The organism is Streptomyces sp. PTY087I2, assembly GCF_001687325.1.
Taxonomy (GTDB): domain Bacteria; phylum Actinomycetota; class Actinomycetes; order Streptomycetales; family Streptomycetaceae; genus Streptomyces.
In genome coordinates this window covers 1-56,275 of sequence record NZ_LZRD01000019.1, presented here as the reverse complement: position 1 = coordinate 56,275, position 56,275 = coordinate 1, and the positions used below count along the sequence as shown (strand labels likewise).

The window sequence follows — 56,275 nt, the reverse complement described above, 5'->3', positions numbered from 1 at the left end:
CGAACCGTTCCCGCTGCCGTTGCCTCCGGCGCCGGAGTCGCCCTTGCCACCCCGGCCGGACCCTCCGTCGCCGGAGGAGCCCGAGGTGCCACAGCCGGCGAGCCCGATCGCGGCTGCGGCCCCGAGCCCCGCGCCGAGCAGGCCCCTTCGATTGATGTCGCGCATACCGTCCCCATCTGCGGTCGTTTTATCTCAAGCCCATACAAACTGCTGAAGGGGTAGATGAGGCGCGTAACACGTCGGTTCCGTGCATTTGGGGACTTTCTTTACGCTTTACCTTCCGAATGCGACGAGACAGTTGTACGGCCCTCGCACACCCTCACGGACAACCCTGAAGAGGGGACGCGGGAACGGCCCTCCGCAGTTCTGCCGCCGACCGACGGATCGCGGATCGATGGATCGCGGACAGCGGATCGACCGTTCGACTTCCCCGGCTCGTCGAACTCATGCGCGGTTACGGGGACCGTTCGCCGGCCGTTCCTACCGGAAGGCCTCCACCAGGGCTTCGGTGAGCAGCCCCTGCCAGCAGGCGTGGTCGCGGCCGCCGTTGTGGACGGTGCGGTGGACCTCGTAACCCCGGGCGCGCAAGGCCGGGACGAGGGCTTCGCCGTGCTCGGCGGAGGCGGCCCCGTCGTGCAGGCCCAGGCCGAGGTGGACGACGGGGGCGAGGGTGGAGGGCAGGTCCTCGCCGTACGTTCCGTCGGCGTACGTTCCGGCCTCGGGGTGCCGGCCGCCGGGTGAGGGCGACTGGGCGAGGATCCGGCCGAAGCGGTCGGGGCGGGTCAGGCCGGCGTACAGCGCCGCCGTCCCGGCGGACCCCTGGCCGGCGACGGCGGTCCGGTCCGCGTCGGCGGTCAGGGGCCACCGGGCGCGCGCCCAGGGCAGCAGCTCCTCGGCGAGGAAGGCGGCGAACGCCTCCCGCCCGCCCAGGTCCCGCCGCCGGGTCGCGGCGTCGACGGCGTCCGGGGAGAGGACGACGAGCGGCGGGAGGGCCCCGTCGGCGATCAGGGCGTCCAGCGTGTCCTGGAAGCCGAGCCGTCCGAACCACATGTCGCCGTCGCAGAGCACGACCACCGGCAGCGGGCCGCCGTCGCTGTCACCGCCGCCGTCGCCCTTGCCATCGTTGTCCGCGCCCTCCGGCGGGAGGTACGTCCAGACCTCGCGCTCCTCGCCCAGGGCGTGCCCGGTGACGGTGTGCCGCTCGACGGTCCCCCGCCGGATGCCCTCCCGGCGGCCCGCCCAGGGCTGGGGCGGGGCCTCCGGCAGGGCGAACACCGAACTCTCCACCGCCCGCCAGCGGACCGGCAGGCGGCGGGGGTTGAGCGGGTCGGCCACCGCGTGCGCCATCAGCGCGGTCAGCCGCCGCTGGAGCCGTACGGGATCGTCGGGCGCGGGGCCCGGCGAGATGTCGGCCACCAGCCGGTAGGACGCGCGGTGGTCGGCGCGCAGCCGGAAGCCGAGGTACCAGATGTCGGTGCCCGGGAGGTGGTGGAGGAGCGTGTCGGCCGGCCGGTCGCGGTCGCCGATGCCGGTCGCCATCAGGAGGACCTGGCGGGTCGCGCGGTGGCCGCGCCAGAGGAAGGTGACGGCGCGATGGCCGGGGGCGTCGTCGAGCGCTTCGACGAGCGGGGTGCCGGTGCGGGCGGCCGCCTCCCAGAACGCCTCGGTCAGGGCGGTACGGGCGGCGGCGTCCCGGGCGGCTTCGAGCTGCCGGGCGAGCCGGGCTATCCGGGGGCCCGTGACCGGCCGGGGGGCGGCGTCCGCCGCAGTACGGATCATCGTTCCACCGTTTCGTCGCAGGCGTCCGTGACCACGACGAGCCCCACGGGAACCAGCAGGGCCCGACGGGCCGTCGGCCCGCCCGCCTGGGGATCTAGTTAGCTTAGCCTAAGCTAACTTACCGTTAGGTGGTACGGGAAAAAGGGACGGGACCGCCCGCCGCGGTGTGCGGCAGCCGGTCCCGTACGTCCGTTGCGTCTCGCCCTGTCGTCGTCCTGTCTTCGTCCCGGGGGCGTCGGATCTTCGTCCCGGGGGCGTCGGAACTACGCCCCGAACGCCTTCGACTGTCCCTTCGCGGCCTTCCCCTTCACCGGCTTGGCCCCGGCCAGCAGATGCACGGGCACCAGGTCACGGGCCGGCTCCGAGTAGCCGACCGAGACGATCGTGTCGCCCCGGTAGGTGAAGCTGGTCAGCGAGGCCAGCGTGCACTGCCGCTTGCGCGGGTCGTGCCACAGGCGGCGGCGCTCCACGAAGGACCGCAGGATCCAGATCGGCAGCTGGTGGCTGACACAGACCGCCTCGTGCCCGCGCGCCGCGTCCCGCGCCGCGTCGATCGCGCCCATCATCCGGACGACCTGCTCGATGTACGGCTCGCCCCAGGACGGCTTGAACGGGTTGGTGAGGTGCTTCCAGTTGTCCGGCTTGCGCAGCGCGCCGTCGCCGACGCCGAAGGTCTTGCCCTCGAAGACGTTGGCGGCCTCGATCAGCCGGGCGTCGGTGGCCAGGTCCAGGCCGTGCGCCTTGGCGATGGGGGCGGCGGTCTCCTGGGCGCGCTCCAGCGGGGAGGCGACGACATGGGTGACGTCGCGCTTCTCCAGGTGCTCGGCGACCCGGTCGGCCATCTGCCGGCCCAGGTCGGAGAGGTGGTAGCCGGGGCGGCGGCCGTAGAGCACACCGTCCGGGTTGTGCACCTCGCCGTGGCGGACCACGTGCACCACGGTCAGCTGCTCGTCGCGGTTCTTCTCGCTCATGCGGTGGCCTCCGATGCGGCGCGGGCGGCGGCGGGCAGGGCGGCGGCGATGCGCTCGATCGCCCGCTCGTCGTGGGCCGTGGAGACGAACCAGGACTCGAACGCCGAGGGCGGCAGGTAGACGCCCTGCTCCAGCATGGAGTGGAAGAACGCGGTGAAGCGGAAGACGTCCTGCTTCTTCGCGTCGTCGTAGTTCTTCACCGGCCGGTCGGTGAAGAAGACGGAGAACATGTTGCTCGCGGCCGACACCGTGTGCGCGACGCCCTCCTTGGTGAGCGCGTCACCCACCAGGGCGCGCAGCTCGGCGGAGACCGCGTCGATCTTCGCGTACGCCGCGTCGTCCAGCAGCCGCAGCTGGGCGAGGCCGGCGGCGGTGGCGATCGGGTTCCCGGAGAGGGTGCCCGCCTGGTAGACCGGGCCGGCCGGGGCCAGGTGCGCCATCACGTCGCCGCGGCCGCCGAAGGCCGCCGCGGGGAAGCCGCCGCCCATCACCTTGCCGAACGTCATCAGGTCGGGGCGGACGCCGTCGACGCCGTACCAGCCGGCCTTCGACGTACGGAAGCCCGTCATCACCTCGTCGGAGATGTACAGCGCGCCGTTGGCCGCGCACAGCTCCTTGAGTCCGGCGTTGAAGCCGTCCGCCGGCGGGACGACGCCCATGTTGCCGGGCGAGGCCTCGGTGATCACGCAGGCGATCTCGCCCGGGTGCGCGGCGAAGGCGGCGCGGACCGCGTCCAGGTCGTTGTAGGGCAGCACGACCGTGTCGCCGGCCGTGGCGCCCGTGACACCGGGGGTGTCGGGCAGCCCGAAGGTGGCCACGCCCGACCCGGCGGCGGCGAGCAGCGCGTCCACGTGGCCGTGGTAGCAGCCGGCGAACTTCACGACCTTGGCCCGGCCCGTGAAACCGCGGGCCAGCCGGATCGCCGACATGGTCGCCTCGGTGCCGGAGGAGACCAGGCGCACCTGCTCGACGGGCTCGATCCGCGCCACGATCTCCTCGGCGAGCGCGACCTCGCCCTCCCCCGGCGTACCGAAGGAGGTACCCCGGGAGACCGCCTCCTGGACGGCGGCGATGACCTCGGGGTGAGAGTGGCCGAGAATCATCGGCCCCCACGAGCAGACGAGGTCGACGTACTCACGGCCGTCGGCGTCGGTGAGGTACGGACCGGTGCCGGACACCATGAACCGGGGCGTACCGCCCACGGCCCGGAAGGCACGCACGGGAGAGTTCACGCCGCCGGGCGTCACGACGGACGCCCGGTCGAACAGCGACTGCGAAACTGGGGCTTCGTATGAATACGCCACTTTGGTCCTGATCTGCGATTCGGGTGTCGGGGGGCCGGGCCGGGAAATCCCTAACGATCTCGGCCACCGGTGAGCAGGGAGGGCGCTCCCCTCGTATCACGAAAGAGCGTCAGTGCTCTCGCGTCTGCGAAACTGGGGCGTCATAGGGAAAGCTCACACATGCCATGGTGTCAGAGGCACGGACGGTCTTTGCGGACAGGTGTTTCACCGCACGCCCGCGGGGGAGGTCACTGACACGATGATCGGGTTGCGCGGCGGGGGCTGTGTCTCCTAAGAAGTAGTCGGGTGGATGAGATATGCATCGCGGTGGCGGAGTGGGCGAAGGGACCGACGACCTGGGGCCCGAGCCTGCCCGACGAGGGCGGCACCGGCGCAGGGCCGAGCGCGCCCAGAGCAGGGGCGCGGAGAGCACGCCGCCCCCCGGGACCAGGAGCGGGGGCGGGATGGGCGTGACGTACAAGTACTTCGGCGCCCCGGACGGCGCCACCGCCGCCCGTGTGCCCATCTCGATGCGCCCGGAGGAGCTCGGCGGTGACGAGCTGGGCATGGGCGGCATGTTCACCAAGATCAAGCCGGAGACCGTGGCCGCGATGGTCCTCACCGGCATCCAGGGCATACCCCTGCACAAGGTCCCCCCGCTGGAACTGGTCGTTCTCCACCCCGACTACGCCGTGGTCAAACTCCCGATGACCGTCGTCGACCCGCTGCGCGGCGTCGGCGAGGAGTCGGTCGGCGCGGCGGCCTTCATCTGGTCCACGGTCCCCGACCGCGGCGGCCCGCGCGACGCGTTCAACGTCTACCAGCTGCTCCACGAGTGGCAGGACTTCTCCCACCGCCTGCACGACGCGGGACATCAGGCGTACTGCCTGGTCTGGCCCTGATCCGGAACGCCCCGCCGAACCCCCGCCGATCCCTCTCCGGAGTGCGCGGTCAGCGCGAGGGAGCGAGCGCCTTCCAGAAGGCGTAGTGGTGGTCGGCCGCGAAGTCGGTCCGCCCGATGCCACCGGACGCGAGTCGCTGCACGTACGGGTCGCGTTCCGTGAACGGCTTCCACGCGGGCAGACCGCCCCCGCCCGTCCGGCCCGTGGCGGCGAACTGCGCCCAATAGGCGGTCACCGTCTCCGACAGTCCGGTTTGCGCGGCGTCGAGCGGCTCGAAGAGGTCGTTCTCGAACAGGTAGGCCAGGTCGATCATGTGGCCGGTGCCGAGCGGGAAGCTCGCCGGTCGCGGCACGTTCCTGAAGTACGGCGCCTCGGCCTCGGCGAAGTCGTAGGCGTGGACGCGGGTGTGGCGGGCCAGCGCGCGCTGGGTGTCGAGGGCCGCGGTCGACCACTCCGAGTCGGTCAGCACGGCCGACAGCGCCGCCCCGGGGGCCGGGTGGTCCGAGACGGGGTACTCCGCCAGGACCGCGCGAGCGTCCTTCCCGAACCGCTCGGTGATCTTCTCGGCGTACGCCTCCGGGGTCAGCGGCGTCCCGGTCATGATCTCGTCGAGCCCGGCCAGTCCGCTCATCTCGTCGTGGGTGGAGCCGTGCAGCACCGGCACCCGGGCGAACCGGCCGGCGGCGATCGCGCGTGCCGGGGCCTCGGGCAGAACCGTGCCGTCCACCACGGGCCGGTAGCCGTCGTGACCGGACGCCGACGCGTCGATGAGCTCCGAGGTGGACCTGCGGCGCAGGCAGGAGTCGACGGTGCGCGGATCGTCGCAGCCCGCGGCTTCGGCGACGGCGCGGCCGTTGGCCTCCGCCTGCTCCCGGGTGAACGAGCCGTCCGGGCCGACGCACCCCGCGCTCTGCACGATCGCCTTGTCGAAGAGTCCGCGCGCGCCGGGTGACACGAGCTGGGCGCAGACGCTGTAGCCGCCGCCCGACTGCCCCATGATCGTGACGTTACGGGGGTCGCCGCCGAAGGCCCCGGCGTTGCGCTTGACCCACTTCAGCGCGGCCTGCTGGTCCAGGAGGCCGAGGTTGGCGGGTGCGCGCAGGCCGGGCGCGGTGAGGAAACCGAGCGCGCCGAGCCGGTAGTTGACCGTCACGACCACGGCCCCCTGCCGCGCGGTGGCCAGCGCGGCCGCACGGTAGGTGGCCCCGTCGCCGTAGGTGAAGCTGCCGCCGTGGATCCAGACGATGACCGGCAGCCGTCCCGTCGTCCGCCCGGCCGGGGTCGTGACGTTGAGGTGGAGGCAGTCCTCGTCGCCGCCGCCCTCGATCGAGATGGGCTGGTCGGCCGGCTGCGCGCAGGCGCTCCTCGGGGCCCGGGCGTCCAGCGGCGACGACCACGGACGCACCGGCCGCGGCTCCTTCCACCGGCGCTCCCCGGTCGGCGGAGCCGCGTAGGGGATGCCCTGGAACGTACGCACGGCACCGGCGGCCACGCCCTGGACCGGGCCTTCCGCCGTCGTCACCCGCGTGGGCAGGGCCCCCCGGTCACCGGGTTGCGCAGGGGCGGGGCCGGCCGCGACCAGGGTGACGGCCAGCGCGGCGGAAACAGTGGCCGTCGTGAGGGCGGCGAGGCGGGACATGTCGATGGTCATCCGGGCTCCCGGGGTCGGTGCGGTCTTCGACGCTCGGAACCGTATTCAGGATTTGGGCATCTGCGCAAGACGTTCGCCTGAATCATTTGCCTTAAGCATTTGCCTGATGCGTTCGTCTGGCGCGTACGTGCAGGACGTTGCTAGGGTCCGCTCCATGGGAAACCGGGAGAAGCTGCTGGAGGCCGCGCGGGAGTGCCTCTTCGCCAAGGGCTACGAGCGCACGACCGTCCGCGACCTGGCCTCGGCGGCGGGCGTCAGCATGGCCGCGATCGGCTATCACTTCGGTTCGAAGGAGGCGCTGCTCAACCAGGCGCTCTTCGAGGCACTCGACTCGGGGGAGCAAGCCTTCGGGCCGTCGTCCGGCGACGGCACCGGCCTCGACGCCCTCTGGAGCCGTCTGATCGAGGCCTTCTCCGTCAACAGGACGTTCTGGCTCGCCAATCTGGAGACCGTCCTGCGGGCTCAACGCGACCCGGAGCTGCGGGAGCAGGTGGCCGCCGGACTGCGGCAGGGGCGCAGCGGGATGGCGCGCGAGGTCACCGGGACCGCCGAGGAGGAGCTCTCCGAGGAGACGGTCCGCACCGTCGGATCGGTGCAACTCGCCCTCGTCAGCGGTCTGATGATGCAGCACCTCACCGACCCGGAGTCCGCGCCCACCGCCGACGAGGTGCTGGCCGGACTGCGAGCGCTGGCCACCGCCCTGCCGAAGGAGGAGTGACGTCCGGCCGCACGGCCGGTCGAAGCGCTGCGTTCAAACAGCGGTTGCGTTCAACAGCCGTTGCGTTCACACAGGCGAAGCGCTCAAACAGGCGCACCCACGCGCACACATCCGGTCAGAATCCAGCCAGGGCTTATGGATTTTTGGCCGACGGCAGGTCTTCAGCCGACCCGCCCGGCACGCCGATGGACAGGACACCGATCCGTCGAGGAGGTCCGCCGTGGGCGACGTTCTGCTGGCCCTGTCCATCCCCGTGCTCGTCTTCGGCGGCGGCATCTACGCCGCCTGCGACTGCTGGTGGCGCCGCAGGCATCCGGCGCCGCCGTCCCCGTACACCCATCGGGCGGCCCGGCTGGCGGAGCAGGAGATGCTGCTCCTGGCCGAGGAGATCGTCAACGACGCGCACGCCGCGCTCAGCTCTCTTTACGACGCCCCGGCCGCTCCGGCCGCTCCGGCCGTTCCGGGTCCCGCCGATACGCCCGCCGCGCCGCCCACCAAGCTCAGCCCCCGGCCCTCCCGCCCGGCGTCCACCCCGGATCGCGCCCCGTCACCGCCAGCAGCCGTTCAAAAGCCGTAGCGCTCTCCGGCACCGGGAACGGCTCGCCGAACACCTTCATCTCGCGCGCCTGCGGGGCCATCGCCGCCAGCCCCGGGCCCACCTCGTCCAGCACGCTCCGCTCTGGCACGAAGTCCCCGCCCGTCGACCGCGCCAGGTCCCAGGCGTGCACGGTCAGATCGCCGAGCACCATGAGCCCCACCGTCCGGGCCGGCAGCCCCATCTGCCCCGTCGTGCCCTCCTCGACGCCCGGCACGCTCCACGCCTTCACCAGCCGGGCCGTCTCGTCGCCGAACCTGGCCCGCCAGTCGCCGTCCGCCACGAAGTCCGGCTCCCGGGTGAAGTCCACGTCCTCGCGGGCCGCGAGGGCCTGGAAGTTCACGACCACCAGGAACAGATGGTTCAGCAGCGCCCGTACGTCGTACGCGGCGCAGGGCGTGGGGCCGCCCAGTTGCCCGTCGTCGATCCCCCGCACCACGGGCAGGGCCCGGTCCGCGGCCGTCTCCAGCAGTTCACCGATCGTCTGAGTCATGCCCCCACCCTGCATCGGTCGCCCGGCCCGCGTCTTGAAGAAACACGACAGGCGTCCTGAGCCCTCACTAAAATCGTGGTCATGGCCGCCGGACCGCGCCGCGACACCCGGGGCATCGTCGACGCCCCGGACCTCTTCGCGCACGTCCGCTTCCGTCGCCGCGAGCCCGCCGCCGCACTGCGCCCGTATCTGGAGCACTACTGGCTGATCGACTGGGACCTCGCCGAGCCGTACGCCGCCCACGTCGTCCCGCACCCGTCGGTGAACCTGGTCTTCCAGCGGTACGAGGCCGGGGACAGCCCCCGGGAGCGGTCCGGGTACGCCGAGGTGGCGGGCGTGGACCCCGGGCTCTTCACCCGGAAACTGGCCGGGCGCGGCCGGGTCTGCGGGGTGCAGTTCCGGCCCGGCGGCTTCCGGCCGTTCGCCCCCGGTCGCCCGGTCTCCGCCTGGACCGGGCTGCGGACGGATGCCGCCGAGGCGCTGCGGCCACCGCCGCCCGTCGACGCGGTCCTCGGCCCGGACGACGAGGACGCGCGGGTCGCGGCGCTGGACGCCTGCCTGCTGGCGCTGGAGCCGCGCCCCGATCCCCGGGCGGCCCTCGCGATGGCCGCCGTCGACCGGGTGCGTACGGACCGTACGGTACGAAGGGCCGACGGGCTCGCCAGGGACACCGGCCTCTCCGCCCGCTCGCTGCAACGGCTGTTCTCGGCGTACGTCGGCGTCGGCCCCAAGTGGGTCATCCTCCGCTACCGCATCCACGAGGCGCTGGAGGCCGCCGAGTCCGGCCCGGCGGTCGACTGGGCGCGGCTCGCCGCCGACCTCGGCTACAGCGACCAGGCCCATCTGGTGCGGGACTTCACCGCGACGGTGGGCGTACCCCCGACGGCGTTCGCACCGCGCTGAACCGGCGAGGACGCGCACCCGCGCGCCCCGCCACATACCTGGCAGGCCGTCCCGTCCCGGTGGCATCCTGACCGGGTGAACGGACCCGAGATCACCCTCGAAGTAGCCCCTGAGCTGCGGCTCTTCGTCCCGCACGACCGCCGCGGCGGGCCCACGCCGCTCGTCACCGACGGCGCATCGACCCTCGGCCATGTCATCGAGTCCCTCGGCGTCCCGCTCACCGAGGCCGGAACGCTGCTGGTGAACGGCGCCCCGGTGGCCCGCTCGCATGTCCCGGGCCCCGGCGAACACGTCGACGTACGCGCCGTGGAACGCCCCCAGCGGGTCCCCGGCGCACCCCTGCGTTTCCTCCTCGACGTCCATCTCGGCACGCTGGCCCGCCGGCTGCGGCTCCTGGGCGTCGACGCCGCGTACGAGAGCGAGGACATCGGCGACCCCGCCCTGGCCGCCCTCTCCGCGCGCGAGCGGCGCGTCCTGCTCTCCCGGGACCGCGGGCTGCTGCGCCGCCGCGAGATCTGGGCGGGGGCGTACGTCTACAGCGACCGCCCCAAGGAGCAGCTGCGCGACGTCCTCGGCCGCTTCGCTCCGGTCCTGGACCCGTGGTCCCGCTGCACCGCGTGCAACGGGGTCCTGGCCGGGGCCGCCAAGGACTCCGTGAGCGGGCTGCTGGAGCACGGCACGCAGGAGGCGTACGACGTGTTCGCCCAGTGCACGGAGTGCTCCCGGGTGTACTGGCGCGGCGCCCACCACGGCCACCTGGAGACGATCGTGTCCGAGGCGGTCCGCGAGTTCGGCGGCACCCCGGCGTAGTGGCACGCACCGTGTGCGCCGGACGGGTGCGCCGGGCGGGTGCGCCCGCGCACGGGTCGCTCCGCGACGCCTGCCTATCCTTGGCCCGTACCCGATCAGCAGTCCACATCAGCAGTACGCACCAGCAGCCCGAGGAGAGATTCGCCATGGCCGCCACCCCCATCGCCGTCGTCACCGGCGCGAGCAGCGGCATCGGCGCCGCGACCGCCCGTACGCTGGCCGCCGAAGGCTTCCGGGTCGTGCTGACCGCCCGCCGCAAGGACCGCATCGAGGCGCTGGCGGCCGAGCTGACCGAGGCGGGCCACCAGGCGACGGCGTACGCGCTGGACGTCACCGACCGGGCGGCGGTCGACGAGTTCGCCACCGCGTTCCGCTCCCTCGCCGTCCTCGTCAACAACGCGGGCGGGGCGCTCGGGGCCGACCCGGTGGCGACCGGCGACCCCGCCGACTGGCGTCAGATGTACGAGACGAACGTGATCGGCACGCTCAACGTCACCCAGGCCCTGCTGCCCGCCCTCACCGCGAGCGGCGACGGCACCATTGTGATCCTCTCCTCGACCGCGGCGCTCTCCTCGTACGAGGGCGGCGGCGGTTACGTCGCGGCCAAGCACGGCGAGCACGTCCTGGCCGAGACCCTGCGCCTGGAGATCGTCGGCACCCCGGTCCGCGTCATCGAGGTGGCCCCCGGCATGGTCAGGACCGAGGAGTTCGCCACCACGCGCTTCCGCGGCGACACCGAGAAGGCGGCCAAGGTCTACGCGGGCGTCGACGCCCCGCTGACCGCCGAGGACGTGGCCGACACGATCGGCTGGGCCGTCACCCGGCCCAGCCACGTCAACATCGACCTCCTGGTGGTCCGCCCGCGCGCCCAGGCCTCCAACACGAAGGTCCACCGCACGCTCTGACCCTACGTCACCTCTCCGCAGGCGCCGCCGCGACGAGCACGGGGTGGTCGTGCGGGGTGATCGTGCAGCGCGCCCCCGGGGTCAGCGCGGTCGCCTCCCAGCTGGGCAGGTCCGCCTTGCACTCCGCCCCGCCGTCCGTGGTGAGATGCAGCCGGGTGGTGGGCCCGAGGAAGGTCGCCACCCGTACGGTCGCCGGGGTGCCCGCCCCGTCGTCGGCGGCGCCCACCGCCAGCCCCTCCGGGCGCAGCAGTACGTCGACCTCGGCGCCGGCGGCGGGCCGCTCGCCGTGGATGGGCAGCCGCCGCCCGAACAGCTCGACGACCCCGCCGTCCCGGACGGTGCCCGGCAGCCGGTTCATGGTGCCGACGAACTCGGCGACGAACGGCGTGGCCGGGCGGTCGTACAACTCCCCCGGCGCGGCGCACTGTTCGAGCCGCCCGTCCTTCATCACGGCGACGCGGTCCGCCATCGACAGCGCCTCCTCCTGGTCATGGGTGACGAACACCGTGGTGATGCCCAGGTCCAGTTGGATGCGCCGGATCTCCTCGCGCAGGCTGAGCCGCACCTTCGCGTCCAGGGCGGAGAGCGGCTCGTCCAGGAGCAGCACCCTGGGGCGGATCGCCAGGGCGCGAGCGAGGGCGACGCGCTGCTGCTGGCCGCCGGAGAGCTGGTGCGGGTAGTGGCCGTCGCGACCGGGCAGGCCGACCAGCTCCAGCAACTCCCCTGCCCGCGCCCTGCGTTCGGCGGCGGCCCGGCCCCGTACCCGCAGGCCGTACGCGATGTTCTCGGCGGCCGTCATGTTCGGGAACAGGCTGTACGACTGGAAGACCATGCCGATGTCCCGCCGGTTGGCAGGGACGGAGGTGACGTCCTCGCCGTCCATCAGCAGTTCGCCGCCGTCGGCCGTCTCGAAGCCCGCGACGATACGCAGCGCGGTGGTCTTGCCGCAGCCGGACGGGCCGAGCAGGGCGACCATCTCGCCCGCGGCGATGTCCAGGTCGAGGCCGTCGAGCGCGACCGTGGAGCCGAACTTCCGGCGCAGTTGCTTGAGATGCACGGGGACGGTCATGACACGGTCTTCCTTCGGTTGTCGCGGTCCTCGCGGCCGGATTCCAGGGGCGTACGGCGGCGACGGCCGCCCGCCAGGGTGGTGAGCAGGAGCAGCAGCCCCCAGGTGATCAGCAGGCTCAGCATCGCGGCCGCCACCGAGAGCTGCGCCTCGGAGTCCTTGATCTCCACCATCCAGACGGAGAACGGGCGGTAGGAGAGCACGGAGGCGACGGTGTACTCGCCGAGCACCATGGCCAGGCTGAGGACCGCGCCGCCCACCACGGCGGTCCGCAGGTTCGGCACGATCACCTGCCACAGGGTCTGGAGCCGGGACGCGCCCAGGCTGCGGGCGGCCTCGACGAGGATGCGCAGATCGACGGCGCGCAGCCCGGCGTCCAGCGAGCGGTACAGGAACGGCAGGGACATGACCGTGTAGACGAGCACGAGGACCAGCGGGAAGTTCTCGTCCCGCAGCATCTGGAAGGTCATGTAGAGGGGCGTGTCGGCCAGGTCCTGTTCCCAGGACAGCACCGTCGTGACGCCCGCGACCAGCGCGATCGGCGGGACGACCAGCGGCATCATGCACAGGATCTCGACGGTCCGGCGCAGCCCCGGCAGATAGAGCGCGACCGCGACCAGGGTCGGCACCATCAGCAGCAGCCCGCAGACGATGGTGGCGAGCCCCAGGCGCACCGAGAGCATCAGGCTGGTGGTCAGCCCCTCGGTGCCGAGCCCCTGGGTGTACGCGTCGAAGCTGATGCCCTCGACCTCGTTGACGCTGAACCAGATGGAGGCGCCGACGGGGACCAGGAAATACAGCGCGGCCAGCGGCAGGACGACGGCCCGCGAGGTGAACTTCATCCGAGCCATCGGGCACTCCTGCGCTGCAACGGGATCTGTACGGCCATCACGAGCAGCGCGATCACGACCATGTTGAGGCTCATCGCGAGGGCCAGGTTCTCCTGGCCCACCAGGACGTTGCCGTTGAGGGCGTTGGCGATCTGGATGGTGATCAGCGGCTGCGAGGAGCCGACCATCACGGCGGCGGTGGCGTGCGAGGCGAACGCCGTACCGAACATCAGCACCGCCCCGCCGAGCAGCGACGGCGTCAGCACCGGGATGCCGACGTGGCGCCAGTACTGCCGGCGGGTCGCCCCGCAGGACGCGGCGGCCTCCTGCCACTGGGAGCGCAGCCCGTCGAGCGCGGGCAGCACGGTCACCACCATCAGCGGCACCATGAAGTAGAGGTAGGCCAGCACCAGGCCGGTGAAGCTGTAGAGGCTGAAGCCGGTCCGGTCCAGGTGGAACAGCTGGGTGACCGTGCCGGTCGTACCGAGCGTCGCGATGAACGCGAAGGCGAGCGGCGCACCGGAGAAGTTGGCGAGGACCCCGCTCGCGGAGACGACGATCCCGCGCAGCGCGGGCCGCGGCGAGCTGACGACGGCCTGGGCGATCAGGGTGCCGATGACGGTCGCCAACACGGCGGTGAACAGGGAGAGTTCGACGCTCCCGGTCAGCCCGGTGGCGTACGCCCCGGAGAGCGAACCACTGACGTTCTCGGTGGAGAAACGGCTCGCGCCGCTCTCCGGGTCCAGGACGGTGAACGCCCCGTACACCATGGTCCCGGCGGGCAGCCCGAAGCACACCGCGAGAAACGCGAAGAACGGGACGACGACGGGCCATCGGTGGCGCCGCGCGCCGCGTCGGCCGGGGGCGCCGCCGCGGACGTCCGGGGCGGGAGGCACGGGGGCGGCCGCGCCCGCCACGGGCACGGGGCCCGTGACGGGGGCGGGAAGTGCGGTCCGGTCGGGCATGGTCAGCTGACCGCCTTGCCCCAGCCCTGGACGACGGTCTCCTTGGCCTTCGCCTCCTGCTCCGCGGTCGGCTCCTGCGGAGTGCCGTGGACCTCGGGGATCCGGGCGACGGCGGCCTTGTCGGCGGTGCCGTTCTTCTTCATCGTCTCCAGGAGCGCCGGGCGCGAGAAGCCCTTGAGCCAGATGTTCTGGCCCTCGGGGCTGTAGATGAACTCCAGCCACAGGCGGGCGGCCGCCGGGTGCGGGGCGTACTTGTTGACGCCCTGGTTGTAGTAGCGCGAGTACAGGCCGTCGGCGGGCACCGCGACCTGCCAGTCGACGCCCTTGGGCGCGAGCTTCTCGCCGTACCCCAGGTTGAGGTAGTCCCAGTCGATCGAGATCGGCGTCTCGCCCTGCTGGATGGTGGCGAGCGTGGACTTCGCGGGAACGAAGTTGCCCTTCTTCTTCAGCGCCTGGAAGAAGTCGAGCCCGGGCTGCGCGTCGTCCAGCGAGCCGCCGTTCGCCAGCGAGGCCGCGACGACCGCGGCCAGCGCCGAACTGGACTCGGTCGGGTCGCCGTTGAGCGCGACCTTGTTGCGGTACTCGGGCTTGAGGAGGTCCTTGAACGTCTCCGGGCAGTTCTTCACGGCCTTGGCGTCGCAGCCGATGGATATGTAGCCGCCGTAGTTGTTCATGAAGGAGGCGTCCGGCTGCTTCTGCGCGTCCGGGATGCCGTCCCAGCCCTCGACCCGGTACGGCGCGAGCAGATTCCGCTTCTTGGCCTCCTGCATGTACGAGGTGCCGAGGTCCAGCGCGTCCACGGCCCGGTCCTGGCCCTTGCGCTTGGCCGCCGCGTTGAGCGCGCCCTGGCTGCTGCCGCCCGGGTCCTCGTTGTTGACCTCGATCGCGTACTTCTTCTCGAACGCCGCGATCATCTCACCGTAGTTGGCCCAGTCCGGCGCGAGGGCGTAGACGTTGAGCCTGCCCTCCTTCTCCGCCGCCGCGACGAGCTTCTCCATACCGCCGAGGGCCGCGGCCGACTCCGCCTTCGCCGCCTTGCTGTTCCGCCCGCCGGCGTTGTCGGGGGCGGAGCCACAGCCGGTGGCCACCAGGGCGGTGAGGCCGACGAGGGCCGCGGCGGTCAGGACGCGGCGGGGATGGTGTGCCTTCACGATGCGTACTCCTGGGTCTGCGGCGAGCCACCTGTATGGACAAGCCATCGTCAGTAAGCGAGCCGAAGCTAGCAGCCGGGTGACCGGCAGGTAAAGCTTTATGGAGATAAAAAGTGCAGGTCAGAAGCGTTATGGAGACGTAGGTTTACGAAGCCGGGAAACCGGTTAGACGCAGGGTTCGCACTTCGCGGGCGAGCATGGATTGCGCGCACCAGGAAGATGTGCCGAAGAGCTGGCGGATGACATGATCGTCCTGGCCGTACGCCGCCCCGAAGTCGCATGACGCCCCATTGACGCCCCCGAGGAGAGACGTGACCCGACGGCACCAGCAGATCGCCGAGGAGCTGCGCCGCGCCATCGCCGACGGCACGTACCCCGTGGGCTCCGAGCTGCCGTCCGAGTCCGAACTCGCCCTGACCCACGGGGTGTCCAGGGGCACCCTCCGGCAGGCCTTCGGCACACTCCAGTCCGAGGGCCTGATCGGCTCCCGCCAGGGCGCCCGCCGCACGGTCCTGTCCACGACCCCCAGCCAGAGCTTCACCGAGCTGCGCAGCTTCGCCCAGTGGGCCAGGGCGGGCGACCGCACCCCCGGTGGTCTGGTGCTCCGCTCCCGCTACGCGAAGGCGACGGAGGCCCAGGCCGCCCAGCTCCACCTCACCCCCGGCGACCCGGTCCTGCACATCCTGCGGGTCCGCACCCTGGACGGCGAACCGGCGCTCCTGGAACGCACGGTGTACGCCGGGTGGGTCGCGGCGGCCGTCGAACTCCTCCCCGACGACTGCGAGTCGGTCACCCAGAGCCTCTACGAGACGGCCGGCGTGGTCATGAGCCACGGCGAACACCACCTGGACGCGGTCGCCGCGGGCACCACGGACGCCCGGGAGCTGGGCGTACGACGCGGAGCGCCGCTGCTGAGGGTGCGCCGCACGACGACGACGTCCGAGGGCCGCCCGGTCGAGACGTCGGACGACCGCTACCGCCCGGGCGCGGTGGTCTTCACCGTACGCAACTCGGTCCAGGCGAACCCACTGGTGCGCACGGCGGCGGACTGAGGACCGGACGGCGCGCACCGCCCCGAACGACGGGGCCCGCCCCCGCAGCCGACTCCACCCCACCCCAGGAACGCCGACTCCACCCCACCCCAGGAACAGCGAGCCCGCATGCCCCCGAACCCCCTCCCCCTCCCTCTCCCTCGCCCGGCGGCCCTGCTGTGCGACATGGACGGCACCCTCGTCGACACCGAGCACGCCTGGCTGGACACGGTCGCCGGCTTCCTGCGGACGCAGGGCTCCCCGGCAGGGGCGGGCACCCTCGCCCCGTTCGCGGGCGCCGCGCTGGCCGACGCGGCCGACCGCCTCGTACGCGACGGCCTCACCGCGCTGTCCCCGGCGGAGACGGCGGCCCGGCTGGACCGGGAGTTCACGGCGCGGGTGGCGGCGGGGGTGGCCGTCCAGCCGGGCGCCCTCCGGCTCCTGGACCGGGCGCGCGCCCTGGGCGTACCGACGGCCCTGGTGACCGCGTCCGAGCGGCACGTGGCCGACCTGGTGCTGGACACCCTGGGCCGGCACCGCTTCGACACATCGGTCGCCTCGGGCGAGACGGAGCGCGGAAAGCCGCACCCGGACCCGTACCTGGCCGCGGCGGCGGCGCTCGGGGTGGCAGCACCCGACTGCCTGGCGGTCGAGGACACCCCCACCGGCGCGACCGCCGCCCTGGCCGCGGGATGCCGCCTGCTCGCGGTCCCATCGGTACCGGGCATCGAACCGGGCCCGCGCACGGTCCTGGTGGCTTCCTTGACGGAGGCGGACCTGACGGAGGCGGGGTAATCACTCGTGCGGGTGATCGGCCCTGCTCGCCCGCCCGGCCCTCGCACACGCTGCCTAGGCTCGGTCGCGCCAGAACACAGCGCGGCCCCCGGTCAGGATTGCCGTCCCGACCGAGAGCCTCACCATCAGGAAGTAGGGCTTCCCGTGGCTGAGCACGACACTAGCGCGCCCCCACTCTTCGAACTCGGAGACGTCTCACCCGCCCCACCGGCGGCTCCGGCGTTCATGGATCTCCAACGCCCCGACTACGCCTACATGTTCGGATTCCTCCAGGCCGACGGCCACCTCGCCCAGGGGACCGGGCACAAGGGCCGCCTGACGGTGGAGATCAGCGTCCGCGACATCGCCGTACTGCGCGCGTTCCAGCGCCTGACTCCGTACAACAGCAGCATCACCGAACGCGTGCGGGCCACGAACTTCTCCAAGGAGCACCACTCGGCGATCTGGACCCTCTGCAACCGGGAAGCCAGGGCAACGATCAACGGTCTGGGCCTTCCCTACGGCCGGAAGTCGAGGAAGATCACCCCGCCCCGGGTGGAGTTCTCCCGCCGCGACTACCTCCGGGGCGTCATCGACGCCGACGGCTCGGTCGGGCATACCGGACAAGGCCTTCCCTTCGTCTCGCTGACCACCGCGAGCGCCGCTGTCGGCGCCTACCTCTGCCGGTACGCCAAGGCGGTGACGGGATCCGCCCGGCAGATCGGACGCAATGCGCGTGACGGGATCTACAACGTGGTCTACACGAAGGAGGCGGCGGTTCAGCTGGCCGGGCATCTCTACTACCCGGGCTGCCTGTCCCTGGCCCGCAAGCGGACGGCGGCCACGGCTCTGGCGTCCTGGGAACGACCGGCGGACATGCCCGTCCGCTCGCCCGGACGACGCTGGAAGCCGTGGGAGGACCGCGCTCTGCTGGCCCATGACGACGCCGGTTCGGCGGCCGCCGAACTGGGCCGCAGCGAAGCCTCCTGCTCCGTACGGCTGTGGCGGCTGAAGACCGGAAAGGTACGACGACCCGAGGACGGTCCCGCAGGCACGTAAGCGGTCCGCCGGGCCGTGAGGGGCCCGCCGCTGTCCGCGGCGCGCCCCTCACCTCAGCCCTTGATGCAGATGACCTGCTTGAGCTTCGCGACCACCTCGACCAGGTCCCGCTGCTGCTCCATGACCTGATCGATCGGCTTGTACGCGGCCGGGATCTCGTCCAGGACACCGGAGTCCTTACGGCACTCCACGCCCCGCGTCTGCTCCTCCAGGTCGCGCACCGTGAACCGGCGCTTGGCCGCGTTCCGGCTCATCCGGCGTCCGGCGCCGTGCGAGGCCGAGTTGAACGCCTTCTCGTTGCCGAGGCCCTTCACGATGTACGAGCTGGTGCCCATCGATCCGGGGATGATCCCGTACTCCCCGGAACCGGCGCGGATCGCTCCCTTACGGGTGACGAGCAGGTCCGCCCCGTCGTACCGCTCCTCCGCCACGTAGTTGTGGTGGCAGGAGATCTCCTGGTCGAAGACCGGCTTCGCTTTCTTGAACTCCCTGCGGACCACGTCCTTGAAGAGCGCCATCATGATCGCGCGGTTGTACTTGGCGTACTCCTGCGCCCAGTACAGGTCGTTCCGGTAGTCGGCCATCTGCGGGGTGTCCGAGACGAAGACCGCCAGGTCCCGGTCGACGAGGCCCTGGTTGTGCGGAAGCTTCTGGGCGATGCCGATGTGGTGCTCGGCCAGTTCCTTGCCGATGTTGCGGGAGCCGGAGTGCAGCATCAGCCACACCGCACCATCGCTGTCGAGGCAGAACTCGATCATGTGGTTGCCCGAGCCGAGCGTTCCCATCTGCTTCGTGGCCCGTTCCTGACGGAATTTGACCGCTTCCGCGATCCCCCCGAACCGCCCCCAGAAGTCGTCCCAGCCCGCCGTCGGGAACCCGTGCAGACTCCCCGGGTCCACCGCGTCGCCGTGCATTCCCCGGCCGACCGGGATCGCCTGCTCGATCTTGGAGCGCAGCCGTGACAGGTCGCCGGGGAGGTCGTTCGCGGTGAGGGACGTCTTCACCGCGGACATCCCGCAGCCGATGTCCACCCCCACCGCGGCCGGGCACACCGCGCCCTGCATCGCGATCACCGAACCGACCGTCGCGCCCTTGCCGAAGTGGACGTCGGGCATGACGGCCAGGCCCTTGATCCACGGCAGCGTGGAGACGTTGCGCAGCTGCTGCATCGCCACGTCCTCGACCGACGCGGGGTCCGTCCACATCCGGATGGGAACCTTCGCCCCCGGCACCTCTACGTACGACATAACTCCTCGATTCCCCCGAAAAGACTGAAAGCGCAAAACCGGCGCCAAGGTCGGCAAACCCGTCGGCCGACCGGCATTCACAGCGGCGCGTGCGATACACATTGTGTCCATCGGCCGCCTTCGAGCGGCAACTCGTTATTCCGTACCGAAGGGAGCCTGGGACGGTGCGACACCTGCCGTACGTACCCGGCGTCGCGCTTCTCGCAGCGCTCGTCGTCGGCTGTAGCGCCGGCGCCGGCAGCGACGCGAACGGCGCCGACAGCAAGGCGGGCAGCCCGACGGTCAAGCCCGCACCCCCGGGCAAGTACCTGACCCTGCCCGCCCCCTGCCGCGCCGTGCCGCGCTCCATGCTGAAGGACCTGCTGCCCGGCGCCGCGGAGCTGTCCGGAGACCAGCAGGACAAGGTGTTCCGGGGCTCGGCGGCCGTCACGTACGACACGGACCGCAAGGTCGGCTGCGGCTGGAAGTCCGACGCACCGAACGCCACGCGGAGCCTCTTCATCGACCTCGAGCGCGTCGTCTCGTACGACCCCGCGGTCAGCGACGACGACCGTGCCGACACCGTGTACGCGAAGAAGGAGAAGGCCGCCGGCCTGTCCTCCTCGGCGCCCTCCGGGCCGCCCGACGAGAAGGACAAGAAGGGTAAGAAGGGTAAAGCGAGCAAAAGCCCTGAAGTCGACGACGTCACGGGGTCGGCCGATCCCTCACCCTCCGGAAGCGACAACGCGAGCAGCGGCGCAAGCACCCCCGGAAGCAGCGGCAGCCCGGAGGAAGCCCTCCCCTCCCGCATCCTCGACAACCTCGGAGATGCCGCATTTCTCCAGGATCTGCCCAAACGGGCAGGTTCCACCGCACAGCACCACACGGTGAGCGTGGTGTTCCGCACATCGAACGTGGTCGTGACCGTCCGGTACGCCGAGCAGCCGGCCCTCGTCACGCAGGTGCCCGACGGCAAGGAACTTCAGGAGAAGGCCCAGGCACTGGCCCGGAAGCTGGCCGAGACGCTCAGCGAGTAGCCCCCCTCCGACGGGCCCCCACCGGCCGGTTTTCCGGTCTCCGGGGGTCCTCGGCGGCGGCGCGGCACATCCGCCGCCCGTCGTACCGTGGCTGTCCGGAAGACGTACCGACCCGCTACCGAGCCCGCCCGTACACCGCACGAACCGAGACCTCCAGCACCCGAGAGCTCCACCCGTGCCATCCGAGTGAAGGAACCATGCACCGATCAGCCCCGCGCCTGTCCCGCATCCTCGCCTGCGCCGCCGTTCCGGTGATGCTCGTAGCCGTCGGCTGCTCGTCGGACTCCGGCTCCGGCTCCGACGGCAAGAAGGACGCGGGCTCGTCGTCGTCCGGCACGGCCGGCACCAAGCCCTCGGAGCCCACCGTCGAGCCGGCGAAGTTCGACGATCTGCCCGACCCGTGCGGCTCGATCGGGATGAAGACGATCGAGGAGCTGGTGCCCGAGGCCAAGAAGAAGGGCGGCACGGCGGGCGGGTCCTCCGACCTGTCGGTCCGCAGCAGCTGCTCCTGGAACGGCCTGGACGACCAGGGCGTCAAGGGTTCGCAGTACCGCTGGATGGACGTCGGCTTCACCCGGTTCGACTCGGACCAGTCGCTGGGCAGCGGCGCCGAGCGGGCCACCGAGGACTACGCGAAGCAGGTCACCAAGACGAAGGCCTCCGAGGGGGCCGAGAAGGTCGCCGCGGAGCCCGCGGCCGGTATCGGCGACCAGGCGACCCTCGTCACGTACGGCCTCAGCAAGACGGACGAGGACTTCGTGTACGCCACCGTCGTGGCGCGTACGGGCAACGTCGTCGTCACCCTGACGTACAACGGCGCGGGCTACGCGGGAGCGAAGACCCCGTCGTCCTCGGACATCGTCAAGGGCGCTCAGAAGGCGGCGAAGGAGGCGGTCGCCGCGGTCGAGAAGACCGCGGGCTCCGGGGGCGCCGACGAGGACGCGGACAAGGACACGGGCAAGGACGCGGACAAGGACGCGGACAAGAGCGAGTCCTCCGCGAAGCCGAAGTCGAGCTGACCCCGGCACCCCCTCCCAGCACGGCTTTCCCGCGACCCGGCCCTCCCGAGGGCCGGGTTTCGCACGTTTGGGCAAACCCCGGTGGCATACGCCTGTCACCTTCATGCCAACCCTCCCCCGGTTCCGTTTCGAGCGGGCCGGACGCCGTTACGCTCCACGGCGAACCCCGAGGAAAGGCAAGGGAATTGCGCAATCGAATCGCACTCGCCGCAGCGCTCACGACCGGTCTGGTCGCGCTCACCGCCACCGCCGCCACCGCGGCTCCGGCCGAGCCCGGGACGGCGGCATCCGGCGATACCCGCGCGTGCGGGGACGTGAAGCTGTCGGGCGCCCTGCCCGTACCGCCCGAAGGCATGGCCGTACGGCAGGACGTCTCCATCGGCCCCGACTGCGAGCCGGTGCTCGGCCCCGCACGGCTGGTCGCGAAGGCCGGCCCGGCCGCGACCGCACGGACGGCCCGGGCCGCCGCCCAGGGCGACCGGCAGGTCCGCAGCTGGTCCGAGATGTACGACTGCTGCAACATCCGGATGACGGGGCTCTACACGACGTCCGACTGGAGCTCCGACGGCACGGTGGTCACCGCCTCGTCCACCGAAGCGACCCAGCAGTGGAACCGTGAACCGTGGAACGCGGGCTGGTCGCTGAAGTCCTCGGGCAAGTCCGCCGACTGCGTCGCGAACTGCGCGGTCTCCACCAACGTGGCCGACGCCTCGTTCACCTACAAGGGAATCTTCGACCTGACGGGCAACGTGTACGCCAATACGCACCGTTCCACTGTGGCCCTCAAGGCCGACGGGACCGCGTCCTGCGAGTTCGAGGTCGACCTGAAGAACACGTTCATCGGCTGGAACTGGCAGCGCGGCTGCGAGTGACAGAAACAAAAGCCTTCACTCCGCCGGGAGAAATAACCGGGGACGCACATTCCGCTGTGGCACTCACCTGCCACTCCTCTTGATCGGCGCATCGCGGGTCAGCACGATAAGCCTCGCCATGCTCCATCCGTAGAGAGAAAAGGAGTGTCATCCATGAAGAAGGCTGTCTACGAGACCCCTGAGTTCAATGCCGCGGGCTCCTTCCGCAGCGAGACCGGCCTGGTCGTCATCATCCAGGCCGACTGGAACGCCCCCGGCTGGTTCTAGTACCTCGTTCCTCAGGAGTTGACTGTGATGGATCACGGCACGCCGCACTTCCTGGCCTTTCCCGATCGGGACGATGCGGCGGCCGTGGTCCGTCGCCTGCGTTCCGCGCATCCCGGTCTCACGTCGGTCGACCACCCTTCGGGCCGCCCCTGGATCCTGGGCAGCTGGGACGACGAGGACCTGGCCGTGGCCCGGGCCGGGCACGATTCCGTGGCGCTGATCGGCACCCTCCCCCGGCTCGAGGGCGAGCTCCAGGACCTGGTCGCCCGTATGAACGGCTCCCCCGCCGCGCTCGACAACCTGCCGTCGGTGCTGCCCGGCGACTTCCACGTACTCGGCAGCGTCGCCGGCGCTCTGCACGTCCAGGGCACCGCCTACGGCACCCGGCGGGTCTACCACGGCCGTGTCGACGGCACGGTGGTCGCCTCGGACCGGGCGCTGCGCCTGGCCGAACTCGTCGGGGCCTCCATCGACATGTCGGCGCTGGCCTGGAAGCTGCTGCTGCCGGTGCCGCGACACCTGGACGGCCGCACCATGTGGCTCGGCGTCGACGCGGTGGAGCCCGGTCTGCGCCTGGTGGTCGGCGCGGGCGACGAGCGGGTCCGCACCGTACGCCGGCACCGGCCGCCCGAGTCCCGGCTGCGGATGGCCGAGGGAGCCGCGGCCGTACGGGAGGCCCTGGTCTCCTCGGTGCGGGCACGCACCCACCGCGGCGGGCTGATGAGCTCCGACCTCTCCGGCGGTCTCGACTCCACCTCGCTCAGCTCGATCGCCGCGGGCCAGCTCGGCGAGGGAGAATTCATCGTCTGCACCAACGGCGGTGACGAATCCATCAACGAGGACGGCCACTGGGCGCGGGTCGCGGCATCGGCCTGGCCGCACGTGGAGCATTACCAGCTCCCTCCCGAGGAACAGCCGCTCTTCTATTCGGGCGCACTCGACACCGCCTGTCGGTCCGATTTCCCCGGAATGATCGCAGTCAGCCGGAAACGCGCGACGATCCTTATGTCTCGCATGGCAGAACGGGGCTCCCGGCTGCATATGGGCGGGCAGGGCGGAGATCATCTGTTCTTCAGTTCCGGATCGCACTATTACAGCCTGCTGACCCGTCGCCCCGTTCTCTCTCTTCAGCGTATTCGCGCATATGGAATTCTTTATGGATGGTCCTGGACCACCGTGCTGCGCCAGCTGGCCGACCGGGGTTCGTACCGCAGCTCGCTGGCCGCCATCGACCTGGACGGGTCGGGCGACCTCGGCTTCAGCGCCCCCGGGCTGAACTGGGTACGCCAGCCCGTGGTGCCGTCCTGGCTCACGGCCGACTGCCGGGAGCTGCTGGCGAAGGAACTCGCCCGGGTGGTCGCGGAGGCGGAGCCCCGCAGTCCGGTCGTCAGTCGGCATCTGGAGCTGGACAACCTGCTCACCACCACGCTGGACATGGCGTCCACCTGTGACGCCTCCCGGCTCGCCGGAGTGCCGTTGTCCATGCCGTACTTCGACGAGGCCGTGGTGGACGCCGCGCTCTCCGTACGTGTCGAGGACCGGGCGACCCCCTACGCGTACAAGCCGCTGCTGATGGAGGCGATGCGCGGGATCCTTCCGGACGCGTGCCGGGCCCGCACCTCCAAGGCCGAGGGCAGCTTCGACGCGGTCGGCGGTCTCTACCGGCACCGCGCGGAACTCATCGAGCTCTGGCAGGAGAGCGCGCTGGGCAAGGCGGGGCTCATCGACGCCGCCCGTCTCGCGGATCTGTGCAGCCGGCCGGGCACCCCGGACCTGAAGGACGGATCCATCAACTCCACGCTCAGCTGCGAGGTCTGGCTGCGTTCCGTCGCCTGACGAGCGGCCACACGACGAAGCGACGACGGCACCCACCCCACAGACACGGCACCCACCCCACAGACAGGATGAGCCAGGCATGAAACTGCGTAACCGCAAGCATCTGGTCGTCACCGACACCGACTACGGCGCCGTGCTGCTGGACACCAAGAGCGGGCAGTACTGGCAGCTCAACCCGCCCGGCGCGGTGATCGTCCGGACGTTGCTGGACGGCGAAGGGCCCGACGAGGCGATACGGCGGGTCACCGACCGCTTCGACGTGGAGACCGAGCGGGCCACCACCGATGTGCACGCGCTGATCGAAGCCATGCGCTCGGCCGGGGTGGTGGAGAAGTGAGCGTCACCGTCGCGCTCAACCGCGACCACCGGCCGCGTTCCTGGAAGCTCCGCCTCCAGACCAGGCTCGCCATCTGCCTCGCCCGGGTCCTGGCGCTCTTCAAGCCGTACGTGGTGCGCCGCGTGCTGGTCCGGCTGAGCAAGGGGGCGAAGGCCGCCGACGCCGCCGAGATCACGACCGCGCGGGACTCCGTGCTCGCCTCCAGTCTCGGGCTGCACGGGCTGCGCGCCTGTCTGCCCCGTTCTCTGGCGACGGCGCTGCTGTGCCGGTTCCGGGGGACCTGGCCGACCTGGTGCGTGGGGGTGCGCACGGCACCGCCGTTCGCCGCCCACGCCTGGGTCGAGGCCGGGCGGGAGATGATCGGCGAGACGGGCGGTTACGACAGCTACTCGCGGCTGTTCACCGTGCCGCCGACCACGCCGCTTCCCCTCGCGGAGAGCGAACCGGCCACGGAGGACGAGCCGGCCACGGATCAGTAGGCCCGGCCCACCGGAAGCCCGGCTCGCCCAGGGCGTGTCCGGCCTGGACCCCGGGCGGAAATCCCGTCAGAAACCCCGGCAAGTCGCCGCCATGGCGGTCGCCCGGAGCCGCCCGCGCTCCTCCCCGCGCAACGAAACTCGTACACATGTGCCAGGCTGTCCCCTCGCCGGGCACAAAGGCCGGCGCAGAGGCCGGACACGGCCGGGCACAGAGGTCGGGGAGGGGATCGCAGGTGGCCGCGATGCAGCTGACACGCACGCACCGCATACTCATCGGGGTCGTCGTCGCGGGTGCGGTGGTCATCGCCGCGATCGGGTTCGCGGGTTCCTACGCCGCCGTGCGCGAACTCGCGGAGGAGAAGGGCTTCGGGACGTTCTCCCTGGTCTTCCCGATCGGCATCGACGCGGGCATCTGCGTCCTGCTCGCCCTGGACCTCCTGCTGACCTGGATGCGCATCCCGTTCCCGATGCTGCGCCAGACGGCGTGGCTGCTGACCGCCGCGACCATCGCGTTCAACGGCGCCGCCTCCTGGCCCGACCCGCTCGGCACCGCCATGCACGCGGTGATCCCCGTGCTGTTCGTCGTCTCCGTCGAGGCCGCCCGCCACGCCGTGGGCCGCATCGCCGACATCACCGCCGACAAGCACATGGAGGGCGTCCGCCTCACCCGCTGGCTGCTCTCCCCCATCCCCACCTTCAAGCTCTGGCGGCGGATGAAGCTGTGGGAGCTGCGCAGTTACGAGCAGGTCATCAAGCTCGAACAGGACCGGCTCATCTACCAGGCCCGCCTCCAGGCCCGCTTCGGCCGCAACTGGCGCCGCAAGGCCCCGGTCGAGTCGATGATGCCGCTGCGCCTGGCGAAGTACGGCGTGCCCCTTGCCGAGACCGCCCCGGCCGGGCTCGCCGCCGCCGGCATCGAACCGGCCCTGCTGCCGCCGGTGCCCGTCGAGGCCGACCACGCGAAGGCCGAGCTGAGCCCCGCCGGGCCGGACCGGGCCGAGCCGGTTCACGCCGAGCTGCCGTACGGACCGCAGCCCAGCACCGAGCACGGGCAGCAGGAAGCCCACCCGGAGCACGCCCAGCCCCACCCCCAGCCCCAGCAGCCCCACCCCGCCTCGCTCCAGAAGCAGGACCCGGCCGTCCCGCCCACCCACGACAGCCCCTGGTTCGCCGCCCAGAAGCTGCCGGACAACGGCCACGAGAGCGCGTACGACCCGGAGTACGTCGAGGGCGTGGAGCGCACCCCGGTCCAGATCCCCGCGGGCCCCGGCCGCACCCGGCCGCTGGGTGACGTCGGCACGATCGGCGCGGTCCCGCACCCCCGCCAGGAGGAGCGGGCCCCCGAGCCGCCCGAGGTCCCCGACCCGGAAGAGGCCCCGCAGGTGGAGCCTTGGCCCATGGAGGACACCGACTTCGCCCGGGAGGCGTACGAGGTGTTCAGCGAGTACACGGACGCGCAGGCGCAGTTCCCGACCGTGGAGATCCTGGACATCCACCTCGCCGACACGCGCAACGTCCGCCACCCGCGCTCGGTGGAGCTGCTCCAGCAGCTGATGCCGCAGTTCAAGGAGGCCTACGCGCAGCGGCCGACCGCCGAACAGCCCGCCTGAGACACAGACGTACGGCACACAGCGAAAGGGCCGCCGCCCGGGAGAGGAATCCCGGGCGGCGGCCCTCCGTCATCGGCAGCGGCGTTACGCGCCCAGCAGCCTGCGCACCCGGTCCGCCCCCACCGCGAGCAGCAGCGTGGGCAGGCGCGGGCCCGTGTCGCGGCTGACGAGCAGGCGGTAGAGCAGCGCGAAGAAGGACCGCTGGGCGGCCTTCAGCTCGGGCGTCGGCTTGGCGTCCGGCTCCAGGCCCGCCAGCACCTTCGGCACGCCGTAGACGAGCGTGGTGAGCCCGTCCAGCGACCAGTGCGTGTCCAGGCCCTCCAGGAGGAGGCGCAGGGACTCGCGGCCCTGGTCGTCGAGCGAGCCCAGCAGCTCCTTGTCGGGCTCGTCGCGGACGATGGTGCGGGCCTCGGCCGGGACCTGGGTGGTGATCCAGTTCTCGGCCCGGTCCAGGCGCGGGCGCGCCTCGTCCAGCGAGGTCAGCGGGTTCTCCGGGTCCAGCTCGCTGAGGATGCGCAGCGTCTGGTCCTCGGCGCCGGCGGTGATGTCGGCGACCGAGGCGAGCGTCCGGTACGGGAGGGGGCGCGGGGTGCTCGGAAGCTCCCCGGCGGCCGTGCGGACGGCCCGCGAGTACGCGGCGGCGTCGGCGGGCAGCACCGTGCCGTCGGCGACCTTGCGGCCCAGCGAGTCCCACTCGTCGTACAGCCGCTGGATCTCCTGGTCGAAGGCGATCTTGAACGACTGGTTGGGCTTGCGGCGCGCGTAGAGCCAGCGCAGCAGCGGCGCTTCCATGATCTTCAGCGCGTCGGCCGGGGTGGGCACCCCGCCCTTGCTGCTGGACATCTTGGCCATGCCGGAGATGCCGACGAAGGCGTACATCGGCCCGATGGGCTGCACACCGTCGAAGACCTCGCGGACGATCTGGCCGCCCACCACGAAGGACGAGCCGGGCGAGGAGTGGTCGACGCCGCTGGGCTCGAAGATCACGCCCTCGTACGCCCAGCGCATCGGCCAGTCGACCTTCCAGACCAGCTTGCCGCGGTTGAACTCGTTGAGCCGGACCGTCTCGGCGAAGCCGCACGCCGAGCAGGTGTAGTTCAACTCGGTGGTGTCGTCGTCGTAGGAGGTGACGACGGTGAGGTCCTTCTCGCAGTTGCCGCAGTAGGGCTTGTACGGGAAGTAGCCGGCGCTGTTGCCGCTGCCGTCGTCCTCGGCGGCGGCGCCGGAGCCCTCGGCGGCCTCCAGCTCGGCCTCGTCGACCTTCTTCTGCTGCGGCTTCCTGCCGCCCTTCGCGGTGGCGGAAGGATCCTTCTTCGTCCGGTAGCGGTCGAGGACGGCGTCGATGTCGGCGCGGTGCTTCATCGCGTGCAGGATCTGCTCGCGATAGGTCCCGGCGGTGTACTGCTCCGTCTGGCTGATTCCGTCGTACTCGACGCCCAGCTCGTCCAGGGCGGCCGTCATGGCGGCCTTGAAGTGCTCGGCCCAGTTCGGGTACGCCGAGCCGGCCGGGGCGGGCACCGAGGTCAGCGGCTTGCCGATGTGCTCGGCCCAGGACGCGTCGACGCCCGGGACGCCGTTGGGGACCTTGCGGTAGCGGTCGTAGTCGTCCCAGGAGATCAGGTGGCGCACGGTGTACCCGCGGCGGCGGATCTCGTCGGCGACCAGGTGCGGGGTCATGACCTCGCGGAGGTTGCCCAGGTGGATCGGGCCCGAGGGCGAGAGGCCCGAGGCGACGACGACCGGTTTGCCAGGCGCACGACGCTCCGATTCGGCGATGACATCGTCCGCGAAGCGGGAGACCCAGTCGGTCTCGGTGCTGGTCTGACTCTCGGCCACGGTCGGCACGTCCTTCTCTCGTCTGTCGGTCCCAGTGGGTTACCGACCATTCTCCCAGCTACCCCCCGCAGCGCGAAAACGGCTTTACACCCCGTGGGATACTGGGGAGATCCCTTGGAGACCCAAGAGGATCCCTCGTACCCCCTACGGAAACGGCAGCCCGTCCCATGCCTGAGCACGGCTCGGTCCCTTCCCTCGCTTCCACGCTCCAGCAGCAGCTGGCGGACGCCCTGACGGCAGCCCTGCCGGATGCCGGCGCCGCGGACCCGCTGCTGCGCCGAAGCGACCGGGCCGACTTCCAGGCCAACGGCATCCTGGCGCTCGCCAAGAAGCTCAAGGGCAACCCCCGGGAGCTGGCCGGCCAGGTCACCGCCGCCCTCCCGGCGGGTGAGCTGATCAAGGACATCGAGGTCTCCGGCCCCGGCTTCCTCAACATCACGCTCACCGACAGGGCGATCGTCGAGACGCTGGCCGCCCGGGCGGCGGACGCCGAGGGCCGGCTCGGTGTGCCGCGGAGGCCGGAGGCCGGGAAGACGGTCATCGACTACGCCCAGCCGAACGTGGCCAAGGAGATGCACGTCGGCCATCTGCGGTCGGCGGTCATCGGCGACGCGATGGTCAGGATCCTGGAGTTCACCGGCGAGGACGTCGTCCGGCGGCACCACATCGGCGACTGGGGCACCCAGTTCGGCATGCTCATCCAGTATCTGATCGAGCACCCGGGCGCCCTGAAGCACGAGGGCGACGCGAGCGACGGTGAGGCGGCGATGTCGACGCTGAACCGGGTCTACAAGGCCTCGCGGGCCCTGTTCGACTCCGACGAGGAGTTCAAGGCCCGGTCCCGGGACCGGGTGGTGGCGCTCCAGGCCGGTGACCCGGAGACGCTGGAGCTGTGGCAGGGCTTCGTCGACGAGTCGAAGATCTACTTCCACTCGGTCTTCGACAAGCTCGACATGGAGGTCCGCGACCCCGACATCGTCGGCGAGTCCGGCTACAACGACATGCTGGAGGAGACCTGCCGGATCCTGGAGGAGACGGGCGTCGCCGTCCGCTCCGAGGGTGCGCTGTGCGTCTTCTTCGACGATGTGAAGGGCCCGGACGGCAACCAGGTCCCGCTCATCGTGAAGAAGACGAACGGCGGTTACGGCTACGCGGCGACCGACCTCTCCGCGATCCGGAACCGGGTCCAGGACCTCAAGGCCGACACCCTGCTGTACGTGGTCGACGCCCGGCAGTCGCTGCACTTCAAGATGGTGTTCGAGACGGCCCGCCGGGCGGGCTGGCTGAACGAGGACGTCAAGGCCGTGCAGCTGGCCTTCGGCACGGTCCTCGGCAAGGACGGCAAGCCGTTCAAGACCCGTGAGGGCGAGACGGTCCGGCTGGAGGACCTGCTCGACGAGGCGGTCCAGCGGGCCACCGCGGTCGTGCGGGAGAAGGCCGAGAAGGTCGGCCTGTCCGAGGACGAGATCGTCGAGAACGGCCGGTACGTCGGCATCGGCGCCGTGAAGTACGCGGACCTGTCGACCTCCGCCGTACGGGACTACAAGTTCGACCTGGACCAGATGGTGTCGCTGAACGGCGACACGTCGGTGTACCTCCAGTACGCGTACGCCCGGATCCGGTCGATCCTGCGCAAGGCCGGGGACGCGGTTCCGGCCGCCCACCCGGAGCTGGCGCTGGCCCCGGCGGAGCGGGCGCTCGGCCTGCACCTGGACCAGTTCGGCGAGGTGCTCTCCGAGGTGGCCGCGGGCTACGAGCCGCACAAGCTGGCCGCGTATCTGTACCAGCTGGCGTCGCACCTGACCACGTTCTACGACCAGTGCCAGGTGCTCAGCCCGGACAACGCCCCGGAGGTCGTCGAGAACCGGCTCTTCCTGGTGGACCTCACCGCCCGGACCCTGCACCGGGGGATGGCGCTGCTGGGCATCCGGACGCCCGAGCGCCTCTGACCGCGTCCGCCGCGTGGACACGTCGGCCCCGGCACCTGTTCCGCAGGCGCCGGGGCCGGTCGCGTACAGGAATCCCCGGGGCGTCAGGGCTGGCCGGTGCGCTCCCAGCCGTAGCCCGGGCCGCCGTGCACATACTCCGGACGTCCCTTCATCCCGCTCAGGCGGAACGGCTTCCCGTGGTCGTCGATCCGCAGCGTCCCCTCCTTGCCGCCGCTGCTCCACTCCAGCTCCAGGTACCAGGTGACGTCGTAACCGGCGGCCTCCATATCGAGGTTGAAGACCTCCACGTCCTCGGACGACACCTTGTACGGGAAGTCCACCGCCGGAACCTCGATGTCCCCCTGCGTCCCCGGCACCGCCCGCAGAGTGGGATGTCCGGCGTCGAGGTCGGCGGCGAAGGTCTGTGGCGTGATCCCGCTGCCGCAGCCGTTGCCCATCAGATACGCCGACCAGGGCAGCGGAGCCTTGCGGGACACGACCCGGACGTTCATGCCCTTCAGGACGACCGCCTCGCGCGAGGTGCCCTGCACGGTGAGCTGGAGCAGCATGTTCCCGGCGTCGACCCCGCCGTACGACTCCGCCCAGCCGCGCCGGTCCCGTGGCGCGGGCGGCGGATCGAGCTCGTCGGGCCCCCGGTTCACCAAGTAGTGCTGGCCGCAGGGTTCTTCCCAGTTGTACGAGGAGATGCTGACGGTCGGCGGAGCGCCGAGGCCCGTACCGCCACCGCCGTCGTCGCCCCCGCTCTGCCCCTGCCCCGTGCCCGAACCCGCCGCGGGCTTCCCGGACGGCTGCCCCGACGGGGACGCGGAGACGCTCGCCGAGGGATCGGCCGAACTCGGGCCGGCGGACGGCCGGGGTGGGGCCGAAACGGAGCCCTCCGGCGCGGCGGCGACGTCCCCGCCCGCGTCCTCCACCCGGTCCGCGGCGCTCCCGCCGCCCTCCTTGCCCGACCCGGCGAGATCGACGGCGACGACGGTGGCGGGGACGAGGAGCGCGGCGACCCCGGCGGCGGCGACGAGCACCCGCGTACGCCGGGAGAGCCGGGCCCAACGGGCGCGCGGGCCCGACGGATCGGACGACTGGGCCGGCTCGGGTTCCCGGGACGCCGGGGCCGGCTCACGGAGCTCGACCACACCGGGAACGGCGTCCGGCACAGCATCGGACACGGCGTCAGGCACACCAGCAGGCACAGGGACAGAGGCAGGCACACCAGCAGCCGCAGGCGTAACGGCAGCCGTAGGTGCGGTGGCCCCCGCCGAAGGCCGCCGCCGGGCCGCGTCCGCCACGATCCACCGCCGGTGCACCTCCACCAGCTCGTCGCCCGACGCCCCGCACACCCGCGCGAACCGCTCCACCGGAGCGAACTCGTTCGGCACGGCGTCCCCGTTGCAGTACCGGTGGAGGGTCGACGTACTGACGTGCAGCTTCCCCGCCAGCACCCCGTAGCTGCGCCCCGAGCGTTCCTTCAGATCCTTCAGCAGAGCCGCGAACTCCACAGCCTCCGGCGTCGCCACGACGGCGTTCCCCTTCCTCGTGCGTCCCGGAACGGCGTTCCAGGGACGCGGAATTCCCGCAGGTCACCGTACGCGTAGACGTTCCAGCATCCCCAATGGTTCGGCAGGCGTTGCGGCCGGATTCCGCCACCCCACAAGCTCGGACCAGACCACAGCAGAACCGCAGACCAACCGAGTACGGGGAGTACCACCGCCATGCGCACCAACCGCATCCGCACCACCGCCCTCGCCGCCACCGCTCTCGCGGCCGCCCTCTCGCTGACCGCCTGCGGCGGGGACGACCAGGCCATGGGGACCAAGCCGGCCGGCGCCGCCGAGACGGCGACCCCGGCGGCGGCGAACACCGACGGCAAGGCGCAGTCGGACGCGCCGGAGGCCGGCGCACCCGAGACGCAGACCGTGCCCACCGAGGGGAAGCACGCGGGCGGCAACGGCGACGGCGCCAACCGGGGCAAGAAGCCGGGGACCGCGCCGAACGCGGAGGCGGCGGCGTCGATCCCGGCGTGCACGCCCAAGAACTCCACGGTGAAGGTCTCCTCGGTGAGCCGCCCGATCAACCACCTGCTGCTCACGGTGACCAACACCGGCTCCAAGGACTGCGCCGCGTACCACGCGCCGTTCCTCCGCTTCGACGACGCGCAGGCGGTGTACCCGGTCCTGGACGACAGCAAGCCGCAGGCGGTCGTCGTGCTCTCCCCCGGCGAGAAGGCGTACGCGGGCATCGGACTGCTCGGCGAGCCCGGTGAGGACGAGCCGGTCAAGAGCGACAACCTCGGCGTGATCATGGTCGACAAGAACAACAAGTCCAAGGGCGAGGCCACGCTGAAGCTCCCGGCGGAGACGTACACGGACGGCCGGGGCTTCGTCACCTACTGGCAGTCGGACGTCGAGACCGCACTGATGTTCTGAGCCGCCGAGGCGGGCCCGGGCCAGCGCCTGACGTGCCGTAACCATGCGCGACCCGTACATTTTTGTTGTACGGGTCGCGCATGCGTGAAGTGGGTTCCTGGGTGGGAGTGGGAACCGTATGCACCCCAGAAAGCGACAGCGTAAGAACGCGTCGACGATGAAGCTCGTGGGCAAGCTCCTGGCCCGGTTCCGCACCGAGGCGGGCATGACCCAGGTCGAACTGGCCCGAGCCGCAGGCGTACAGGAGGACACGATCGCCTCCATCGAGCAGGGCAGACGCTCGCTCGTGCCGGATCTGGCGGAGACGATCGACGATCTGCTGGACACCAAGGGCGCGTTGGCGACGGCGGTCGACAACATGCCGGAATACGACCTGATTCCGCTGTGGGCCGAGCACTACCTCGACATGGAGCACGAGGCGCTGGCGCTCTCCTGGTACGACAACCAGGTCATCCCGGGCCTGCTCCAGACGAAGGCGTACGCGGACGCGGTGTTCAGCAACAAGATCCCGGTCTACAGCCCGGAGGAGATCGAGACGCAGACGGCGACGCGACTGCAACGCCAGCAGATCCTGGACCGGAAGAAGCCGCCGACGATCAGCATGGTGATCTGGGAGCCGGTGCTGATGATGAAGCTGACGTCGGACGAGGAGCACCGGGAGCAGTTGCGCCACCTCTACGCGATGGCCCAACTCCCGGGCGTCTGCCTCCAGGTGCTGCCACTGGACAGCAGGGTTCACGCGGGCCTCAACGGCCCCTTCATCCTCCTGGAGACTCCGGACCACCAACACGTCGCCTACTCCGAGACCCAGCGCGGCAGTCACCTGATCTCGGACCGGAATGAGATCAGCATCCTCGCCCAGAAATATGCGATGCTGCGAGCCCAGGCGCTCACCCCCCTTGAGACCCTGCGCCTGCTGGCCCGTTTACTGGGAGAGACATGAGCACCGCACTGAACTGGTTCAAGTCGAGCTACAGCGGCGACGAAGGCGGCGCGTGCCTCGAAGTCGCCTACGACTGGCGGAAGTCGAGCTACAGCTCCGACGAAGGCGGGGCCTGCGTCGAGATCGCCGCGCACCCCGCCGCCGTCCACGTCCGTGACTCGAAGGACATCGAGGGCCCGACGTTCACCGTCGCGCCTTCCGCCTGGTCGGCGTTCGCCGCCTACGCGGCCACCGCCTGACGCCCTCCGGTCAGCCCGCCCGGACCGTCTCGTAACGGAGCAGGACGACTCCGTTCCCGAAGGTCCGGGTCTCCATCAGCCGGAGCATCTGCCGCTCCTCGCTGTCTCGGAAGAAGCGGCGGCCCCGGCCGAGGATGACGGGGTGGACGTAGACCCGGTACTCGTCGATCAGATCGGCCTGCCGGAACGACTCCAGCAGGTCCGCCCCGCCGACCGCCAGATCCCCCGAGGCGGCGTCCCGCAGACCGCGCACCTGCTCGGGGTCGACCTCGTGCAGCAGGGTCGCGTTCGGCCCCACGCTCTCCAGCGTCCGCGAGAAGACGAACTTCGGCATGTCCCGCCAGATCCCCGCGAACTCGGCCATCGGGCCCTCGTTGGCCGGGTCCTGATCGGCGGTCGGCCAGAACTCCTCCATCAGCTCGTAGGTGACGCGTCCCTCGACGAAGCCACCCATGGTCCGGAAGTAGTCGTTGAAGTGCTGGTGCAGTTCCTCGTCGACGGTGTGCCAGTCGATGTCCTGGTCGGGCCCTTCGAAGAAGCCGTCGAGGGAGAGCGAGATGGACGTGACGATCCTGTTCACGGCGGCTCCTGCCGGATCGGCCCGGCCGACGGGGACCGGGCGGCGCGCGACGGGCGGCGCGCGACGGGCCCACGACGATACGCCCACCGGACGCGATTCGCCCGGAAATGACCGCTTCAGCGGAAGGCGTCGACCCGGGCCCGGCTTTCGGGGGACCGCCACCCCGCTCGTTGTCAGTGCCGCCGCCTAGGCTCCCCACCATGGCGACGCTCCCGAACCCTCTGCCCTCCCTGGCCTCCTCCGGCCTGGATCTCCCGCCCGGCTCCCTGGTGGACGCCACGCTGGACGGCCCCTGGCACGAACCGCTGCTCTGGCACGCGGACGCCCCGGCGGCCCCGCGCGACTGGCCGGACCTGCGGGCGGCCGGGCGGCGGCTCGGGCTGCTGCCGGTGCTGGTCACGGGCGGCTCGCGCGACCAGTGGCCCGAGGACTGGGACCTCTGCCCGGACGACACGTCGTATCCCGGCGACCACGATGCCGAGGAGGTCCTCGCGGGGTACTGGACGGACCACGTCGACCACATCGACGACACGGCCGACGAGATCGGTGACAGCGCGGCGGACCACACGGCCGACGAGCACGACGAGGACCGCCCGGGCCCCGGCTCCTCCTGGCCCGGCCTCGCGCCCGTCCCCGCGCGGGAGGCGGCCGAGGACGCGGACACGGCGGCCGCGGGCCTCGCGGGCGTCATCGCCGCCGACGCCGACGCATGGCTCGGCGGCGCCCGCATCGCCCTCGTCCCGGCCCGCCGCAGCGCCGACATACCGGCGGCGATCGGCTGGTCGGGCCCGATGAACCACGAGAACGACGTGGCCCGGCTCTGCGCGGTGCTCCGCTCCTGGGAGGACCGCTTCGACGCCCGGGTCGTGGTGCTCGGCTTCGACACGATGATCGTCTCCGTGGGCCGCCCGCCCGGCACCATCGAAGAGGCCCGCGCCCTGGCCGCCGAGCACTACGCGTTCTGCCCGGACAACATCGACCAGGCCCCGCCGCACGACCTCGACGCCTACGCCGAGAAGGCCGTGCTCAACCAGGAAGCGTGGTCGTTCTGGTGGGACTGAACACGGACCTCAGCAGGATCAAGGCCTGGTGGCGCACGCTCGGCGGCGACGGCTTCGCCGTCCTGCCTCCCCCCACCCGGGGTCGCTACACCCAGTCCGACGGCCACGCGGACGCGGCGGAGATGTTCGCGGCCCGGGGCATCGCCACCGACACCTCCTTCGCGTACTGGCACTGGCAGTCCCACGACGCCTTCGACCGCTCCGGCGACCTCCGGGGCGTGCTGTACCTGCACTGGGGCGGCGACCACGCCACGGTCGCCGCGGGCCTCGGCGACGGCCCTCCCGGCTACCGGATCGTCAACGGCGGCCCCCGGGGCGCCTTCCGGCTGGACCGGGTCACGGCGACCGACGCCGACGGGCTGCCCGACCCCGAAGACACCGCGGGCGTACGCCAGTTCCTCGCCCGCCTCGACGCACCGCGCAGCCGGACCACCCGGTCCGCGGAGTACGACCCGCTGACCGCCGCCGAGGAACGCTGGCTCCACAACCGGCTGTCCGGCCCCGTGGACCTGGACGCCGCCGTCCTCTTCGCCGCCCCGCTGGAGCACCGGCAGGCGCTCACCCCCGACGAGACGGCACGGCTGCTGTCCGCCTGGCGGGAGACGTACGCCGGGCGGCTCGCGGCCTGGCGCGGCCGGCGACCGCTGCTCCTCGCGCTGCTGCGCCAGGAGCACCCGGAGGCCTGGGAGGTGGCCGCCGAGCTGGGCCCGGACGCGGCGTACGCCCTCGCCGCGCACCCGTCCCCGCGCTCGCTGGAGCTGCTGCGTACGTGGGCGCTGACCGGTGATGACGGCGCCGTGCGCGGCTGGTTCCGTGCCCACCACGCCCTGCGCGAACCGGACCCGGTGCGCGCCGCCGCCGCACTCTCCGAGGAGCTGACGGCGCACACCGCGCCCGAGACCGCGCAGACCGGCCTCCTGAACGCGCTGCGGGAAGCCGTCACGGACGGACACCGGACCCCCGACGGGTTTTTCCCGCTCCTCCTCGCCACCGTCCGGTTCGCCACGGACGACCGTCTGCCGCGCCCGCTACGGGTCGCCGCCGCGAAGGCCGCAACCGACACGGCCGGCCGCGTGCGCGAGGCGGCCGGCCGCCTCCCCGAGGCCGCCGAAACGGCCGAGGCGCTGGCCGCCGTGGAGCGGTACGAGGCCGCCCGCGACGACCTCCTCGCGGGCACCGGCCCCGACCTCGCCGGCCACGAGGGCGGCCTCGGCGACATCTACCACCGCTACCGCACCCTCACCCCGTCCGACATCCAGTGGCTGCGCGACCGGCTCGCCGACCCCGCCACCGGCGTCCAGGGCATCGCGTTCTGCCTGGAGGTGCTGTACGCCCACGGCGAGGCCACCGAAACGGACCTGCAAGCCCTCCTCCCCCGCTGGAAGAAGGAGCTGACCAAGCAGTACCGCACCACGTACACCGAGTGGCGCCACCCGTTGGTCACCCTGACCTGCCTCGCCCAGGACCTCGGTCACCCGGCCGCCGAAGCGCTGCTGGCCTGGTGGGCGAAGCCCAAGCCGCTCTGGAAGGGCCCGGTCCGGCTCCTCACCCACCTCGGCGCCCCCGACGAGGCGAAGGCCGCCGAGCTGTGGGAGTTCGTCGTCTCCGGCGGGCACGACACCGGGCACCTGATGACCTGGGTGCTGCTCCGCGCCCGCCTCGACGGCGTACACCCGCTGCACGTCGCCGAGAAGCTGATCGGGGAGCCGGGCGTCCGCGCGTACGTCCTGGAGCGCGTCCTGATCGGCGTGGCCGACCCCGCCCAGCCGCTGTGGCACTACGCGATCGACCCGCGCAGCCACGGCTGGTGGCACCGCGCCCAGGAGGTGGCGGACGACCGGCGGCTCTCCGACGCGGCCCGCGCGATCGGCATGAAGGCGGCCCGCGAGCACTACGTCACGCGCCACCCGGACCAGGTGCGCCCGGCCCTCACGGAAGGCGAGGTGAACGCGGCACACGCCTGGCTGGAGGCCCGCGCCGACCGGACCGTCGCGGACTGAGCCCTCGTACTCATGCGGGCGGCGCCCCCTCGCGGTTGACTCGACCACATGAGCGAGAACAGCCACGACGGCGACAGCGGAACCGGCGGCACCCCGGCGGCCGGCCCGGTGTCCGGCCCCGACGAGACGCCCGACCCCCGCGCCTGGGTCGCCCCGCTGATCTCCTCGGTCGTCACCGTGCCGCTGGGGCTGCTCGCCCTGCTCTACGGCGCGCTCTCCCCCATGGAGTGCGACTCCTGCAACGGCGAGGTGGCCGACCGCTTCCACGACAGCTGGATGATCGGGTGGACCGTCCTGTGGATCGGCCTGCTCATCGCCCTGGCCGTGCTGATCGCGAGCTGGGCGGTCCCCCACCGGCTCCGCTACGCCGCCCGCCGCTTCGCCCTGGCCCTGGCCGCACCTGCCACCGTCGTGGTCACTTTCGTAGCATTCATGGCACTGGTCGACTGGCCCTGACAGAAAGTGTCCACCCCCATGAACGACACGAACCTCACGACCACGACGGAAGCCGCCTCCGCGACGGAAGCGGCCGAAGCCGCAGAACGCCTGATAGCCGAGTTCCGCGCGCTGCCCGCCGGCAGCGACCGCAAGCCCGAGATCATCACCGAGCTGGACGCCAACGCCCAGGCGCTGCCGTTCCTCGTCTCGGTCGTCGCGGACCCGGGCGAGTACGGCCTCGCCCGGGTCGAGAGCGCCACCGTCCTGCGCCTGTGGCCCCCGGCGGACCCCGCGCTGCGCCACGAAGCGGGCCGCGCCCTGCTCACCGCGCTGCGCGACCCGGCGGAGGACCTGGTCCGGCAGTACGCGGCGATGTCGCTGGCGCCCTACACCGACGACCCGGTCGTCGCCACGGTCCTGGACACCACCGCGCGGGCCGACGAGGACCCGCTCGTACGGGACAGCGCCCGCTTCTCCATCAAGGAGGCCCACCGGCTCCAGGAGACCGGAGCGGGTGGGCCGTGACCACGCGGGGGCTCAGCCCCTGCCGTGTCCGAGCCACTGGGCGGCCTCGGTCGCCCAGTAGGTGAGGATCATCTGCGCCCCGGCCCGCCGGATCCCGGTCAGGCTCTCCAGGATCGCCTTGTCCCGGTCGATCCAGCCCTTCTCGGCGGCGGCCTCGATCATCGCGTACTCGCCGCTGATCTGGTACGCCGCGACCGGCACGTCCACGGACTCCGCGACCTTGGCGAGGATGTCCAGATACGGTCCGGCGGGCTTCACCATGACCATGTCCGCCCCCTCCGCCAGGTCCAGCGCCAGTTCCCGCAGCGACTCGCGGGCGTTGGCCGGATCCTGCTGATAGGTCTTGCGGTCACCGGTGAGCGAGGAGCCGACGGCCTCGCGGAAGGGGCCGTAGAAGGCGGAGCTGTACTTCGCGGTGTAGGCGAGGATCGACACGTCCTCGTGGCCGGTCTGGTCCAGGGCGTCCCGGATCACGCCGACCTGACCGTCCATCATTCCGCTGGGGCCCACCACATGGGCCCCGGCGTCCGCCTGGACCTGGGCCATCTCCGCGTACCGCTCCAGCGTCGCGTCGTTGTCCACCCGGCCGTCCGCCGTCAGGACCCCGCAGTGGCCGTGGTCGGTGTACTCGTCCAGGCACAGGTCCGACATGACGACCAGGTCGTCGCCGACCTCCTCGCGGACCGCGCGCAGACCGAGCTGGAGAATCCCGTCCGGGTCGGTGCCCGCCGTGCCCCGGGCGTCCTTCTTCCCGTCCTCCGGCACCCCGAAGAGCATGATCCCCGAGACCCCGGCCGAGACCGCCTCGACGGCCGCCTTCCGCAGGGTGTCCAGGGTGTGCTGGTGCACGCCGGGCATGGCCGAGATGGCGACCGGGGCGTCGATGCCCTCCCGGACGAACGCGGGGAGGATCAGGTTCGCGGGGTCGAGCCGGGTCTCGGCGACCATCCGCCGCATCGTCGGGGTCGTCCGCAGCCGCCGGGGGCGGGAGCCGGGGAAGTTTGCGTACGCAGTCATCCTTCGACGATAGACCCGTACGCAGCGCGGTCTTACCGACACCCGTGCCGGGAAAGGCGGCGGGCCCGGCCGCCGAAGCGACCGGGCCCACTCACCCGCGTACTGCCGTTACGTCGTCGTCCGGCGCCGACGCGCGCCCGGGCGGCGCTCGCTCGGCCGGGTCACCGGGTCACCGGCCTCCTTCGCCGCGTCCCGGCGCTGCGCACCGAAGGCGGCGAGCGCCTCGGCGAGCTTGTGCACCGACGGCTCGGGGGACAGCACGTCCACCCGCAGACCGTGCTCCTCGGCGGTCTTCGCGGTGGCCGGGCCGATACACGCGATGACGGTCACGTTGTGCGGCTTGCCCGCGATACCGACCAGGTTCCGCACCGTCGAGGACGAGGTGAACAGGACCGCGTCGAAGCCGCCGCCCTTGATCGCCTCGCGGGTGTCGGCCGGCGGCGGCGAGGCGCGGACCGTGCGGTACGCGGTGACGTCGTCGACCTCCCAGCCCAGCTCGATGAGCCCGGCCACCAGGGTCTCGGTGGCGATGTCGGCGCGCGGCAGGAACACCCGGTCGATCGGGTCGAAGACCGGGTCGTAGGGCGGCCAGTCCTCCAGCAGCCCGGCGGCGGACTGCTCGCCGGAGGGCACCAGGTCCGGCTTCACGCCGAAGTCGATCAGCGCGGCGGCGGTCTGCTCGCCGACGGCGGCGACCTTGATCCCGGCGAAGGCCCGGGCGTCGAGACCGTACTCCTCGAACTTCTCCCGGACCGCCTTGACGGCGTTCACGCTGGTGAAGGCGATCCACTCGTAGCGCCCGGTGACCAGGCCCTTGACCGCGCGCTCCATCTGCTGGGGCGTACGCGGCGGCTCGACGGCGATCGTCGGGACCTCGTGCGGCACCGCACCGTAGGAACGCAGCTGGTCGGAGAGCGACGCGGCCTGCTCCTTGGTACGCGGGACGAGCACCCTCCAGCCGAACAGCGGCTTGGACTCGAACCACGCGAGCTGGTCGCGCTGGGCGGCGGAGCTGCGCTCTCCGACCACGGCTATGACCGGCCGGTGGCCCTCGGGCGAGGGGAGCACCTTGGCCTGCTTGAGGGTCTGGGCGATCGTCCCGAGGGTCGCCGTCCAGGTGCGCTGACGGGTGGTGGTGCCCGCGATCGTCACGGTGAGCGGAGTGTCGGGCTTGCGGCCCGCCGAGACGAGCTCACCGGCGGCGGCCGCGACCGCGTCCAGCGTGGTGGAGACGACGGCGGTCGCGTCGCTCGCGCCGACCTCGCTCCAGCACCGGTCGGAGGCCGTACGGGCGTCGACGAAACGGACGTCCGCGCCCTGCGCGTCGCGGAGCGGCACCCCGGCGTACGCGGGCACGCCGACGGCGTTCGCGATGCCCGGGACCACCTCGAAGGGCACCCCGGCGGCGGCACAGGCGAGCATCTCCGCGCCCGCGTCGCCGTCCAGACCCGGATCGCCCGCGACGGCACGGACCACCCGCCTGCCGCCCTTCGCGGCCTCCATGACAAGATTGGCCGCATCCCTGAGAACGGGTACACCGGCGGCTGTTGACGAGACGTCAACAACCGTCAGCTCAGGCGTGCTCACGCCTTCCCGCGCATGGCTGCGAACGACGTCGAGCACATCGGGCTCGGCGACAAGGACGTCCGCGCTCGCGAGCGCTTCGACAGCGCGCAGAGTCAGCAGTCCCGGGTCGCCGGGACCGGCGCCGAGGAAGGTGACCTGGCCTTGGGCGGACAGGACCGGAAAGTCGGATGCGGCGGGGCCGGTGGGGCTCAAAGTGCTCGCTCCCCCATAAGACCGGCCGCACCCTTGGCGAGCATCTCGGACGCGAGTTCGCGACCGAGGGCCGCCGCGTCGTCGTGCGACGTGGGGACGGGACCGGTGGTGGACAGCTGTACGAGCGAGGAACCGTCGGTGGAACCGACGACTCCGCGCAGGCGCAGTTCGTTGACAACCTGCCCGTCGGCCAGGACGTCGGCCAGCGCACCCACGGGTGCGGAGCAGCCGGCCTCCAGGGCGGCGAGCAGGGCGCGCTCGGCGGTCACGGCGACCCGGGTGTACGGGTCGTCGAGCTCGGCGAGCGCGGCGGCGAGGTCGGCGCTGGACGCGGCGCACTCGATCGCCAGTGCTCCCTGGCCGGGAGCGGGCAGGACGGTGTCGACCGGCAGGAAGTCGGTCACCTCACCGCTCCGGCCGAGACGGCTGAGCCCGGCGGCGGCGAGAACCACCGCGTCCAGCTCGCCGTCCCGCACGAACCCGATCCGCGTGTCGACGTTGCCCCGGATGGGGACGGTCTCGATCCGCAGTCCGTGGGACCGGGCGTACGCGTTGAGCTGCGCCATGCGGCGCGGCGAACCGGTGCCGATGCGGGCGCCGTCGGGCAGCTGCTCGAAGGTCAGCCCGTCCCGGGCCACCAGCGCGTCGCGCGGGTCCTCGCGCTGCGGCACAGCGGCCAGCACCAGCTCGTCGGGCTGGCTGGTCGGCAGGTCCTTGAGCGAGTGGACCGCGAAGTCCACCTCGCCCCGCAGCAGCGCCTCGCGCAGGGCGGCGACGAAGACGCCGGTGCCGCCGATCTGCGCCAGGTGCTCGCGGGAGGTGTCCCCGTACGTGGTGATCTCGACGAGCTCGACGGCGCGCCCGGTCACCTCGCGGACCGCCTCGGCGACGAGCCCGGACTGGGCCATGGCGAGCTTGGAGCGCCGGGTGCCCAGCCGGAGCGGCGCGGCGCCCCGCGCGTCCGGCGATGAGTTGTCGGTCATGACCGCCCTCTATTCGGGTCGTTCAGGTCGGCCCGGGAGACGGCGGCCACCGTCTGCGGGTCGAGGTCGAAGAGTTCTCGCAGCGCGTCCGCGTACCCGGCGCCGCCGGGCTCGCTGGCGAGCTGCTTGACCCGCACGGTGGGCGCGTGCAGGAGCTTGTCGACGACGCGGCGCACGGTCTGGGTGATCTCGGCGCGCTGCTTCTCGTCCAGGTCGGGGAGGCGGCCGTCCAGCCGGGCGATCTCGCCGGCGACCACGTCGGCGGCCATGGTGCGCAGGGCGACCACGGTCGGGGCGACGTGCGCGGCGCGCTGGGCGGCGCCGAAGGCGGCCACCTCGTCGGAGACGATCGTGCGGACCCGGTCCACGTCGGCGGCCATCGGGGCGTCGGCGGACGCCTCGGCGAGCGACTCGATGTCGACGAGGCGCACCCCGTCGATGCGGTGCGCGGCGCCGTCGATGTCGCGCGGCATGGCGAGGTCGAGCAGGGCGAGCCGGACCGGTCCGGTGGACTGCGCGGGCACGGTGACCCGGCGCGGCGCGGCCGCCGGACCGGCGAGCGCGGCGGAGGCGGCGGAACCGTTCTCCACCCAGGCGGCGTGCTGGTCGACGTCGTCCGGGGCGGGGGCGACGGCGGTGACCGTCGGTGCCTCGGGCGCGGCGTCCAGGGTCACGCCCAGGGCGTCGGCGAGGGCGTCGGCGGTGAGCACGAGGCCGGTGGAGCCGGTGCAGGAGACGACGATGTCGGCACGTGTCAGTTCGTCGCCCACCGAGGACATCTCGACGGCGCGGGCGCGCACGGCGGTGCCGTCGCCCTGCTGGAGGATCTCCACCAGACGGTCCGCGCGGGCGCGGGTCCGGTTGGCGACGACGATCTCGGCGACACCGGTCCGGGCGAGGGTCGCGGCGGCCAGCGAGGACATGGAGCCGGCGCCGATGACCAGGGCGCGCTTGCCCTCGGCCCACAGGGCGGGGTCGGCCCCGGCGGCGAGCTGCTGGAGCCCGAAGGTGACGAGCGACTGCCCGGCCCGGTCGATCCCGGTCTCGCTGTGGGCGCGCTTGCCGACCCGCAGGGCCTGCTGGAAGAGGTCGTTCAGCAGCCGTCCGGCGGTGTGCAGCTCCTGGCCGCGCGCCAGCGCGTCCTTGATCTGGCCGAGGATCTGGCCCTCGCCGACAACCATCGAGTCCAGCCCGCAGGCCACCGAGAACAGGTGGTGGACGGCCCGGTCCTCGTAGTGCACATAGAGATACGGAGTGAGCTCCTCGAGACCGACGCCGCTGTGCTGGGCGAGCAGGGTGGAGAGCTCGGCGACGCCCGCGTGGAACTTGTCCACGTCCGCGTACAGCTCGATGCGGTTGCAGGTGGCCAGCACGGCGGCCTCGGTCGCGGGTTCCGCGGCGAGGGTGTCCTGGAGCAGCTTGGCCTGGGTCTCGGCAGCGAGGGACGCCCGCTCCAGTACGGAGACGGGGGCGCTGCGGTGGCTGAGTCCGACGACGAGGAGGCTCATGCGGGCATCACGGCGGGCATGTCCCCGTCGGGTCCTTTTCGGCCGGTGGGCGTGGCGCGCATCGGGGGCGCGCCCTCGTCCTCGGCGGTGGCGTCCTCGCCCGCCTTGCGCTGCTCGTGGAACGCGAGGATCTGGAGCTCGATGGAGAGGTCGACCTTGCGTACGTCGACGCCCTCGGGCACCGACAGGACGGTCGGCGCGAAGTTCAGGATGGAGGTCACACCGGCGGCGACGAGCCGGTCGCAGACCTGCTGGGCCGCGCCGGGCGGGGTGGTGATCACGCCGATGGACACACCGTTGTCGCTGATGATCCGGTCGAGGTCGTCGGTGTGCTGGACGGGGATCCCGGCCACCGGCGTACCGGCCATGGCGGGGTCGGCGTCGATGAGCGCCGCGACGCGGAAGCCGCGGGAGGCGAAGCCGCCGTAGTTGGCGAGGGCCGCGCCGAGGTTACCGATACCGACGATCGCGACCGGCCAGTCCTGGGTGAGCCCGAGCTCACGCGAGATCTGGTAGACGAGATACTCGACGTCGTACCCGACACCCCGGGTGCCGTAGGACCCCAGGTAGCTGAAGTCCTTGCGCAGCTTCGCCGAGTTGACGCCGGCCGCCGTGGCCAGCTCCTCGGAGGAGACCGTGGGGACCGATCGCTCGGAGAGCGCGGTCAGCGCGCGCAGATACAACGGAAGTCGGGCGACGGTGGCCTCGGGAATTCCTCGGCTACGGGTCGCCGGTCGGTGAGTTCGGCCAGTTGCCACGGTGCTCCTGCGGGATGAGCGGGGCTGTAGGCGGCCGTATGTCCCAAGACCGCCCCGTCGAATGCAGGCTATGTCTTTGTGAACGCGTGCACAAAGATTGTGTCCGTTTTGTCCGGTCAAAGTGACCGGGGTCACGCGCATTTCCCGCGCGATCCCGGAACCAGGGACCGCAACGGCCCGTTGCAGCCTCGAAGGGGGCAAAGCGGTACACACTCCTCACAACTACGCCCCCGAGGCCACTCAAAACGCCCGCAATGTTAACCGGGTTTCGCGTCCGCACCCAGCGCCTTGCGCAGCCTCGCCGGGTCCACGCGCCAGAACGTGTGCTGCTCGTCATCGATCAGCACCACCGGAATCTGCTCCCAGTACTCCTTGTACAGCTTCTCGTCCTCGGTGATGTCCTTCTCCACCCACGACGCCCCGGTCTCCTCGCAGACCGCGCTCACCACCGCCCGCGCGTCCTCGCACAGATGACAGCCCGGCTTCCCGACCAGCGTGACCACCCGCTCGGCGGGCTTCTTCTTCGTACGTCGCAGCAGAGGACTCATGCTCTCCATTCTGCGCCCGCCGCGCCCGTTTTCCGGGCCCGCCCGACCCGCCGCGGGGCCGCCCGGAATCGACCGATTCACCATTCCGCCCCGAAGCGTTCACGCCACCGCATCACGGCAGGTCGGGCACGTACGGACGGACTGGCTATGCTCACCGCATGGCCGCTCTTGGATGGCTCACCCCCCGTAGGCGTTCCGCGACTGCGCGCAGCGTCCTGGCAGGCGAGGCCGCCGCCGAGGCCGCGCGCAAGACCTCGGCCGCCGACGACGACGCCGCCCTCCTGACCGCACCCCCCGAAGAAGCACCCGAGGAGCCCGCGTTCCCGGTCGCCGGGGACGTCCGCGCCGCCGCCTTCTTCGACCTCGACAACACCGTGATGCAGGGCGCCGCGATCTTCCACTTCGGCCGCGGCCTCTACAAGCGGAAGTTCTTCGAACGCCGCGAACTCACCCGGTTCGCCTGGCAGCAGGCGTGGTTCCGGCTGGCCGGCGTCGAGGACCCCGAGCACATGCAGGACGCCCGCGACAGCGCCCTGTCCATCGTCAAGGGCCACCGCGTCTCCGAGCTGATGTCCATCGGCGAGGAGATCTACGACGAGTACATGGCCGACCGCATCTGGCCCGGCACCCGCGCCCTGGCCCAGGCCCACCTGGACGCCGGGCAGAAGGTCTGGCTGGTCACCGCCGCACCCGTGGAGACCGCCACCATCATCGCCCGCCGCCTCGGCCTGACCGGCGCGCTCGGCACCGTCGCCGAATCGGTCGACGGCGTCTACACCGGCCGCCTGGTCGGCGAACCGCTGCACGGCCCAGCCAAGGCCGAGGCCGTCCGCGCCCTGGCCGCCGCCGAGGACCTCGACCTGGACCGCTGCGCCGCCTACAGCGACTCGCACAACGACATCCCGATGCTCTCGCTGGTCGGCCACCCCTACGCGATCAACCCCGACACCAAGCTCCGCAAGTACGCCCGCGCCCGTGACTGGCGGCTGCGCGACTACCGCACCGGCCGCAAGGCCGCCAAGGTCGGCATCCCGGCCGCCGCCGGGGTCGGCGCGCTCGCGGGCGGCACCGCCGCGGCCGTCGCCCTGCACCGCCGCCGCCGCTGACCCCCACTCCCTCCATCGCGCCCCGTGCCCCCATCCGGTCACGGGGCGCAGCCACGCCCGAAGCCGTACGTCCGGTCGAAAGCCGTTTCGCCGCCACCGCCGACGCCCCCTCCGGCCAGGCCTGTCACCGGTGCCCGGCCACAACCCGTCGCCCCCATAGGCAGATCACGAAGTAATCCGATCAATAAACGGTCACCATGTGCTACTTGATACGTCACTTAGCGATAAGAGAAGCGACGGAACCGGTGATTTAGACAACTGGGTGTAGCGCTGCCTGCACGAAGCGTTATTCTCCTCAGACGCATCACGGAGACCGTCACCCGCTACCACGGGTGACGATTTTCGAACTGCTCGTGATGGAAGCTCTGCCTCTGGGAGTCCCGTGTACCCACACGTCGGGGTTGACGCCTCGGGCCTGGCTACGCTGCGTGCATCGGTCATTGACCGCTTGCGCGGCTTCGTCCCCACCGCGTACGCCGTCCCCGCATTTGCCACCCCTGCACCTGCCGGCCCCTGCTACGCCCTGGCCGAACGCAGTGCGGCGGTCGGAAGACGCAGCACCCGCGCCGCCTCGACCACCACGTCGGCCGTCCGCCGTCCCACGGCCGACAGCGACAGCGCGCGCATGATGGATCTCGTCGAGCGCGCACAGGCCGGCGAGGCGGACGCCTTCGGCCGCCTGTACGACCAGTACAGCGACACGGTGTACCGGTACATCTACTACCGCGTGGGCGGCAAGGCGACCGCGGAGGACCTCACCAGCGAGACCTTCCTCCGCGCACTGCGCCGTATCTCCACGTTCACCTGGCAGGGCCGCGATTTCGGCGCCTGGCTGGTCACGATCGCTCGCAACCTGGTCGCCGACCACTTCAAATCCAGTCGTTTCCGACTGGAAGTGACCACCGGCGAAATGCTCGACGCCAACGAGGTGGCGCGCAGCCCCGAGGACTCCGTCCTGGAGTCCCTCTCCAACGCCGCGCTGCTCCAGGCCGTCCGGCGACTCAACCCCCAGCAGCAGGAGTGCGTCACCCTGCGGTTCCTCCAGGGCCTCTCGGTCGCCGAGACCGCCCGCGTGATGGGCAAGAACGAGGGCGCGATCAAGACCCTCCAGTACCGGGCCGTGCGGACGCTCGCCCGGCTCCTGCCGGACGACGCACGCTGACGACGCCCGCCGACACCCCCTGCCGACACCCCCGCCGACAACCCCTGCGTGACCGTCCCGTCACGCACTGGTCCGATCATCTTTCGTGCGTAACCCAAGTGCCGCGCGCGTCGTTGTGCCGGTTGCAGGCCCCCTGTCGTCACCACCTGTCCGTCTCCGCTCACTCCATCGAGTGGAAACGCTCAAGGTGGGCAACCTTCCGGACCGCCAGGGGAGTCGACCGTCATGACGAGAGGAGGTGCCGCCAGTGATCGCAAACGTTTCGGCACACCGGCGGGCGAACGCCTTCGCCCAGGCCCTGGAGGAGCAGACCCCCCAGGGTGCGGCGGCCGCAGAGCCCGCGGAGCCGGCCGACCAGGCCGACCGCGGACCGCTGTTGGCCCTGGCGAACGGCCTCGGTGAGCTACCGAAGCCGCAGTTGGACCCCGAGGTCAAAGTGGTGCAGCGAGCCCAGCTCGTCGCCGCCATGGAGGCCATGTTCGCCGAGGGCGGCGCGTCCACGGGCCCTACGGTGCCCGTGCAACGGGGCAAGGGGGCCCACCGGGCCTCACCACTGCGGAAACTGCGACCCCGCTCCCGCTGGGCGAAGGGGCTCACCGCCGGCGGGCTCACCGTCGGCGTGGCCGCGGGAGCCTTCGGCGGCGTGGCCGCCGCCAGCTCCGACGCCCTCCCCGGTGATTCGCTGTACGGGCTCAAGCGCGGAATGGAGGACATCAGCCTCGGCATGGCCAAGGGCGACGCCGACCGCGGCGAGGCCTATCTCGACCAGGCCTCCACCCGGCTCAGCGAGGCCCGCAGACTCATGGAGCGCGGCCGCTCCGGCGCCCTGGACCACGAATCCCTCGGCTCCGTCAGACGCGCGCTCAACGGCATGTCCCACGACGCCTCCGAGGGCCACCGCCTGCTCCGCTCCGCCTACCAGCGCGACGGTGCGATCGGCCCCATCCAGACCCTGGACACCTTCTCCCGCTCGCACCGCGACACCTGGAGCAGCCTCCGCGACCGGCTGCCCGTCCAGCTCACCGACGTCCGCGACGAGGTCACCTCCGTCTTCGACGCCATGGACGAGGAAGTCGCGCCGCTCCAGTCCCTCCTCCCCCGTCCCCCGGGCGAGGACAAGGGCACCGGACGCTCCGACACCACCACCGCCCCGGGCAAGGACTCCCCCCGCACCGACGCCACCGCACCTCCGGCCTCCCCCGAGAAGCCCGGAGGCCGCACCGACGGCAGCACGGACCCCAAGCCCTCCGGCTCGTCGGGCTCCTCCGACGCCACCCCGGACGACGGCCTGCTCGGCGGCACGGACGGCCTGCTGGACGAGCTCCCCACGGACGAGCTCACCCCGCCGCCCGCCGAGAACCGCCCGAGCGCACCCGCCGCCCCGGACGTCACCCTGCCCCCGCTCCTCCCCGGGCTCCTCCCGGGCCTCGGCATCGACGGCGAGAACCTCAGGCCGTAAAGCCGAAACGGACACGGAGAAGGGGCCGGTACGCGAATCGCGTACCGGCCCCTCCTTCATAACAGCCTTCTCCGTGACAGCCTTGTTCGTAACAGCCTCAGAAGAAGACCGACCGCCGCTGCACCAGCAGCTTGTACAGCGTGTGCTGGATCTGCTCCCGCACCTGGTCCGTCAGGTTGAACATCAGCATCGGGTCCTCCGCCGCCTCCGGCGGATAGCCGTCCGTCGGGATCGGCTCACCGAACTGGATCGTCCACTTCGTCGGCAGTGGCAGCGCACCCAGCGGCCCCAGCCACGGGAACGTCGGCGTGATCGGGAAGTACGGGAAGCCCAGCAGCCTGGCCAGCGTCTTCGCGTTGCCGATCATCGGGTAGATTTCCTCCGCCCCCACGATCGAGCACGGCACGATCGGCGCGCCCGCCCGCAGCGCCGTCGACACGAACCCGCCCCGCCCGAAGCGCTGAAGCTTGTAGCGCTCGCCGAACGGCTTGCCGATGCCCTTGAACCCCTCCGGCATCACCCCGACGATCTCGCCCATCTCCAGCAGCCGCTGCGCGTCCTCCGCACAGGCCAGCGTGTGACCGGCCTTGCGCGCCAGCTCGTTGACGACCGGGAGATGGAAGACCAGATCGGCGGCGAGCAGCCGCAGATGCCGCTCGGCCGGATGGTTGTCGTGCACCGCGACCTGGAGCATCAGCCCGTCCAGCGGCAGCGTCCCGGAGTGGTTGGCCACGATGAGCGCCCCGCCGTCCGACGGGATGTTCTCGATGCCCTTCACCTCGACCCGGAAGTACTTGTCCGCCAGCGGCCGCAGCGCCGACATCAGGACCTGGTCGGTGAGCTCCTTGTCGTAACCGAACTCGTCGACGTCGTAATCGCCGGTGACCCGCCGCCGCAGGAACGCGAGCCCGCCCGCGATCCGCCGCTCCCAGCTCCCGGCCGCCGAACGGCCCTCGTCCACCGTGGCCGACCCGGCCTCCCGGGGCCCGCCGTCCGTCTCCTCGGTCCCCGGGGACCGGTCGGACAGGGCGTCGGCCGGGACGTCGCCCTGCTCGGGGACCTGCGCCCCCGGCAGGGCGCTCACCGGAGCGGCGGAGCCGTCGCCCCGGCCGCTGCCGCCGCCCGCCCCGGTCCTGCGCCGCGCCGGACGGGCACCGCCACCGGACCGCGAACGGTCGTCGTCGAACGGAATGACCTTGGCATCCGCCATCGTCGGTGCGCTCCTCTACCTGGCGCCGTGAGTCGTCTGTACCGCACCGGCCCCGCGCTCCCGCGGTCCGGCGCCTCCCGGCAGCGGCAACGCCGCCAGCCGGTCCACCGCCCTGCCCACCGTCTCCGGCGGCAGCAGCCCCGGCCCCCGGCTCCGCGCGAACTCCGCGAAGGTCTCCGCCGTGGTGAACGCCGGCCGGAAACCGAGGGTCTCGCGCATCTGCACCGTCGAGACCACCCGGCCGTGGGTGAGCAGCCGGATCTGCTCCGGCGAGAAGTCCGTCATGCCGATCGTACGGAGCGCCGAGCCGACCCAGGTGACGGCGGGCAGCAGCACGGGAACGGTCGGCTTCCCCAGCCGCCGCGAGCACTGCGACAGCAGCAGCACCCCGTCGCCGGCGATGTTGAACGTGCCGCTGTTCAGCGTTCCGCGCCGGGGCTCGCTCGCCGCGATCCCGAGGACGTCGATCACATCGTCCTCGTGCACGAACTGGAGCCGCGGGTCGTAGCCGAGGACGGTCGGCAGGACGGGCAGCGACAGATAGTCGGCCAGCGGCGAGTCCGGGTGCGGCCCCAGGATGTTGGCGAACCGCAGCACGCACACCGCCACGTCCGGGCGGCGGCGGGCGAAGCCGCGTACGTACCCCTCGACCTCCACCGCGTCCTTCGCGAAGCCACCGCTCGGCAGCGACTTGGGCGGGGTGGTCTCGGTGAACACGGCCGGATCGCGGGGCGCCGACCCGTACACGCTCGTGCTGGACTTCACCACGAGCCGCTGCACCGTCGGCGACTTCTGGCAGGCGCCGAGCAGCTGCATGGTGCCGATGACGTTGGTCTCCTTGACCGCCGTCCGGCCGCCGGCGCCGAGCGCCTTGCCGGAGACGTCCAGGTGGACCACCGTGTCGACGGCGTACTCGGCCAGGATCCGCGCTATGGCCGACTGCCGGATGTCGGCGCGGACGAACTCCGCGTCGCCCAGCTGATGCGGGGGCACGACGGCGTCGACCGCGATCACCCGGTCCACCCCGGGATCGCGCTGGACGCGCCGGACGAAGCGGCCCCCCAGCTGCCGGGCCACTCCTGTGACGAGGACGACCTTCCCCAAGACCAGCGCCTTCCGTCGGCCCGGGAAGCCTGACCCGACTCCCCTGCTTCCCGCGGTAACTTCTCTGGCGGTCACCGTAGCGGGTGGACGGTTCCCTGTAACGCACCGCAGCCCCTCCACCGGAACGGCGGAGGGGCTGCGGTCTCACGAACTGCGTTCGCTTACTTCTTGTTGCGACGCTGAACGCGCGTGCGCTTGAGCAGCTTGCGGTGCTTCTTCTTGGCCATCCGCTTGCGCCGCTTCTTGATAACAGAGCCCACGACTACCCTCGCTCACTTCTTCTTCACTGGTGCGGGGCGTCTGGGCCCACACGACCTACGTCGGCCTAGCCTACCCGCCACTGTCCGAGGGACGTAATCCGCGGGCAACCCGAGGCGAACCTCAGGCTGATTCCACCCCCACAAAGGACTCGCGGAGATACGCGTGAACCGCTTGCTCCGGCACCCGGAAGGACCTGCCCACCCGGATCGCCGGCAGATGACCGCTGTGCACCAGGCGGTACACCGTCATCTTCGACACTCGCATGACCGAGGCGACTTCCGCCACGGTCAGAAACTTGACCTCGTTGAGAGGCCTCTCGTTGTCAGCAGCCATGATCCACCTGTCCCTCCGCACCGGACGCGCACCGGCTTCCCCTCCGGTGACTCTTCGTCGTTGTGCGCTCACTCCCCAGATTAGGGGCGGGTGGTGCGAGTGGGGAAGAGGGGAGGCGATCGACGGCTTACTGTGACAGACAGGCCCGATTGAGCACATAGCGCGTCAACGGCCGGTAGAACGGGGCCCGTACGCCGTCGTCGAGCGGTACGACCACGGACACCCGCCCCTCCGCCTCCCCCACGAACAGCGCCGGATCGTCCGTGTCCGCCGGACCGATCGCCTCGATCCCCAGCTGACCTGCGCCGCAGACCCAGCCGTGATCCCCGATCACCAGCTCGGGCAGCACCCCGAGCCGCTCCGCCGCGTCCTGGAGCGCGAGCCGCACGGGCAGCGGCGAATGCGTGTGCGCGCCGGTCTCGCCCCCGGTGGGCCGCCCCCCGGGTTCGCGCACCAGGGCCACACCCCGTACGTAGTCGAGACGGTACGTACGTACGCCAAACCGGGTCGTTATGTCGACACATCTCCCCTGCGCAGGGGTGAGAACAGGACAGCCGACCGCCGACAGAGCGTCTGCCAGCCCGGCGTAGAAACCGAGCAGCCGGTGCGGATGCCCGGTCCCCAGCAGCACCGGGGCCCGCCGCTCGGCCACCAGCGCCAACCGCTCGGCGAACGCGTCCAGCGCGGCCACCGTCCGGTCCGGATCGATCGCATCGGGGCCGGTCACCCGCGTCGGGTCGGCCGAGACCCCGCACCGGTCCGCCATCAGCCGCAACAGCTCACCCTCGCCCCAGGCCCGCTCGGGCGCCAGCCCCAGCATCACCCGGGGATCCCGGGCGGCGAACAGCCGGTAGCTGCGCAGACTCGTCTCGCGCGACGTGGCCACGGGCCCGGCCAGCCGGGCCGCCAGCAGATGGGCGCGCAGCGCCCCGGTGCTCAACACCCCTGGGATGCTGCCGTATCGCGGAGCCGGAGAGGGCGGGAATCCCGTTACGCCCCACCGTTGGCGTAACGCACGGCACAATGCCCCGCGCGACGCGCACACACGGACCGACAGCGCTCCCGCTGCGCCTCAGGTAAGCAGCCCCCGCAGCGGGAAGGCGGCCTTCCGGGACGCCAGCACCGCCTGGTCCAGCCTGTCCGCCGGGTCGTACCCGTCCTCCCACGCCTTCCACGACGGCGTACGCCCGTCGGTCATCCGGCCGGGCCCCAGCTGCCGCGTACGGGCGTAGACGAGATCGCGCCACGACGGCGGCACCACCGACTCCGGATCGACGGGGGCGTGCGCGGCGATCCCGACGAGGTGCGTCCACGACCGGGGCACCACGTCCACCACCGCGTACCCGCCCCCGCCGAGCGCCACCCAGCGCCCGTCGGCGTGGTCGTGGGCCAGCCGGTGGCAGGACTCCATGACCGCCCGCTGCGCGTCCAGCGACACCGCGAGATGGGCGAGCGGGTCCTCGAAGTGTGTGTCGGCCCCGTGCTGGGTGACGAGCACCTGGGGCCTGAAGTCGGCCAGCAGCTCGGGCACCACCGCATGGAAGGCCCGCAGCCACCCCTCGTCCCCGGTCCCGGCCGGCAGCGCCACGTTCACTGCGGACCCCTCGCCGGCCCCGGCCCCGGTCTCCTCCGGCCACCCGGTCTGCGGGAACAGCGTCCTCGGGTGCTCGTGCAGCGAGACCGTCAGGACGCGCGGGTCCTCCCAGAACGCGGCCTGCACCCCGTCCCCGTGGTGGACGTCCACATCGACGTACGCGACCCGCTCCGCGCCGAGCTCCAGCAGCCGGGCGATGGCGAGCGCCGGGTCGTTGTAGACGCAGAACCCGGCGGCCGAGCCCGGCATGGCGTGATGCAGCCCCCCGGTGAAGTTCACCGCGTGCTCGGTCTCGCCCCGCCACACGGCCTCGGCGGCCCCGACGGACAGCCCGGCGATCAGCGCGGAGGCCTCGTGCATCCCGGCGAACGCCGGATCGTCGACGGTCCCGAGCCCGTAGTTCTGGTCGGCGGCCCGCGGATTCGCGGAGGCGGCCCGGACGGCCGCCACATAGTCCTGCCGGTGCACGAGTCTCAGACTGGAGTCCCCCAAGGGCCTCGCCGACCGCAGATCCACCGCCGAATCGAGCCCGAACGCCCGCACCAGCCCCATCGTCAGGGCCAGCCGGACCGGGTCCATCGGGTGGGTGTCCCCGAAGTCGTATCCCGTAACTGCGTCATCCCACATCAGCTGTGCGCGGCCGCTCATGCCCGCCACCGTATCGGGCGGGCTCCGGCCCGAACGCGCGGGCATACACGAGCGTCGCCAGCACCAGAACCATCGGTACGAGCATGGCCCCGCGATAACTCCACGCATCCCCCAGAGCGCCCACGAGCGGCGAACCGACCAAGAACCCCACATAGTTGAAGATATTCAGCCGTGCCACAGCAGCGTCGCTGTTCCCCGGGAACATCCGCCCGGCGGCGGCGAAGGCCTGCGGCACGATCACGCAGAGCCCGAACCCGAGCATCGTGAACCCGAGCATCCCCACCCAGGCCCCGGGCGCGACCGCCACCACCGCGAACCCGCCGGCCGCCAGCAGACTCCCGCCCCGCACCACGGCGACGGCCCCGAACCGCCGCACCCCGAGGTCCCCCACGGTCCGCCCCAGCAGGGTCGTCACCATGTAGACGTTGTACGGGACGGTCGCGAGCTGCTCCGAACTGCCCAGCACGTCCTGGAGGTACTTGGCACTCCAGTTGGAGACAGTGGAGTCTCCGATGTAGGCGAAGGTCATGATGAGGCAGAGCGGCAGCAACAGCTTGAACGAAAGCGCCCCGCCCGAAGCGCCCTTCGCGCTTCCCGGCCCCTTCATGCCTTCCGGCCCGTTCGTTCCTTCCGGCCCCTTCCCTTCCGTGTACCACCGGCTCCCGATCAGCGCGGCGGGCAGCAGCACGGCGACGACGGGCAGGTAGGAAGCGAGCAACGACAGCTCCCACCGGGCCCCGACCCATGCCAGGGACGCCCCCGCGATCCCGCCGAGGCTGTAGGCGGCGTGAAAGCCGGTCATGATGGAGCGCCCGTACGCCCGTTGAAGGCTGACGCCCAGCATGTTCATGGAGGCGTCGAGCGCCCCGACGGCCAGCCCGAACACCCCGAGGGCGACGGCGACGTGCCACATCTCCCGCCCGGCGCCCACCCCGAGCAGAGCGAGGAGGACGAGGGGCTGGGCCCACCGCAGGACGACGCTCGGCCGTACCCGCGCGACCACCTTCTCGGTGGCCACGCTGCCGGCCCCCGCCAGGATCGGGACAGCGGCGAGGAAGGCGGGCAGCAGCCCGTCGGATATCCCGTACCGGTCCTGGATGGCGGGGATACGCGTCACCAGAAGAGCGAAAGCCACGCCTTGAACACCGAAGCTCAGCCCCAGGGAGGCCCTGCCGTGCCGCAAGCCCGCATCAGTCATGGCGGCGAGCGTAGAGCCAGGCAGCTACCCATGGGTAGATGGATCAGCCGAGCAGTTTCCGGACGGACGATGTCCGGAGGAGGGGCTTCAGGCGAGCAGTTGGGGCAGCTGGGCCATGTCCGAGAAGTGCCCGGTCACTCCGACGAGCCGGTCGGCGGGCACCATCGAGGTGAACCCGTACACGTCCATCCCCGCCGCCCGTGCCGCTTCGACCCCGAGCGGGCTGTCCTCGATGACGACGCACCGCTCGGGCGAGACGCCCATGCGCTCGGCGGCGTGCAGGAACAGGTCCGGTGCCGGCTTGCCCTTCCCGACATCCTCCGAGCTGAAGATCCACTCCTCCTCGAACCACTGGTCGATCCCCGTCTTACGGTGCCCGACCCGGATCCGCTCATGGCTCCCGGAGGAGGCGACGCAGTAGTCCACGCCGTCCGCGACGAGCTTCCCGAGCAGTTCCTCGGCCCCGTCGACCGCCACCAGCTCCTGCTGGAAGGCGGCGAATGTACGGGCGCTGAGCGTGGAGTCGAAGTCCTCGGGAAGCTTCTGCCCGGTCCTCTCCTCGACGAGATCGTGGACCCGGTGCACGGCGGACCCCATGTAGTCACGGAGCGATTCCTCGTACGAGGTGGGATGACCGAGTTCGGTGAGGTAGCCGGAGAGGACGGTGTTGGCGATCGGCTCGCTGTCGACGAGCACACCGTCGTTGTCGAAGATGACCAGTTCGTAGCGCATGGTCCGACCCTAGACGTTCAGAACGCAGAAAAGCCCCGTGCCACAAGGGCACGGGGCTTTCCCACAAAGATTGTTCGGCGGCGTCCTACTCTCCCACAGGGTCCCCCCTGCAGTACCATCGGCGCTGAAAGGCTTAGCTTCCGGGTTCGGAATGTAACCGGGCGTTTCCCTAACGCAATGACCACCGAAACACTATGAAACTGTGAACACCGGACAAAAACACGGCTGTTCGTTATTTCAGAACTAACACAGTGGACGCGAGCAACTGAGGACAAGCCCTCGGCCTATTAGTACCAGTCAGCTCCACCC

General features: G+C 71.5%; 55 protein-coding genes and 1 rRNA gene (1 of these 56 cut by a window edge). 27 read left to right on the top strand and 29 right to left on the bottom strand.

Translation table 11 applies throughout. The annotated features are described in order from the left end of the window. From A3Q37_RS21160 to hemL, 4 genes are all read right to left on the bottom strand, one after another. Positions 1-165, bottom strand: partial view of a hypothetical protein gene (locus tag A3Q37_RS21160; RefSeq protein ID WP_065487023.1) — the 5' end (the start) only. The gene continues 1,092 nt to the left of window position 1, outside the view; only the first 165 of its 1,257 coding nucleotides appear in the window; its start codon is at positions 163-165; its stop codon lies off the left edge, out of view. Positions 166-480: 315 nt separating this feature from the next. Continuing rightward, a complete protein-coding gene (locus A3Q37_RS21155; protein WP_065487021.1) occupies positions 481-1,779 on the bottom strand; it encodes an enterochelin esterase domain-containing protein in 1,299 nt (432 codons plus the stop codon). Positions 1,780-2,042: 263 nt separating this feature from the next. Continuing rightward, positions 2,043-2,750, bottom strand: coding sequence for a histidine phosphatase family protein (locus A3Q37_RS21150; RefSeq protein ID WP_065487019.1), 708 nt, complete (start codon positions 2,748-2,750; stop codon positions 2,043-2,045). Then, positions 2,747-4,018, bottom strand: a complete 1,272-nt coding sequence (hemL, locus tag A3Q37_RS21145; RefSeq protein WP_079137922.1) for a glutamate-1-semialdehyde 2,1-aminomutase — start codon at positions 4,016-4,018, stop codon at positions 2,747-2,749. Before hemL ends, A3Q37_RS21150 begins: the two co-directional genes overlap by 4 nt. A 332-nt stretch (positions 4,019-4,350) precedes the next feature. Between hemL and A3Q37_RS21140 the strand changes: the two genes are divergently transcribed. After that, on the top strand, positions 4,351-4,935 hold the full coding sequence (locus tag A3Q37_RS21140) for a hypothetical protein (RefSeq protein ID WP_073780093.1): 585 nt from the start codon (positions 4,351-4,353) through the stop codon (positions 4,933-4,935). A gap of 49 nt (positions 4,936-4,984) precedes the next feature. On the opposite strand, the gene A3Q37_RS21135 is transcribed toward A3Q37_RS21140, so the two are convergent. After that, entirely contained in the window at positions 4,985-6,586 is a 1,602-nt protein-coding gene (locus A3Q37_RS21135; protein ID WP_079137905.1) for a carboxylesterase/lipase family protein, read from the bottom strand. 154 nt (positions 6,587-6,740) lie between these two features. Here A3Q37_RS21135 and A3Q37_RS21130 point away from each other — a divergent pair, with 154 nt between their 5' ends. After that, positions 6,741-7,304 carry a TetR/AcrR family transcriptional regulator gene (locus A3Q37_RS21130; protein WP_065487016.1) on the top strand — a complete coding sequence of 188 codons (564 nt, stop codon included), beginning with the start codon at positions 6,741-6,743 and terminating at the stop codon, positions 7,302-7,304. Between the two features lie 220 nt (positions 7,305-7,524). After that, the gene (locus tag A3Q37_RS21125; RefSeq protein ID WP_065487011.1) at positions 7,525-7,881 is read left to right on the top strand and encodes a hypothetical protein; all 357 of its coding nucleotides are present in this window, start codon (positions 7,525-7,527) and stop codon (positions 7,879-7,881) included. Here the strand turns inward: A3Q37_RS21125 and A3Q37_RS21120 are convergent. Next, on the bottom strand, positions 7,805-8,392 hold the full coding sequence (locus A3Q37_RS21120; protein WP_065487009.1) for a TIGR03086 family metal-binding protein: 588 nt from the start codon (positions 8,390-8,392) through the stop codon (positions 7,805-7,807). The genes A3Q37_RS21125 and A3Q37_RS21120 overlap by 77 nt on opposite strands. Before the next feature lie 81 nt (positions 8,393-8,473). Between A3Q37_RS21120 and A3Q37_RS21115 the strand changes: the two genes are divergently transcribed. The 3 genes from A3Q37_RS21115 (at position 8,474) to A3Q37_RS21105 (ending at position 11,010) form a co-directional block, all read left to right on the top strand. Next, positions 8,474-9,295 carry a helix-turn-helix domain-containing protein gene (locus A3Q37_RS21115; RefSeq protein WP_065487395.1) on the top strand — a complete coding sequence of 274 codons (822 nt, stop codon included), beginning with the start codon at positions 8,474-8,476 and terminating at the stop codon, positions 9,293-9,295. A 75-nt stretch (positions 9,296-9,370) separates the two neighbouring features. Next, positions 9,371-10,105 carry a Mut7-C RNAse domain-containing protein gene (locus A3Q37_RS21110; protein WP_065487007.1) on the top strand — a complete coding sequence of 245 codons (735 nt, stop codon included), beginning with the start codon at positions 9,371-9,373 and terminating at the stop codon, positions 10,103-10,105. Between the two features lie 146 nt (positions 10,106-10,251). Next, complete coding sequence (locus tag A3Q37_RS21105; protein WP_006125430.1) at positions 10,252-11,010, top strand: SDR family NAD(P)-dependent oxidoreductase; 759 nt, start codon at positions 10,252-10,254, stop codon at positions 11,008-11,010. A 7-nt stretch (positions 11,011-11,017) separates the two neighbouring features. Here A3Q37_RS21105 and A3Q37_RS21100 read toward each other — a convergent pair whose 3' ends face one another. Genes A3Q37_RS21100 through A3Q37_RS21085 form a run of 4 tightly spaced genes read right to left on the bottom strand, consistent with a single transcriptional unit; the run spans position 11,018 to position 15,025 of the window. Next, entirely contained in the window at positions 11,018-12,079 is a 1,062-nt protein-coding gene (locus tag A3Q37_RS21100; RefSeq protein WP_065487005.1) for an ABC transporter ATP-binding protein, read from the bottom strand. Beyond that, complete coding sequence (locus tag A3Q37_RS21095) at positions 12,076-12,930, bottom strand: ABC transporter permease (protein WP_065487004.1); 855 nt, start codon at positions 12,928-12,930, stop codon at positions 12,076-12,078. Before A3Q37_RS21095 ends, A3Q37_RS21100 begins: the two co-directional genes overlap by 4 nt. Continuing rightward, entirely contained in the window at positions 12,918-13,874 is a 957-nt protein-coding gene (locus A3Q37_RS21090) for an ABC transporter permease subunit (protein ID WP_176711474.1), read from the bottom strand. The genes A3Q37_RS21095 and A3Q37_RS21090 overlap by 13 nt, the downstream gene beginning before the upstream one ends. Before the next feature lie 2 nt (positions 13,875-13,876). Next, positions 13,877-15,025 (bottom strand): extracellular solute-binding protein, encoded by a 1,149-nt coding sequence (locus tag A3Q37_RS21085; protein WP_065487000.1) that lies wholly within the window; start codon positions 15,023-15,025, stop codon positions 13,877-13,879. 311 nt (positions 15,026-15,336) lie between these two features. On the opposite strand from A3Q37_RS21085, the gene A3Q37_RS21080 reads away from it, so the two are divergent. The 3 genes from A3Q37_RS21080 (at position 15,337) to A3Q37_RS21070 (ending at position 17,889) form a co-directional block, all read left to right on the top strand. Further along, positions 15,337-16,077 (top strand): GntR family transcriptional regulator, encoded by a 741-nt coding sequence (locus A3Q37_RS21080; RefSeq protein WP_065486995.1) that lies wholly within the window; start codon positions 15,337-15,339, stop codon positions 16,075-16,077. A 108-nt stretch (positions 16,078-16,185) separates the two neighbouring features. After that, positions 16,186-16,851, top strand: a complete 666-nt coding sequence (locus A3Q37_RS21075; protein WP_065486993.1) for an HAD family phosphatase — start codon at positions 16,186-16,188, stop codon at positions 16,849-16,851. Between the two features lie 144 nt (positions 16,852-16,995). Further along, complete coding sequence (locus A3Q37_RS21070; RefSeq protein WP_065486990.1) at positions 16,996-17,889, top strand: hypothetical protein; 894 nt, start codon at positions 16,996-16,998, stop codon at positions 17,887-17,889. A 53-nt stretch (positions 17,890-17,942) separates the two neighbouring features. Here the strand turns inward: A3Q37_RS21070 and A3Q37_RS21065 are convergent, their stop codons facing one another. Next, positions 17,943-19,136, bottom strand: coding sequence for an RtcB family protein (locus A3Q37_RS21065; protein WP_065486987.1), 1,194 nt, complete (start codon positions 19,134-19,136; stop codon positions 17,943-17,945). 173 nt (positions 19,137-19,309) lie between these two features. On the opposite strand from A3Q37_RS21065, the gene A3Q37_RS21060 reads away from it, so the two are divergent. The 7 genes from A3Q37_RS21060 (at position 19,310) to A3Q37_RS21030 (ending at position 26,572) form a co-directional block, all read left to right on the top strand. After that, a complete protein-coding gene (locus A3Q37_RS21060) occupies positions 19,310-20,152 on the top strand; it encodes a hypothetical protein (protein WP_065487393.1) in 843 nt (280 codons plus the stop codon). Between the two features lie 197 nt (positions 20,153-20,349). Then, entirely contained in the window at positions 20,350-21,171 is an 822-nt protein-coding gene (locus tag A3Q37_RS21055; protein WP_065486985.1) for a DUF3558 domain-containing protein, read from the top strand. Between the two features lie 185 nt (positions 21,172-21,356). After that, positions 21,357-22,043, top strand: a complete 687-nt coding sequence (locus A3Q37_RS21050) for a hypothetical protein (RefSeq protein WP_065486982.1) — start codon at positions 21,357-21,359, stop codon at positions 22,041-22,043. A gap of 294 nt (positions 22,044-22,337) precedes the next feature. Continuing rightward, on the top strand, positions 22,338-24,146 hold the full coding sequence (locus A3Q37_RS21045; RefSeq protein WP_065486980.1) for an asparagine synthase-related protein: 1,809 nt from the start codon (positions 22,338-22,340) through the stop codon (positions 24,144-24,146). 79 nt (positions 24,147-24,225) lie between these two features. After that, the gene (locus tag A3Q37_RS21040; RefSeq protein ID WP_065486978.1) at positions 24,226-24,483 is read left to right on the top strand and encodes a lasso peptide biosynthesis PqqD family chaperone; all 258 of its coding nucleotides are present in this window, start codon (positions 24,226-24,228) and stop codon (positions 24,481-24,483) included. Continuing rightward, the gene (locus tag A3Q37_RS21035; RefSeq protein WP_065486976.1) at positions 24,480-24,962 is read left to right on the top strand and encodes a lasso peptide biosynthesis B2 protein; all 483 of its coding nucleotides are present in this window, start codon (positions 24,480-24,482) and stop codon (positions 24,960-24,962) included. The genes A3Q37_RS21040 and A3Q37_RS21035 overlap by 4 nt, the downstream gene beginning before the upstream one ends. 233 nt (positions 24,963-25,195) lie before the next feature. Continuing rightward, entirely contained in the window at positions 25,196-26,572 is a 1,377-nt protein-coding gene (locus A3Q37_RS21030; RefSeq protein WP_065486974.1) for a DUF2637 domain-containing protein, read from the top strand. Positions 26,573-26,656: 84 nt separating this feature from the next. On the opposite strand, the gene lysS is transcribed toward A3Q37_RS21030, so the two are convergent. After that, complete coding sequence (lysS, locus tag A3Q37_RS21025) at positions 26,657-28,417, bottom strand: lysine--tRNA ligase (RefSeq protein WP_065486972.1); 1,761 nt, start codon at positions 28,415-28,417, stop codon at positions 26,657-26,659. A 158-nt stretch (positions 28,418-28,575) separates the two neighbouring features. Here lysS and argS point away from each other — a divergent pair, with 158 nt between their 5' ends. Further along, on the top strand, positions 28,576-30,357 hold the full coding sequence (argS, locus tag A3Q37_RS21020) for an arginine--tRNA ligase (RefSeq protein ID WP_065486969.1): 1,782 nt from the start codon (positions 28,576-28,578) through the stop codon (positions 30,355-30,357). 83 nt (positions 30,358-30,440) lie between these two features. On the opposite strand, the gene A3Q37_RS21015 is transcribed toward argS, so the two are convergent. Continuing rightward, positions 30,441-31,871 (bottom strand): helix-turn-helix transcriptional regulator, encoded by a 1,431-nt coding sequence (locus A3Q37_RS21015; protein ID WP_065486967.1) that lies wholly within the window; start codon positions 31,869-31,871, stop codon positions 30,441-30,443. A 195-nt stretch (positions 31,872-32,066) separates the two neighbouring features. Between A3Q37_RS21015 and A3Q37_RS21010 the strand changes: the two genes are divergently transcribed. The 3 genes from A3Q37_RS21010 to A3Q37_RS21000 all read left to right on the top strand — a co-directional run bounded on the left by A3Q37_RS21010 (position 32,067) and on the right by A3Q37_RS21000 (position 33,962). Then, positions 32,067-32,780 (top strand): DUF4232 domain-containing protein, encoded by a 714-nt coding sequence (locus A3Q37_RS21010; protein WP_065486965.1) that lies wholly within the window; start codon positions 32,067-32,069, stop codon positions 32,778-32,780. A gap of 157 nt (positions 32,781-32,937) precedes the next feature. Beyond that, positions 32,938-33,723 carry a helix-turn-helix transcriptional regulator gene (locus tag A3Q37_RS21005; protein ID WP_065486963.1) on the top strand — a complete coding sequence of 262 codons (786 nt, stop codon included), beginning with the start codon at positions 32,938-32,940 and terminating at the stop codon, positions 33,721-33,723. Beyond that, positions 33,720-33,962 (top strand): DUF397 domain-containing protein, encoded by a 243-nt coding sequence (locus A3Q37_RS21000; protein ID WP_065486961.1) that lies wholly within the window; start codon positions 33,720-33,722, stop codon positions 33,960-33,962. The genes A3Q37_RS21005 and A3Q37_RS21000 overlap by 4 nt, the downstream gene beginning before the upstream one ends. A 10-nt stretch (positions 33,963-33,972) precedes the next feature. Here the strand turns inward: A3Q37_RS21000 and A3Q37_RS20995 are convergent, their stop codons facing one another. Continuing rightward, positions 33,973-34,542, bottom strand: a complete 570-nt coding sequence (locus tag A3Q37_RS20995) for a dihydrofolate reductase family protein (protein ID WP_065486959.1) — start codon at positions 34,540-34,542, stop codon at positions 33,973-33,975. 200 nt (positions 34,543-34,742) lie between these two features. Here A3Q37_RS20995 and A3Q37_RS20990 point away from each other — a divergent pair, with 200 nt between their 5' ends. Genes A3Q37_RS20990 through A3Q37_RS20975 form a run of 4 tightly spaced genes read left to right on the top strand, consistent with a single transcriptional unit; the run spans position 34,743 to position 38,566 of the window. After that, positions 34,743-35,603, top strand: coding sequence for a DUF4253 domain-containing protein (locus tag A3Q37_RS20990; RefSeq protein WP_065486957.1), 861 nt, complete (start codon positions 34,743-34,745; stop codon positions 35,601-35,603). After that, the gene (locus A3Q37_RS20985) at positions 35,582-37,603 is read left to right on the top strand and encodes a hypothetical protein (protein WP_065486955.1); all 2,022 of its coding nucleotides are present in this window, start codon (positions 35,582-35,584) and stop codon (positions 37,601-37,603) included. Before A3Q37_RS20990 ends, A3Q37_RS20985 begins: the two co-directional genes overlap by 22 nt. 48 nt (positions 37,604-37,651) lie before the next feature. Continuing rightward, on the top strand, positions 37,652-38,059 hold the full coding sequence (locus A3Q37_RS20980; protein ID WP_176711473.1) for a hypothetical protein: 408 nt from the start codon (positions 37,652-37,654) through the stop codon (positions 38,057-38,059). A gap of 18 nt (positions 38,060-38,077) precedes the next feature. Next, entirely contained in the window at positions 38,078-38,566 is a 489-nt protein-coding gene (locus A3Q37_RS20975) for a hypothetical protein (protein WP_065486953.1), read from the top strand. A gap of 12 nt (positions 38,567-38,578) precedes the next feature. Here the strand turns inward: A3Q37_RS20975 and hemB are convergent, their stop codons facing one another. The 6 genes from hemB to A3Q37_RS20945 form a co-directional block, all read right to left on the bottom strand. After that, positions 38,579-39,583 (bottom strand): porphobilinogen synthase, encoded by a 1,005-nt coding sequence (gene hemB / locus A3Q37_RS20970; protein WP_065486951.1) that lies wholly within the window; start codon positions 39,581-39,583, stop codon positions 38,579-38,581. A 108-nt stretch (positions 39,584-39,691) separates the two neighbouring features. Beyond that, positions 39,692-41,362 carry a bifunctional uroporphyrinogen-III C-methyltransferase/uroporphyrinogen-III synthase gene (locus A3Q37_RS20965; protein ID WP_065486949.1) on the bottom strand — a complete coding sequence of 557 codons (1,671 nt, stop codon included), beginning with the start codon at positions 41,360-41,362 and terminating at the stop codon, positions 39,692-39,694. After that, positions 41,359-42,345 (bottom strand): hydroxymethylbilane synthase, encoded by a 987-nt coding sequence (hemC, locus tag A3Q37_RS20960; protein WP_065486948.1) that lies wholly within the window; start codon positions 42,343-42,345, stop codon positions 41,359-41,361. The genes A3Q37_RS20965 and hemC overlap by 4 nt, the downstream gene beginning before the upstream one ends. Then, a complete protein-coding gene (locus A3Q37_RS20955) occupies positions 42,342-43,853 on the bottom strand; it encodes a glutamyl-tRNA reductase (RefSeq protein ID WP_065486946.1) in 1,512 nt (503 codons plus the stop codon). The genes hemC and A3Q37_RS20955 overlap by 4 nt, the downstream gene beginning before the upstream one ends. Beyond that, positions 43,850-44,611, bottom strand: coding sequence for a redox-sensing transcriptional repressor Rex (locus A3Q37_RS20950; RefSeq protein WP_065486944.1), 762 nt, complete (start codon positions 44,609-44,611; stop codon positions 43,850-43,852). Before A3Q37_RS20950 ends, A3Q37_RS20955 begins: the two co-directional genes overlap by 4 nt. Before the next feature lie 257 nt (positions 44,612-44,868). Beyond that, positions 44,869-45,159 (bottom strand): glutaredoxin family protein, encoded by a 291-nt coding sequence (locus A3Q37_RS20945; protein WP_065487391.1) that lies wholly within the window; start codon positions 45,157-45,159, stop codon positions 44,869-44,871. 158 nt (positions 45,160-45,317) lie between these two features. Between A3Q37_RS20945 and A3Q37_RS20940 the strand changes: the two genes are divergently transcribed. From A3Q37_RS20940 to A3Q37_RS20930, 3 genes are all read left to right on the top strand, one after another. Beyond that, positions 45,318-46,265 (top strand): HAD family phosphatase, encoded by a 948-nt coding sequence (locus A3Q37_RS20940; RefSeq protein ID WP_065486942.1) that lies wholly within the window; start codon positions 45,318-45,320, stop codon positions 46,263-46,265. Positions 46,266-46,647: 382 nt separating this feature from the next. Then, on the top strand, positions 46,648-47,427 hold the full coding sequence (locus A3Q37_RS20935; RefSeq protein ID WP_065486940.1) for an ECF subfamily RNA polymerase sigma factor, BldN family: 780 nt from the start codon (positions 46,648-46,650) through the stop codon (positions 47,425-47,427). Positions 47,428-47,674: 247 nt separating this feature from the next. Further along, entirely contained in the window at positions 47,675-48,886 is a 1,212-nt protein-coding gene (locus A3Q37_RS20930) for a DUF5667 domain-containing protein (RefSeq protein ID WP_065486938.1), read from the top strand. Between the two features lie 97 nt (positions 48,887-48,983). On the opposite strand, the gene A3Q37_RS20925 is transcribed toward A3Q37_RS20930, so the two are convergent. The 9 genes from A3Q37_RS20925 to rrf all read right to left on the bottom strand — a co-directional run bounded on the left by A3Q37_RS20925 (position 48,984) and on the right by rrf (position 56,155). Continuing rightward, positions 48,984-50,096 carry a lysophospholipid acyltransferase family protein gene (locus A3Q37_RS20925; RefSeq protein ID WP_065486936.1) on the bottom strand — a complete coding sequence of 371 codons (1,113 nt, stop codon included), beginning with the start codon at positions 50,094-50,096 and terminating at the stop codon, positions 48,984-48,986. Positions 50,097-50,111: 15 nt separating this feature from the next. After that, the gene (locus tag A3Q37_RS20920) at positions 50,112-51,200 is read right to left on the bottom strand and encodes an NAD-dependent epimerase/dehydratase family protein (protein ID WP_065486934.1); all 1,089 of its coding nucleotides are present in this window, start codon (positions 51,198-51,200) and stop codon (positions 50,112-50,114) included. Positions 51,201-51,361: 161 nt separating this feature from the next. Further along, positions 51,362-51,460, bottom strand: a complete 99-nt coding sequence (locus A3Q37_RS35845; protein WP_003948845.1) for a 30S ribosomal protein bS22 — start codon at positions 51,458-51,460, stop codon at positions 51,362-51,364. A gap of 121 nt (positions 51,461-51,581) precedes the next feature. Further along, positions 51,582-51,794: a helix-turn-helix domain-containing protein gene (locus tag A3Q37_RS20915; protein WP_029182680.1), complete on the bottom strand. Its 213-nt coding sequence runs from the start codon at positions 51,792-51,794 to the stop codon at positions 51,582-51,584. A 127-nt stretch (positions 51,795-51,921) separates the two neighbouring features. After that, positions 51,922-52,737: a phosphatase gene (locus A3Q37_RS20910; RefSeq protein ID WP_065486932.1), complete on the bottom strand. Its 816-nt coding sequence runs from the start codon at positions 52,735-52,737 to the stop codon at positions 51,922-51,924. Between the two features lie 129 nt (positions 52,738-52,866). Next, positions 52,867-54,036, bottom strand: coding sequence for an acetoin utilization protein AcuC (locus A3Q37_RS20905; protein ID WP_065486930.1), 1,170 nt, complete (start codon positions 54,034-54,036; stop codon positions 52,867-52,869). Further along, positions 54,005-55,234: an MFS transporter gene (locus tag A3Q37_RS20900; RefSeq protein WP_065486928.1), complete on the bottom strand. Its 1,230-nt coding sequence runs from the start codon at positions 55,232-55,234 to the stop codon at positions 54,005-54,007. Before A3Q37_RS20900 ends, A3Q37_RS20905 begins: the two co-directional genes overlap by 32 nt. An 87-nt stretch (positions 55,235-55,321) precedes the next feature. After that, a complete protein-coding gene (locus tag A3Q37_RS20895) occupies positions 55,322-55,966 on the bottom strand; it encodes an HAD family phosphatase (RefSeq protein WP_065486926.1) in 645 nt (214 codons plus the stop codon). 72 nt (positions 55,967-56,038) lie between these two features. Further along, positions 56,039-56,155: ribosomal RNA gene (gene rrf / locus A3Q37_RS20890) — 5S ribosomal RNA — on the bottom strand. Positions 56,156-56,275: the final 120 nt, after the last annotated feature.

Excerpts from the sequence above, each read along its gene's own strand:
- A3Q37_RS21095 (WP_065487004.1), bottom strand. The coding sequence starts at position 12,930 with ATGGCTCGGATGAAGTTCACCTCGCGGGCCGTCGTCCTGCCGCTGGCC.
- A3Q37_RS21045 (WP_065486980.1), top strand. The coding sequence starts at position 22,338 with ATGGATCACGGCACGCCGCACTTCCTGGCCTTTCCCGATCGGGACGAT.
- A3Q37_RS21010 (WP_065486965.1), top strand. The coding sequence starts at position 32,067 with ATGCGCACCAACCGCATCCGCACCACCGCCCTCGCCGCCACCGCTCTC.
- A3Q37_RS21075 (WP_065486993.1), top strand. The coding sequence starts at position 16,186 with ATGCCCCCGAACCCCCTCCCCCTCCCTCTCCCTCGCCCGGCGGCCCTG.
- A3Q37_RS20945 (WP_065487391.1), bottom strand. The coding sequence starts at position 45,159 with ATGAGTCCTCTGCTGCGACGTACGAAGAAGAAGCCCGCCGAGCGGGTG.
- A3Q37_RS20940 (WP_065486942.1), top strand. The coding sequence starts at position 45,318 with ATGGCCGCTCTTGGATGGCTCACCCCCCGTAGGCGTTCCGCGACTGCG.
- A3Q37_RS20980 (WP_176711473.1), top strand. The coding sequence starts at position 37,652 with ATGAGCGAGAACAGCCACGACGGCGACAGCGGAACCGGCGGCACCCCG.
- A3Q37_RS21055 (WP_065486985.1), top strand. The coding sequence starts at position 20,350 with ATGCACCGATCAGCCCCGCGCCTGTCCCGCATCCTCGCCTGCGCCGCC.
- A3Q37_RS21105 (WP_006125430.1), top strand. The coding sequence starts at position 10,252 with ATGGCCGCCACCCCCATCGCCGTCGTCACCGGCGCGAGCAGCGGCATC.
- A3Q37_RS21040 (WP_065486978.1), top strand. The coding sequence starts at position 24,226 with ATGAAACTGCGTAACCGCAAGCATCTGGTCGTCACCGACACCGACTAC.
- A3Q37_RS21100 (WP_065487005.1), bottom strand. The coding sequence starts at position 12,079 with ATGACCGTCCCCGTGCATCTCAAGCAACTGCGCCGGAAGTTCGGCTCC.
- A3Q37_RS21135 (WP_079137905.1), bottom strand. The coding sequence starts at position 6,586 with ATGACCATCGACATGTCCCGCCTCGCCGCCCTCACGACGGCCACTGTT.
- A3Q37_RS20895 (WP_065486926.1), bottom strand. The coding sequence starts at position 55,966 with ATGCGCTACGAACTGGTCATCTTCGACAACGACGGTGTGCTCGTCGAC.
- A3Q37_RS20990 (WP_065486957.1), top strand. The coding sequence starts at position 34,743 with ATGGCGACGCTCCCGAACCCTCTGCCCTCCCTGGCCTCCTCCGGCCTG.
- A3Q37_RS21115 (WP_065487395.1), top strand. The coding sequence starts at position 8,474 with ATGGCCGCCGGACCGCGCCGCGACACCCGGGGCATCGTCGACGCCCCG.
- A3Q37_RS21065 (WP_065486987.1), bottom strand. The coding sequence starts at position 19,136 with ATGTCGTACGTAGAGGTGCCGGGGGCGAAGGTTCCCATCCGGATGTGG.
- A3Q37_RS21000 (WP_065486961.1), top strand. The coding sequence starts at position 33,720 with ATGAGCACCGCACTGAACTGGTTCAAGTCGAGCTACAGCGGCGACGAA.
- A3Q37_RS20925 (WP_065486936.1), bottom strand. The coding sequence starts at position 50,096 with ATGGCGGATGCCAAGGTCATTCCGTTCGACGACGACCGTTCGCGGTCC.
- hemC (WP_065486948.1), bottom strand. The coding sequence starts at position 42,345 with ATGACCGACAACTCATCGCCGGACGCGCGGGGCGCCGCGCCGCTCCGG.
- hemB (WP_065486951.1), bottom strand. The coding sequence starts at position 39,583 with ATGACTGCGTACGCAAACTTCCCCGGCTCCCGCCCCCGGCGGCTGCGG.
- A3Q37_RS21130 (WP_065487016.1), top strand. The coding sequence starts at position 6,741 with ATGGGAAACCGGGAGAAGCTGCTGGAGGCCGCGCGGGAGTGCCTCTTC.
- A3Q37_RS21140 (WP_073780093.1), top strand. The coding sequence starts at position 4,351 with ATGCATCGCGGTGGCGGAGTGGGCGAAGGGACCGACGACCTGGGGCCC.
- A3Q37_RS21090 (WP_176711474.1), bottom strand. The coding sequence starts at position 13,874 with ATGCCCGACCGGACCGCACTTCCCGCCCCCGTCACGGGCCCCGTGCCC.
- A3Q37_RS21005 (WP_065486963.1), top strand. The coding sequence starts at position 32,938 with ATGAAGCTCGTGGGCAAGCTCCTGGCCCGGTTCCGCACCGAGGCGGGC.
- A3Q37_RS21120 (WP_065487009.1), bottom strand. The coding sequence starts at position 8,392 with ATGACTCAGACGATCGGTGAACTGCTGGAGACGGCCGCGGACCGGGCC.
- A3Q37_RS20900 (WP_065486928.1), bottom strand. The coding sequence starts at position 55,234 with ATGACTGATGCGGGCTTGCGGCACGGCAGGGCCTCCCTGGGGCTGAGC.
- A3Q37_RS21150 (WP_065487019.1), bottom strand. The coding sequence starts at position 2,750 with ATGAGCGAGAAGAACCGCGACGAGCAGCTGACCGTGGTGCACGTGGTC.
- A3Q37_RS20975 (WP_065486953.1), top strand. The coding sequence starts at position 38,078 with ATGAACGACACGAACCTCACGACCACGACGGAAGCCGCCTCCGCGACG.
- argS (WP_065486969.1), top strand. The coding sequence starts at position 28,576 with ATGCCTGAGCACGGCTCGGTCCCTTCCCTCGCTTCCACGCTCCAGCAG.
- A3Q37_RS21155 (WP_065487021.1), bottom strand. The coding sequence starts at position 1,779 with ATGATCCGTACTGCGGCGGACGCCGCCCCCCGGCCGGTCACGGGCCCC.
- A3Q37_RS20915 (WP_029182680.1), bottom strand. The coding sequence starts at position 51,794 with ATGGCTGCTGACAACGAGAGGCCTCTCAACGAGGTCAAGTTTCTGACC.
- A3Q37_RS20905 (WP_065486930.1), bottom strand. The coding sequence starts at position 54,036 with ATGAGCGGCCGCGCACAGCTGATGTGGGATGACGCAGTTACGGGATAC.
- A3Q37_RS20955 (WP_065486946.1), bottom strand. The coding sequence starts at position 43,853 with ATGAGCCTCCTCGTCGTCGGACTCAGCCACCGCAGCGCCCCCGTCTCC.